The following is a 57,308-nucleotide window of genomic DNA, read 5'->3' on the forward strand; positions in this document are numbered from 1 at the left end:
GCCTCCTCGTCGTCCTCGGACGACAGCGCGTCCCACAGCGAGGACTCGTCGCGGAGGTCGTCGATCAACGCGCCCAGCGGAACGCGCGGCCGGGCGGCGGCGCGTTCGGCCGCGACGCGCAGGGCGAGGGGGAGGCGCGCGCACAGGCGGGCCAGCTCGGCGATGTCCTGGGCCTCGTCCGCCCGGTATCCGGCAGTCGTCCCGCGTAACAGTTCCAACGCGGCCGGTTCGTCGAACACATCCAGCGTCAGCCTTTGCGCCCCGTCCCTCGCGACCAGCCCTGACAACCTGCTGCGGCTCGTGATCAGTGTCAGGCACTGACCGGCGCCCGGCAGCAACGGCCGCACCTGCCCCACGGTGGCCGCGTTGTCCAGGACCACCAGCACGCGCCGGTCGGCCAGCAGGCTGCGGAACGCGGCGGCCCTGGCATCGAGATCGAGAGGGATCGCCTTGGGAGGCATGCCCAACGCCTCAAGGAAACCCTCCAGGGCGCGGGCGGGGCTGATCGGCGCGCCGGGGTCGTAGCCGCGCAGGTTGACATAGAGCTGCCCGTCAGGGAAACGGGCCCGCGCCCGGTGTGCCCAGTGAACGGCCAGCGAGGTCTTGCCCACTCCGGCCGTCCCCGCGATCACACAGACACGCGCAGACCCGCTCTCGTCATCCGCGAGCAGCTGGTCGAGCCGGTCCAGGTCGGCCGTGCGATTCACGAACCCGTGGACGTCTCCAGGGAGTTGGCGTGGCGTGAGTGCTGAACGTTCCTCGCCCATGTGGAAGTGCACGCCCCCAACGAAGTCTCGCCCCTGAAGGACGTTCTGGGCCGCCCCCGAGAACGCCGATCTCGTCGTCCCCTCGCCCTGGTCCACCCCAACGCCTCCCGAACGCCGCAGAGTTACGGCCCGGTCACAGTATCCGGCACCCGTCAAGACGGCCGAGGCCCACTTCCGGGCGGGCAGCTGCTTCGAGGGCGTTCAGAACGGTGTGAGGCGGCGGTGAGCGGCCCACGCTTCCGAGGCGTCGGCCATGGCGGCGAGCCAGGGTTGGTCGGGCTTGCGCAGGGCTCGGTGGCGGTGCATGCGGGTGTGGGCGATAACGAAGGCGTCGATGGCTTCGGGGTCGGCGCTGGTCCAGGCCGGACACTTGGCCGCCCATGCCTCGGCGTTCTCGGGGGTGTGTTCGGCGGCGATGAGCTGATGCACCAGTACGGCGGGGTCGATGAACGCGGCCCCGCGCGTGGGCCAGGACCAGTCGACGAGCCAGGAACGCTGGTCGTCAATGAGGAAGTTGCTGGGGTTGATGTCCACATGGAGGAACGCGTTCCCGCGGAACAGCGCGGGCGCGCCGCGGTCGGCCCACCAGTCCCAGCGGGTTTCGGTCCAGTCCTCGGCGATGTCGGGGAGTTCGAGCTCACCCACGCGGTTGATGAGGTCGACGACCACCGGCACGTCCGGCGAGTCGGGCGCGAAGTCCGTTTCCCGGCCGTTCACGCACTCGAATCCGAGCACGATCCACTCGTCGTCCTCGGCGGACCACACCAGCGCCGGGGCGAGGGACCGGACAAACGGATTGATGTCCCTCTCCCGCAACATCTGATCACGCCGCCCACCGGGCCTGTTCTTCATGCCCTTGACGAAGAAACGGCCGAGTTCCCCGGTCACCACGGCCGTCAGGTCCGTGGTGAACGCTCTTTCGATCAGCTGGATTTCGGCCACGGCCCCAACGCGGGGACGGATCAGCTCCCGGAATGCGAGGTCGGGTTCGCTTGCGGTGGACACTTATCTCCTGGGGCGGCATTCGATGCTTGGGACGCCGGGGCCGCATTCCTCGTCGTCGGGGTTGCACGCTTCGGGGAAGTCCCCCTTGGGAGCGCAGGGTGTGTTCGCAGGGTAACAGGGGGTCTGGTTGGGATAACACTGGGGCTGACAATCTCCTTCACCTGCCACACGGCGGATGGCGCTGTTGGCCTCCGCCATGGCCTTGCTCGTGAGGACCGAGACCAGCGGGCTACGCCGGACATTGCCGACGCCCATCCAGGTGGAGAAGACGCACGGACTGACCCGGCCGTCCGGTCCGATGGCCGCCCGGCCATCGCCGCACCGCCCACACAGGTTGGCCGCATCCGGGGCTTCGCCAACTGAACCTCGGCCGAACTCTCGGATGCGGTCGACACCGATCCTGGTCACTCCCAGGGACTCGAGATCGGCTCTCGCCTCGGTGGCGCGCTGGTTGTCGCTGGCGACGATGATCCCGGCGCGTAAGGGGATGCCGAGGCGGACGGCCTTGGCGATGATGGCCCTGGTGCGGGCGTGGCTGGGGCGGCCGGTCATGGCGTTGTGTTCACCGGCCTGGTCGGAGTAGTACGACGTGGCGAGCGAAACACCCTCGCGCCGGTACAACTCCCAGTGCGCCTCGGGCACATGGACGAGGTTGCTGAACACCTCGACCTCCAGGCCGAGCGTCCAGGCGCGCATCGTCGCTTCGCCGTCGAGGCGCGCTGCGTCTCGCTTGGGCCGCTACTGTGCGACTCTTCGCCGAGAAACGAGGCGTGGCTTCTCGCACATGCGGAAAGGGGATGTGTCGTGTTCCGGATGCGACCCGCTGTCTCTGGTGATCGGGCGGCTGTGGAGCGGATGATTCTGGCGCGGTGTGCGTGGATGGAGCAGCGGGGGCTGCCGAGTTGGCGCGAGAACGCCGCCGAGTTGGCGTCGCAGTGCGACAACCCGTTTGGCGACACCTGGGTGTTGGAGCGGGACGGGCGGGTGGCGGGGGTCACGGCGGTGCAGGAGCAGGGGCCGCCGTGGGGGTGGACGGAGGAGGAACGCGCCGAGTCGGCGCTGTACTTGAACACCTCGGTGACGGATCCGGCGCTGCGGCATCTGCGGCCGGGGACGCTGATGGCCTGGTGGGCGGTTGACCGGGCGGCGCGCGAGGGGCGGGCGTGGGTGCGGCGGGACTGCCTGTGGCCGGGGCTGGTGCGGTACTACGAGGAGCAGGGGTTCACCCTGATCCACGAGGTCGAACGGGGCGCGTATCGGCTGTTCATGCTGGGGCGCCGCGCGGAACGGATCGAAAGCTTGGACGAGTGGTTCAGGAGAGGAAGGCCACGGTTGCCAGATGCAGGTCGATGACTTGGAGCAGCTTGGAATGGAATTCCTCGTCGTAGGGTTCACCGGCCAACTCATCGAGGGTCGAACGCAAGCCGTCCGGGTCAACAAGGGCCGCTTCGATGAGAGGGGAGCCACCGTCCAACATGGCGGTGAGCAGTGGCACACCGTAAGTGGTGAGGGAGTGCTGAACGAGCCAGACGAACGACTCGCGCTCCACCGGGTGGATGACGTCCCGACTCAGGCCGAGCGAGGCGAGTTGCCGTCGCTGAAGATTCTTGAACTCGCGCCAGTACATGGGTAGTTCCTCGCCCAGTCGGATCATCCCGGGGTCGGTGAAGGGATGCAGGGGCCAGATCCCGGCGCGGAGAAGAGGGGGAGCGGTGGTCTCCAGGGACAGCAGGGTGATCGAGTTCACCAGCGCGGGTGGGGAGATAGCATCCTCGGAATACTCCAGAGCCTGGCGGGCGCGCGGGCCCAGCCAGGGCAGCTTCTCGGTGATATGCGCGTTGGCCGACTCCGTGGCTGCCGACTCCTGTGGCGAGAGAGCGACCATCTCGTCCCCGCCGAGCCCCGTCACGACCGTGCGGGCGCCGTGATCGGCGAGCAGGGTGGCGAGGCGCGTGAACGGGAGATGAAGAGGCTCCTCGTAGGGGCTGATCAACTCGCCACGACTGCGGGGGCAGTCCCGACTCAGTGGCGGGTTGTCACGGCAATCCACCTGATGATCCCCTGTGCCGAAGGGTAACGACGCGCGTATTTCGCCTCGGCGGCGGATCTGTTGCTCGCGACCGGCTCCGATGACCACGACGGCGGCTGTGTCGAGCTGACCGGGATAGCGCTGGGCGGCACGGGTGGCGAGAGTGCCAGAATCGAACCCGCCTGTGAGATGGAAGACCGTTGTCGTGGGATTGAGCGGTCGCAGGTCGAGGGCGTTGTCAATGGCTTCGGTGAACGCAGCCAGCACGTTGGCATTGTCATCCAAAGGCCGGGGAGAGCCGTGCAGGGCTGGCTCGGGGTAGTGGATGTGCAGGCTGCCTCCGAAGATCGCGGTGGCCCGTTCCGTCAGGCGGTGAATGCCGCGGAAGAGGGTCTCGGTGCCGTAGCGGGGCCGGTAGATGAGCAGCCGTGCGGCCTCGCGCGCGTTGAGTCCGGTGGCGAAGCGCTTGAGTTCTCCCATCTCCCAAGAGCCATGGAGGGTGCCCTCGTCGTGGGCGAGGTAGAGCGGCGTCGTTCGGGCTGCGCCTGCGGTGACGCGCACCGGCCGTTCTGGTGCGGTTTCGATCAGGATGAAATCGGCGGGCCACCGCTGGGCCGCGTGCACTGCCGCCGTGTACCTGTCGGCATCCACCACATGGGGGTGTGGGTCGCTCGGGAGCCGACGGGCAACCCGCTCGCGCACGATCAGAGCGGTTCGCACTGTGTCGGTGATGGCGAGCTGTTCGAGCAATGGGTGCCCATAGGGCGCGATTTCGCTGGTCTGATCCGCCGTGATGTAGCGGCGGTCGTGGTAGACCCAGGTGGTCGAGGCATATGGCCTCAGGCGCAGGGTCAGCACGGGCGCCCTCCGATGCCGGGGAGTGGTGAGCTTGGCAAGCGCCACTGGCCCGCCGAACCAGGGGACCTGGGGTCAGGTGATCGGCGTGTCGTAGGTACGGGCACCGTCCGAGGACCCTGCCCGCTTCTTGGTGTCATGCGACTCCGCGGGCGTCTGCACGACATACCTGCTGTCGGCACTGAACAGACGCGACTGAATCGGTGTCGGAGGCGGTGATGGGGGCCAGAAATCGGATAGCTCGGATAAGGGCGCACCCGGTGCCGCACGCTCAGTGGTCGACGAGTCAAGAGACATCGAGATCTCCCGTTCTCATTGGGCTCGGGGTCGCTGAGAATCTACCCCGGAGCGTGAATTCTCAACCACAGTGTGACGGCGAGATCAGCGACCTGACCCAACACGGCGGCCTCGAGTACTAGCAGGAATGATCGGGTAGAGGGGTGGGGCGGGGCCGTCTTTCCCCGGCTCTCTCGGGGGAAGACGGCCCCGTTCGTTCGATTTACAGGGTGCCGTCGAGGATGGCTTCGCGGAACGCGTTCCACTCGGCGGCCGTGTAACGCAACGCCTCCCGTTCGGGGTTTTTCGAGTCGCGCATCGCGACTCCACCGCCCGGGAGGTCGGTGATCTCGACGCAGGCGCCGCCGGTATCGCTGCGGGGTGACTTGCGCCAGGTGGCATCGGACAGGTCGATGGCGTAGAGGTCTTCCTTGCGGGTGTTCACTTTCTGTTCCTCTCCAGGAGGGTCTTGATGAGCTGCCGTGAGTCATCGACGGAAAGGGCGGCGGCAACGACGCGTTCGAAGGCTCCCTCGAAGACCTTCACGTCCTCGGTGCCCTCAACGAAGTATCCCCCTCTGATGTTTTCGAGGTGCACCACGGTGGGCCAGGGGTGGGGGAAGCGCAGGATCTGGAAGATGCCGAGCATGCCGGGGTGTGGCGTGCCGACGAGTGGCATCACCTGGATGGTGATGTTCGGCAGGTCGGTCATGTCCAGCAGATGCCGTAGCTGCTGGCGCATGAGGTGCGGTTGTCCGGCGAACCGCTGGTGCAGCGCCGCCTCATGGATCACGGCCCACAGCTTGAGCGGACGGCCCTCGGGCCTGGTGGTGAGGATCGCCTGCCGCGTCTTCCGGACCTCGGCACGGGCGGCGACCTGCTGCGGCGTGATCGTGATGTCTGTCGCCGCGATGATCTCGCGTGCGTAGGCGCCGGTTTGGAGGAGTCCTGGGATGGCGCCCGGGGAGAAGACGTGGACGCTCTCGGCATCCGTCTCCAACGTCAGGTAGTCCTTGTAGTTCAGGGTCACGACGTCGCCGTACGTCTGCCACCAGCCGCGTTTTCCCGCGTCCTTGGCCAGCCCTTCGAGCGCCGCGATGACCCCGGCGTCCGTGACGCCGTACAGGGACATCAACTTGGCGACATCCTGCGGGAGCAGGCGCGCGACTGCCGTCTCCATGCGGGAGAGCTTGCTCTCGTGCCAGCCCATCGCGTTGGCGGCGCTGAGCAGTGTGACGCCAGCGTCGTTGCGGTACTTCCGGATGATCTGACCCAGTCGACGCCGCCGCAGCGTGGGGATCGCCCGAACATTCGGCATGGTGCTATTTCACATCCCTTGGGTGGTGGAACAGAAGCTTCGGGTGCGCATTGGCCCCCGTCGGGTGCGGCAAGCGGCGGTGCGGGTGCTCCTTCTCCTCCGAATTGGCTTAGCAAGCTTGCCTGTTGACCCGTCGTAGTCGCATTCTTCCTCACCCGGCACGATGTCGCAGCCCGCTGCGGATCGCTCACCGGGAGTCGAACGCCCCCACGGCGACAAGGGGGTAAACCATGCCCAAAGCCTTGGCCCCCAGGCCACCCGACTGGTTGACGTTCGGTGCCCGCGTGCGTGATGCAGGAACCGGCAGCGTTGGCACCGTTCAACTCCTCCAGGACGCACGGCACTTGGTCACTACACGCCGCATGGAACGGCCCGTGCGCGTCCTGTTGAGGCCGGAGTGCCGGGAGCGGTGTCCGTGGTGGGCGTCCGTCTGTGACCTCGAACTCGTGCCCGTCCGACCCTCCACCCTCTTTTGAGAAAGACCTCAATTGCCATGCCTGTTCGCACTGTTCCCGCTCCGCCACGTCTCCTCTCCTGGGGGCCCAAGTCGCTGCCCGTTCCGTATGCCGCCGCATGGACGGGGGAAAACGGGGGCCTGGCGGGCGCGTTGACCGTTCGGCCCGATGGGAAGGGGCTCGGCTACCGCGACGAGGTGCCTCAAGACCGCGACGGACAGGGCGTGTTGTGGACGCGGATGCGTGAGGCGCCGGGGAAGGGGCGGCCTGACTTCGGGGCGTTGCACCCCGCGCGGCAGCGGAACGCGTTGCTCAACAAGCTGTGCCAGGTCTGCGGCGGGCAGGCGAGCCGGACGTCACAGGGGTGGCTGTTCCTCATCGAGGGCTCCGAGATGCCGGAGTGGGCGGGCGACGACTGGCCCGAGGGAGCGCTCTCCACCAAGCCGCCGATCTGCCGCCCGTGCGCCGCGCTGGCCGTGCGGCACTGCCCGCACCTGCGGCACCCGCTGCTGATCCACTCGCGCAAGCCCCGCACCTGGGGCGTCTACGGCGGCTTCTTCACGCCCGACGCGGTCGGCACTCCCCGCCCTCACCCCACCGACGAGTACCTGCCCTACGGCCACCCGTCCGCGCCGTGGTTCATGGCGTCGCAGCTGCTCGTCGAACTCCCCCGCTGCACCGTCGACTTCGAATTCACCCCAGAATGACCGGATTGCCCCGCGCCGCCATGTGCCCGTGGGAATGGCGCACTTCGACGCGGACGAAGCCCGACTCGTCCGCGCCGGTGCGCCACTCGACGGCGCCCGCGCCCGTGTCGGGCAACGCCGCGCGGTGCGCCGTTCCCGCCTCGGTGTGCAGGCTGACCGTTCCGGATGGCACGCCGCGGACCTTCACCCGCACCACGGCCGCCTCCCCGCGGGTCGCCAACCGCTCGCCGGACCCCGCGCGGCGCCCACCGGCCGAGGCCGTGAACGCCAGCTCAACGGTGGCGGACTCGGCGATCCAACTCCGGCCAGCGCGCAGCCCGTCGAGGATCGCGACGGTGCTCAGCTCGTTGGCGCGCACCACGGTGTGCGGGGTGCCGAGCTGGCCCTCCAGATGGGCGTCGCTGATGCCGATCGCGGGGAGCCACCCGTCCCGGTGGATGTCCGCGGCGAGGCCGCGGCCCCCTTCGCCGATCGGCCCCCTGTGAACGGGCGGGCCCGGACGCCGAGTCCGGGCCCGCGCGCGGTCAGGACGTGTACAGCGACTCCAGTCTGGTCACCCGGCCCTCTCCGTCGAAGCTCAGGTCGTACCCGAAGCGCGGGCGGACCGAGGGCGACTGGGCCGCCAGTCGGCTGACGAACTCGGCCTGGGAGTACGACGACGCCGCGGACTCGTCGCCAAGCGGGACCGCGAGCAGCACCTGGGCGTCCTCGGCCAGGGGCACCTCGGTGAAGGGGCCCTCGCTGGGGACGACCACCCATGCCTCGGAGTGGTCGGTGACATGGGCCTCCTTCTCGGCGGGCCGCACCGACAGATACGTCGTTCCGCCGTCGGCCCAGGCGTCCTCGATCTGCACGAACTGCCTGGCCCCCGCCCACGGCGCCGCCTCGTTCGACGCCGACGCGTCGGCCGGGTCCGATGCCTCGGCCTGGTCCGCCGCGTCGGCCGAGGGGGAGGGCGCCGCCGAGGTCTCGGGCGCGGCGTCGGCCGCCCGCCCGTCGCCCTCGCCGCCGCACGCGGTCAGGGCCACGAGGCCGAAGGCGAGGGCGGTGAGGCAGCGCGCGGCGGCCGGGCGGCGTGAAACGTACGTGGTCAAGGGTCCCCCAGGGATCAGGTGCGTTTGGGATACACGGGCTCTACGCGCCAGCCCACCCGTGGGGTTGCATCACAAACGCGTCTCGGCGATCCGTTCCGACCCCGACGGCGCCGGGCCCCGCTCGCCCCGGCGCTCCCGCGGGACTTATCCGGAGAGCCAGTACGCCTCCCGCAGCGAGGCCACGCGGCCCTCGCTGTCGTAGTCGATGACGAACGCCCACCGCGGCCCGTCGGCCAGCTGGCCCACCAGCGCGTCGAGCTGGACGTCCGATGGGTTCCCCTCGGTCAGCCGCCGCGTCTCGACGAGCGTCCCCCGCGGCAGGGTCAACGTGTGCGTCTCGCCGACGGGTTCAGCGGCGCCGCCCGCCGCACGCAGCGGCTCGACGGTGACCCGCACCATGTCGCCCCGCAGCTCCGCGCCGTACACATGGCCAAGCTCGCTCGCGTACTCCTCACCCGGGGCGGGCGTCGGCGGCACGAACGGCGAGGCGGTCGGCGTCGGGACGGCGGCGGGCGGCTCGGGCCCCTGCGCCGCCCGGGTCAGCGACACGCCCCCCGCGGCAAGGGCCACGGCCAGCAGCGCGCCCCCCGACGCCAGGGCGGCCCGCCTGCGGCGCAGGCGCCGCTCACCGCGCGCCCTGATCCGCTCCGCGGAAAGCGGCTCCGCGTGCCGCCGACCCGAATCGGCGAGGTCGGCGAGGCCGGCGAGGTAGCCGTCGAGCTCGGTCTCGTCAGCCATGACGCACCTCCGACGCGCGCGCGGTCCGCGGATCCAGCTCAGTATCGGCCAGCAGCCGGGCCAGCGCCGCCCGCCCCCGGCTCAGCTGCGCCTTGACCGTGCCGACGGGGCAGTCGGCCTCGGCGGCGACCTGTTCGACCGTGAGGTCGCACAGGTGGTGGAGCACCACGGCCCGCCGCTGAGTCTCGGGGATCCGTCGCAGCGCCTGAACGAGCAGCACATGGTGCGGTTCCGGTGGCGGCACCGACGCGGGCGGGCCCTGCCGCCGGGCGAAGGCGAGCGCGGTGCGCACCCGCCGCCACCGGCTGACCGCGAGCCGCCAGGCCACCGTGCGCACCCAAGCCTCGGGAGCGGCGTTCAGATCGAGCTCGTTCCGGCGTTCCCAGGCCCGGACGAACGCCTCCTGGACCACGTCCTGCGCCTCGGCGAAGTCGCCTGTCATCGCGTACAGCTGGCCAATGAGCCTGCCGACGCTCGCGGTGTAGAAGGCGTCGAACGCCTGTTGCTCGTCCGCACCTCGGCCGCCGCGCGGTTGTTCTGGTGGTCCCATGGCTCCCCTGTCACGCCGCACGGTGCCATGTGGCCGCGTCGCGGCACAAGGAGCCGGGCGCCCGCCCCAGGGTGACCCGCGCCTCAGTGCCCCGTTCCCTGGTCGCGCCTCAGCGCACCGGGTCGCGCCCCCGCGTCGGCCACGCCAGCAGCGCGAGGCCCGCCACGGCGAGGGGCAGCGAGACGACGTGGGTCAGCAGGTCGAGAACGCCCCGCGTGGAATCGAACGAATCGTCCCACCAGTCCAGTTGGAAGCGGATGGTGATCTCCCGCACCTCCAGGTAGACCAGCATCGCCAGGACCACGACGCCAGCGCCGCGCGCCGCGGGGCGGTTCGCCACGGCAAGGGCGCCGACCACCACGGCGGCGACCAGCAGCGCCGCCTCGTGGAAGGAGACGCCGCCGCTGAGCGAGAGCGGTGAGTGCAGGAGCGAGGGATCCACCAGGTCGCGAAAGTAGTCGCCCCACGAGAACGCGCCGAAGTCGGCCAGGATCCGCTGGCGGTCGATCACCCACGCGACCTGGATCCCCGCGACCACGAGCAGCGCGGCGCCGCCGAGGGGGAGGGTCACCGAGGGGCGGCGTTCCTCGCGCGCCCGCAGCAGCGACACGACGATCGCCACCGCGATCGCGAAGCCGCCGACATAGGTGAGGGCCGTCCACGCGCCGTAGTCGGGGTGGTCGAAGCCCTCGCGGTAGGTCGCGTCCAGCGCCCCCACGCCCTGCCGCAGGCACAGCGCGAGCAGCATGAACGCCAGCAGCAGCGCCCCGCCCCGCGCGAACCGCCGCCGCGCGAGCGCCAGCAGGCCCACCGCGACAAGCGCGAGGGTGAACACCCACTCGTACGGCGTCAGCAGCCGCTCGGGCACCTGGCGCGTCGGGTCGAAGAACGCCTCGATCAGGTGGATCGGCCGGGCGCCCGACTGGTCGAGCCCGTTGAGCAGCCAGGCGATCAGGCCCACCGCGAAGACCAGCAGCAACGTGCCACTCAGCAGGAACGCCCCCCGCTGCGCGCCCGGCGCACGCCCGCCACCCGAGCCGGGCGCGGGAGGAACGGGCGGCGGCGGTCCCCAGGGCGGTGGCCCCCACGGCGGAGGCGGCCCAGGGGGCGGGCCTGGGGGCGGCCCCTGCGGGTCCCAGGACGGCGGCGGCGGTGCGTTCCCTGTGGCCATGCGAACCCCCCAAGACGCGCGCCCGACGGGCACCCTGCTCCGACGATCCCAGAGCGCTGCCCGGGCGGAAAGGGGCAACGGGGCCTTGTCGCACGACCGTTGCGGTCCGGCGGCGGAAGCCCGATGACAGGCCGGTGACAAGGGAGCGCTCAGCGCGGCCCGCCCGTGCTCTCCCGCACCACGAGGCGGTGCGGCACCACCCGGTTCCTCGGGGGCACCGGGGGAAGCCCTTCGGCGCGCGCCGCGATCCGGTCCACCAGCAGCTCCACCGCGACCCGCGCCACCGCCGCCTTGTCCGGCGCGATCGTGGTCAGCGACGGCACGCTGAAACGCCCCGCCTCCACGTCGTCGAACCCCACCACCGCCACGTCGTCGGGCACCCTAAGGCCCCGCTCGTGCAGCGCGCGGAGCGTGCCGAGGGCCATCTGGTCGTTGAGGCACAGGATCGCGTCGGGCCTGTGGCCATCGGCCAGATGCCGTTCCACCGCGGCCGCCCCGTCCGGCGTCCTGAACTGCCGCACCGGCAGCACCGCGGCCGGGTCGTAGGGCAGGCCCGCCGCCTGGAGCGCCTCGCGGAAGCCGCGCGTGCGGACCTGCGCCGTGCCCGTCGTCGCGGGCTCGGGGCCGCCCGCCTCCTTGCCGCCAACGGCCACGATCGAGCGGCGGCCGATGCCGATGAGGTGCTCGGTGGCCTCGCGGGTGGCCAGGACGTTGTCGATCGCGACGTGGTCGGCGCCCTCCTGGATCAGCTCGCCGAGCAGCACCACGGGCAGGTGCCCGCCGCGTTCGGCCACGTCGTCCGCCGTGAGCGCCAGCGGCGACATCAGCAGGCCGTCCACGAAGTCCGAGCCGAAGCCGTCCAACGCGGTCAGCTCGTGCTGCCGGTCGGCCAGCGTCTGGTGCACCAGCACCGTCAGGCCGCGCCGCTCGGCCTCGGCGATCACATGCGTCGCGACCTCGCCGAAGTAGGAGAAGTCCAGCTCCGGAAGGATCAGCGCGATGATCCCGGTGCGCCCGCGCCGCAGATGGCGGCCCGCGAGGTTGACCCGGTACCCCAGCTCGTCTATCGCCTGCCTGACCGCGGCCCTGGTGCGGTCGGAGACGTGCTCGTAGTCGTTGATCACATTGGAGACGGTCTTCTCCGAGACTCCGGCGAGCCGCGCCACGTCCTTGATCCTCGGCCTCGCCACCGCACACCCCTTACCACCCACCCCGACACAGGACCCGACGATCGTAGCTCTCGCGAACGACGGGCGGCACGGCGTCACGGGGTCTCCGGGCATGCTCAGGGGGCCGCGCGACCGCGGCGGGGGCGGTGGCGCGCACCGGTCACGGCCTAGTGCCGCATCAGGCAAGGTTCGCCCCGTCGCGGGCAAACCCCGCCTGACGCGGCACTAGACCTTTACAGGCCATGTACATCGATGTAAAAACGGGATCGGGACAACGGCCGCCCCAGGTTCACTCTCCGTGTTCGGGTGGGCGTCCGACCGAGCCTGAAAGGGTCGACGATGAGCCTTCCTTCCCCCGCCCGCGGGTTCAGCCGCCGGGGCCTGCTGCGCGCGGGCCTCGCCGGGACGGGCGCGCTGCTCGCCACCGGGTCGCTCGCCTCGTGTGCCTCGCCCGCCGCATCGACAGGGGCCTCGTCGCTCCAGGTGTGGGATCCGTTCCAGGGTGGCGACGGCATGCTGATGGACGAGATGATCGCGTCCGTCTCATCGGGGCCCGACGGCTTCACGGTCGACCGGACCATCCTGGAGTGGGGCGCCTCGTACTACACGAAGCTCGCGATGTCGGCGGCGGGCGGCCGGGCCGCCGACGTGGCCGTGCTGCACCTCTCCCGGCTCGCCGGATATGCGCCGGGCGGGCTGCTCGACCCGTGGGACCTCGACCTGCTGGCCGAGTTCGGCGTCACCGAGCGTGACTTCACGCCCGCGATCTGGGGCCGTGTGCAGCACGAGGGAAGGGTGTACGGGATCCCGCTCGACACGCACCCGTTTATCGTGTTCTTCAACACCGACCTCGCCGATCAGGCCGGACTGCTGGATTCCGACGGGCAGTTGGCGCCGCTCGGCTCGCCCGAAGCGCTCATCGCCGCGGGCGAGGCGCTGGCCGGGGCGAGCGGCGGCCAGGGCATTGTTTTCGGCCATGTCAACGACACCGCGCAGAACTGGCGGCAGTTCTTCGGCCTCTACTCCCAGACCGGCGCGGAGTTCACGCTGCCCGACGGCGGCACCCCCCGGGTCGACCGGGACCAGGCGGTGCGCGTGGCGTCGTTCATCCGGGAGCTCTACGGCGGCGGCCCCAACCCCGGAGGGCTCGACTACAACGGCGCGATGGCCGCGTTCATGGGCGGGCGCGCCGGAATGCTGATGTCGGGGGAGTGGGAGCTGCCGACGCTGCGGGAGTCGGGGATACCCCTGGGCGCCGCGCCCTATCCACAGGTCTTCGAGCAGCCCGCCGCGTACGCCGACTCGCACGCGTTTGTGCTGCCGCGCCAGGAGCGGCCCGACGCCGAGCGGCGCCGCGAGGCCCACCGCTATGTGGCCAGCATGATCAAGGACAGCCTGACCTGGGCGGGGGCTGGCCACATCCCGGCGTACCAGCCGGTGATCTCCCAGCCCGGGTACGCCGAGCTGACGCCGCAGTCCTCCTATGCCGAGGCCGGTGAGTTCGTCGTCCTCGACCCGGCGAACTGGTTCGCGGGCGCCGGGTCGAACTTCCAGAACGCCATGAGCCAGCAGCTCCAGTCGATGCTGCTCGGCAACTCCTCGGCCGAGCAGGCGGTGGACCGGATGATCTCCGAGGCCCGCACCCTCCTCGACCAGCCCAACCCGGTCGCCTGACGGCGGGCCGAGCGAGTCAGCGAGTCAGCGAGTACGAGGGAGCGACTTACGTGAGTACCACCGCTTCGACAGGCGCCGCGGGCCGAAGGGCCGTGGGCGAGGGGGCCGCGCGGGAGCGCGCCGCACGCCCCGCCGTGACCGGGGCCGCGCCCGGGGGACCGGGCAGGCGCTCGCGCACCGGGCTGTTCTTCGTGCTGCCGTTCACGGCGGCGTTCGCCCTGTTCATGGTGTGGCCGATCGTCTACGGGATCTGGATGAGCTTCACCGACGAGTCGCTGTCGCTGCGCGGCACGAGCTTTGTCGGGTTCGACAACTACGCGGAGGCGTTCGGCGACCCGGACGTGTGGAGCAGCCTGGGGAACACGGTGTTCTTCACGCTGATATCCAGCCTCCCGCTGGTGCTGATCGCCCTGGCCATGGCGCTGCTCGTGCACACCGGGCTCGCGGGCCAGTGGGTGTGGCGGCTGGCGTTCTTCGCTCCCTACCTGCTGCCCGTGACCGTGGTGACGCTCATCTGGAGCTGGCTCTACCAGCCCGATCTCGGCATGGGGAACGAGCTGGTGACGGCGATCGGCCTGGAGCCGGTGGGCTGGCTCTCGGACGAGTCGGTGGCGATGTGGTCGATCGCCGTGCTGACCATCTGGTGGACGGTGGGGTTCAACTTCCTGCTCTACCTCGCCGCGCTCCAGTCGCTCCCCGACACCCTCCACGAGGCGGCGGCGCTCGACGGGGCGGGCGCGTGGCGGCGGCTGTGGTCGGTCGTGCTGCCGCAGCTGCGCCGGACGACGGGCCTGGTGGTGATGCTCCAGATCCTGGCCTCGCTCAAGGTGTTCGACCAGATCTACATCCTGACCAAGGGCGGCCCGAACGAGTCGACCCGGCCGATCCTCGAGTACATCTACGACGTCGGCTTTACCGGCTACCGGCTCGGCTACGCGTCGTCCATCTCGTACCTCTTCTTCGCGATCGTCATCGTCGTCTCGATCGCGCAGCTCCGCTTCTTCCGGCAGGGGGACTGACCGTGTCCGCGACTGTTTCTTCCCGGCCCTCTTCCCCGCCCCGCGCTTCCGTTCGTCCCCCGCGGCGCCGCGCTCCCCGTGAGGCGCAGGGCTCCCCGATGCTGCTTGGCGCGGGGCGGTGGCCGCGTGTGCTTGGCGGGACCGCGCTGGTCGTGATGGCCGCCGTGTGGCTGCTGCCGTTCGTGTGGGCGGTGGTCACGTCGTTCCAGAGCGAGGCGGATGTCACGACGCCGGGGCTCTCGCCGTTCAAGGGCGCCTTCACGCTGGAGTCGTACCGGGAGGTCTTCGACCGGGGCAACCTGCCGGTCTGGGCGTTCAACAGCCTGCTGATCGCCGCCGTCGTGACGGCGCTGACTGTCGCGATCTCGACGCTGGCGGCGTATGGCTTCTCGCGCGGGACGTTCCGCGGGCGGCGCGCGCTCATGGCGCTGACGGTCGCGTCGATCATGGTGCCGCCGCAGCTGCTGATCGTGCCGCTGTTCCGGCAGATGCTGGCGTTCGACCTGGTGGACACCTACTGGGCCGTGATCCTGCCGCAGATCGTCGCCCCGATGATGGTCTTCATCCTCAAGCGCTTCTTCGACGGGATCCCGCGCGAGCTGGAGGAGGCCGCCCGCATCGACGGCGCCTCCGACCTGCGGGTCTTCTGGTCGATCGTGCTGCCGCTGTCCCGGCCGATCGTGGCGGCGGTGGGCATCTTCGTGTTTATCGGCGCCTGGAACAATTTCCTGTGGCCCTTCATCGTGACGAACGACTCCGACCTGATGACCCTGCCGGTCGGGCTCGCCACCGTGAGGGACACCTATGGCACCGTCTACGCGCAGTCGATGGCGTCCGCGCTGCTGGCGGCGCTGCCGCTGATCGCGGTCTTCCTGCTGTTCCAGCGGCGCATCGTCCGGTCGGTCGCCACCACAGGACTCGGCGGGACGTGAGGCCGACCCCCGCGCGCCGCCGACTCGCTTCACCCGCCCGGTTCCACCTGCTCAACCCGTATCCCCCCAGGAGCACCCGTGCCCTCTCACTCCGCCGTACCCCGTCCGGAGTACCCGCGCCCGCAGTTCGCCCGTCACGACTGGCTGAACCTGAACGGCACCTGGCAGTTCGAGCTCGACCGCGGTGACAGCGGTCTCGAAAGGGGGCTGACCGACCGCGAGTTGAGCGGCGAGATCCTGGTCCCCTTCCCGCCGGAGTCCGAGCTCTCGGGCCTAGGCGAGACGGACTTCCTCCACGCCGTCTGGTACCGCCGCGCCGTGACGCTGCCCGCCGAGTGGGCCGGGCGGCGCGTGCTGCTGCACTTCGGGGCCGTCGACTACGACACCACCGTGTGGGTCAACGGCACCGAGGTCGCCCGCCACCGCGGCGGCTTCACCCCGTTCACCGCCGACCTGGACGGCGTCGCCGAGCCGGGCGAGCGGGCCGTGATCACCGTCAGGGCCCGCGACCCCAAGTCGGGCCCCCAGGCGCGCGGCAAGCAGGCGATCAAGTACGCCAACCACGACTGCAACTACACGCGCGTCACCGGCATCTGGCAGACGGTGTGGCTGGAGCCGGTGGCCGACCTGCACCTGCGCCGCCCCCGGATCACCCCCGACCTGGCGGGCTCGGCGTTCCACCTGGAGCTGCCGCTCTCGGGCAACCGCGAGGGCTACCGCGTCGCCGCCGTCCTCACCGACGCCGACGGCGAGGTGGCGCGCGCCGAGGCGCGCGCCGACCTCGACCTCGCGCCCCGCCTGTATCTGCCGGTGCCCGATGACCGGCGCCGCGTGTGGAGCCCCGACGACCCGCACTTGTACGGGCTGCGGCTCGCGCTGCTCGACGCCGAGGGCGTCGAGGTGGACGCCGCGGAGAGCTACGCGGGGCTGCGCGCGGTCGGCATCCGCGGCAAGGCGATCACGCTCAACGGGCGCACCGTCTTCCAGCGCCTCGTGCTCGACCAGGGCTGGTACCCCGACGGGCTGATGACCGCGCCCACCGACGAGGCCCTGGTGCGCGACATCGAGCTGGCCATGGCGGCGGGCTTCAACGGCGCGCGGCTGCACCAGAAGGTCTTCGAGGAGCGCTTCCTCTACCACGCCGACCGGCTCGGCTACCTGGTGTGGGGCGAGTTCGGCGACTGGGGCTGCGAGGTCGGCGGCTCGTCGGGCGACAACCAGCAGCCCGACGCTTCCTACGTCGGCCAGTGGCTCGAGGCGATCGAGCGCGACTACAGCCACCCCTCGATCATCGGCTGGTGCCCGCTCAACGAGACCTACCAGAAGCTCCACGACCGCGTCACCCAGCTCGACTCGGTCACCCGCGCGATGTTCCTGGCCACCAAGGCCCTCGACACCACGCGCCCGGTCGTCGACGCCTCGGGCTACGCCCACCGCGTCGCCGAGACCGACGTCTACGACGCGCACTCCTACGAGCAGGACCCCGCCGCGTTCGCCCGCGAGCAGGCCGGGCTCGCCGACGGCGCCCCCTACACCAACCGCCACGCCGACGGCACCGCGTACTCGCTGCCCTACCGCGGACAGCCGTACTTCGTCAGCGAGTTCGGCGGCATCTGGTGGGACCCCGAGGCCGCCGCGACGGCCGCGGGCGACGACCGCACCGCGTCGTGGGGGTATGGCGACCGGCCGCGCGACGAGGAGGAGTTCCACGCCCGCTTCGAGGGCCTGACCGGCGTGCTGCTCGGCGACCCCGGCATGTTCGGCTACTGCTACACGCAGCTCACCGACGTGTTCCAGGAGCAGAACGGCGTCTACCGCTTCGACCGCACGACCAAGCTCGACGTGAAGCGCGTGCGCGCGGCGCAGCTGCGCCGCGCGGCGATCGAGGAGGGCTAGCGTCTCCGGCTAACGTCGTCGCCCGGGCGCCCGCGCGGTGCGGGCGCCCAGGCGAGCGATTGGCATGGAACGTGACACTGACCCACGCCCAAGGACCCCTCTCCACGACCCCGCCCGAGACCGTCAACTACACGATCGAAGGGCCAGAGCACCGCCTCCTCATGACCCCGTTCCCGCGCCGGGTGCGCGCCGAGTTCGGCGGCGCGATCGTCCTCGACACGCGCGACGGCACGCTCCTCTACGAGACCGGCCTGCTGCCCCAGCTCTACGTCCCCACCGCGGACGTCGACCACGAGCTGCTGGAGCGCACCGAGCACAGCACCTCCTGCCCGTTCAAGGGCGACGCCTCCTACTGGACCATCGCCGTGGGCGACCGCCGCGCCGAGAACGCCGTCTGGGCCTACGAGCGACCCCGCCCGGAGTCCGCCTGGCTCGCCGGGCACCTCGCGCCCTACTGGGAGGCGGCCGACGCCTGGTACGACGAGGACGAGCGCGTCGAGGGACACCTGCGCGACCTCTACCACCGCGTGGACGTGCGGCAGAGCAGCGGGCATGTGCGGGTGCTGCTCGACGACCGCGTGCTGGCCGAGACCGACAGGCCCAGGCTGCTGAGCGAGACCGGGCTGCCCAACCGGTACTACATCCCCGTCGAGGACGTACGCCTCGATCTGGTGACCGAGAGCCCCACGCGCGCCGTGTGCCCCTACAAGGGAACGGCCTCCTACTGGTCCTACACCGGCGAGGGACTGCGCATCGACGACGTGGCCTGGTCATATCCCCACCCGCTCGAAGCCGCGTTCAAGGTGAAGGGCGACCTGTGTTTCGCACACCAGCGCGTCACCACGGAAGTGGACGGCGAAACCGTCGTATGAGCCCGCCACCGGGGTAGGGGAGCGGTGCCGCGCCGGGTGCGCACGACGTCCCCCGCGCGGCGCACCGCAGCGCCACCAGGAGGATCCCCCCGTGTCCGACCGCCCGCTCTCCGACCTGCTCCCCGCCGACCGCATCGCCGCGGCCCTGCCCCGCCCCGGCACCTGGCGCCCGCTGCCGCCCGCGGCCGACCGCGCCGCCTGGGGGCGCGTGCCCGCCGCGCCCCGCGCGCGCCTGGAGCGCTGGACCGATGAGCGCCTGGCCGGGGCGTGGCCGCCGCTGCCGCCCGACGGCTTCGAGGCGTTCGGCGCGCGCGGGGACCGGGTGCACCACGAGGGCCCGCACTTCGCCCGCCGCTCCAGGATGGCCGCGGCCGTGGTGCGCACGCTGCTCGCGGGCCCTGGCGCGGCCACGGACCAGCTGATCGAGGGCGTGCGGGAGCTGTGCGGCGAGCCGACGTGGTGCGTGCCCGCGCACGAGCGCTCGACGGGCCCCGGGGGGATCCCCGCGCCCGACCCCGACCGGCCCACCCTCGACCTGTTCGCCGCCGAGACGGCGGGGCTGCTGGCGTTCACCTCGCTGCTCGTCGGCGACGAGCTGCCGCCCGAGGAGCGCGGGACGATCGAGGCCGAGGTGCGCCACCGCGTCCTGGTGCCGTTCCGCGAACGCGACTGGCCCTGGCTCGGCCTGCGCGGCGAGCCGCTCAACAACTGGACGCCCTGGATCCTCTCCAACGTCCTGCCCGCCACCCTCATCCTCGACGACGACCCCGGCACCCAGGCGTCCGGCGTCGCCCGCGCCGTCGCCGCCCTCGACCGCTACCTCGCCTCGGTGCCCGCCGACGGCGGCTGCGACGAGGGCATCCACTACTGGTGGCGCGCGGCGGCCTCGTTCTTCGAGTGCCTCGAACACCTCGCGTCCGCCACGGGCGAGGACGGCGCGTTCCGGCTGCCCGTCGTCGCCAGCATGGCCCGTTACCCCGTGGCCGCCCACCTCGGCGGCGAGTGGTACGTCAACTTCGCCGACGGCCGCCCCCTGCTGCGCGCCGCCGAGCCCGGGCTGCTCTACCGCTACGGCGTGCGCACCGGCGACGCCGAGGTGCGCGCCCAGGCCGCCGCGATGCCCCCCGCCACCGACCTCGACGCCCCCGACCACTCGCTGGCCAGGCTTGTCACCCCGCTCATCGACGACAGCTGGCACCAGGCCCGCCACGCGCCCCCCGCCGCGCCCCTGCCCCGGCAGACCTGGCTGCCCGACACCCAGGTGCTCACCGCGCGCGAGCACGCCGGGGACTCGGGCGGCCTGTTCCTGGCGGCCAAGGCGGGCCACAACGACGAGTCGCACAACCACAACGACGTCGGCTCGTTCATCGTCGGCGTCAACGCCCGCCCCGTCGTCATCGACCTAGGCGTCGGGACCTACGACAAGAGCACGTTCGGGCCCGACCGCTACCGCATCTGGACCATGCGCTCGGCCTGGCACAACCTCCCGCTGATCGACGGCCACGAGCAGGCCGCGGGCCGCCACCACACCGCGGCCGACGTGTGCACGCGGCTCTCCGCGACCGTCGCGACGCTGACCCTCGACCTCGCAGGGGCGTGGCCGCAGGAGGCGGGCGTCCGCTCGTGGCGGCGCGAGCTGACCCTCGCGCGCGGAGCGAAGCCCGCGACCCTGACCGTGCGGGACGACTGGCACCTGGCCGAGCCGCCGGGCGACCTGGCCCTTCACCTGGTCACCACGGGCCCCGTCGCCGTCGACCAGGCCGCGGGCACGCTCCTGCTCGGCCCCGAAGGGCACCGGCTCGCGGTGCGGTTCGACGCCGCGGGCTACCGGGCCGAGACGGAGGAACGGTCCGTCACCGACGCCAAGTTGCGCGCCGTGTGGGGCCCTTCCGTGCACCGCGTGCGGCTTGTGGCGAAGCGCCCCGAGGCGTCGGGGGCAACGGCCCTGACGTTTCAGGCGGCGAGAAACGCCCCCTAGCCGGACGAGACCGCGGCGGCCATGCGGCGCACGGCCTCGGCGATGATCTCGGGCGACGTGGCCAGGTTGAACCTGACGTGCCCTGCCCCGCCCGTGCCGAACGCGGGCCCCGGATTGACCGCGACCCTGCCCCGTTCGAGGAAACGGTCCGCCGGGTCGTCGCCGAGGCCGAGCGCCCGGCAGTCGAGCCACGCGAAGTACGTCGCCTCGGTGGGCCGATACCGCACCTCGGGCAGCCGCTCGGCGAGGAGCGAGGCGAGCAGGGCGCGGTTCTCGGCGAGCCCGTCGAGCAGCGCGTCGAGCCAGGGCTCGCCCTCGGCGAACGCGGCGGTGTGCGCGAGAAAGCCCAGATGGCTCATCCCGTGCCCCACCTCCACGGGGATTCGCGCCAGCTCGTCGGCCGCCGCGGGACCCGCGAGGGCGAGCGCGGCCTTGGCCCCCGCGAGGTTCCAGCCCTTGGACGCGGACACGAGCGAGAAGCCGCGCTCGGCCCCAGGAACGGACAGATAGGGCACATACCCCGCGCCCGCGGCCACCAGGGGCGCGTGGATCTCGTCCGCGATCACGCGCACGCCGTACCGTTCGGCCAGCGCGGTCGCCTCGGCCAGCTCGTCGGCGGAGTGCGCGACGCCCGTGGGGTTGTGCGGGTTGCACAGCAGAAAGACGGCGCGCGCCCCACCCGCCGTCGCGCGCCGGAACGCCTCCGCGAGCGCCCCCGGGTCGATGCGGTGCGCGGCGTCGAGCGGCGCCTCGACGATCCGCCGGCCCAGGTGCCGCTCGGTGAACGCGTAGAACGGCGGATACACCGGGGGGTTGACCACGACCGCGCCGCCCGGGTCGGTCAGCAGCTTGAACAACTCGACGGCGCCCCGCATCACATCAGGCACCAGGCGCGCCCGCGCGGGGTCGAGCCCTTCCCAGCCCCACCGCCGCGCCGCGAACCGCGACACCGCCCGCGCGTACGCGTCGCCGTAGGCGTAGCCGGTGTCGCCGCGCGCCACCGCGCCGGTGAGCGCGCGGGCGACGGGCTCGGCCAGCGGCACGTCCATCTCGGCCACCCACAGCGGCAGGACATCGGGGGGGTAGGCGCGCCACTTCATGCTGGTGCGCTCGCGCAGCTGATCGAGCGTGAGCGCGCGCAGGGGATTGGGAACGGGCTGGCTCGGTGAGACGGGCTGGCTCGGTGAGACGGGCTGGCTCGGTGGGGTGGGCTGGCTCGATGTCGTGGACCGGCTCGGTGTCGTGGACCGGCTCGGTGGGGTGGGCGAGTGGGGCGAAACGCCTCGTATGTCGTCCATGTGGCTCATGGTAGGCGGTACCTCCCGGGTGGCGGGAGGCGTCCGTTGCGGTGAGGGGGCCGTTCCCGGGAACCCTTATGGGTCGGTTTCTCCATATAAGTATGACTATCTGATCTTCAGGTCACACGAGCATGGAGCCGCATGTGTCTCAGCACCCTCCCCTCCCCGGATCCGCAGCGCTCACCGGCGCCCTGCTGCTCACCGTCGCCGCCCTCGCCGCCTGCGGCGGGGACGGCTCCCCCTCGTCGCCCGCGGAAAAGAAGTCGGCCGCCGACGCCGGGGCGACCGAGTTCACACTGGTGGCCACGGGCGACCTGCTGGTCCACGACTCCGTGATCCGCCAGGCGGTGGCCGACTCGGGCGGCGCGGGCCACGACTTCGGCCGCATGCTCGCGGACGCGAAGCCCCTGGTGGAGGAGGCCGACCTCGCGGTGTGCCACATGGAGACCGTCTACGGCGCGGACGGCGGCCCGTTCACCGGCTATCCGCTGTTCCAGACGCCACCCCAACTCGCCCAGTCCACCATGGAGGTGGGCTATGACTCCTGCTCCACCGCCTCCAACCACACCCTCGACGCGGGCGTCGACGGCGTGAGCCGCACCCTGGAGGCCATGGACGCCGCGGGCCTGGCCCACGCGGGCTCGGCCCGCACGCCTGAGGAGCGCGACACCCCGGCCATGATGGAGGCGGGCGGCGCCAAGGTCGCCCACCTCGCCTACACCTATGGCACCAACGGCATCCCCATCCCCGAGGGCCAGGACTGGCTCGTCAACGTCATCGACCCCGACCGCATCGTCGCCGACGCCCGCGCCGCCCGCGAGAAGGGCGCCGACGTCGTCGTGGTGAGCATGCACTGGGGCACCGAGTGGCAGGAGGAGCCCGACGAGACACAGCTCTCCCTCGCCGACCAGTTGACCGCGTCGGCCACGGAAGGGCGCCGCGACATCGACCTGATCCTCGGCACCCACGCGCACGTCCCTCAGGCGTACGAGAAGGTGAACGGCACCTGGGTCGTCTACGGCATGGGCGACCAGATCGCCGGTGTCATGAACGACCCGCGCGGGCAGCACGGCACCGCCGCCCGCTTCACGTTCGCCCCGCCCGCCGCCGAGGGCGAGCCATGGGACGTGAGGAAGGCGGAGTTCATCCCGCACGCCGTGGACAACGACCCGATCACCCTGGTCAACCTGCCGCGCGCCCTCGACGAGAACCCCGGCAACGCCGCCCACGCCGCCGCCCTCGACAGCATCACCGCGACCGTGCTCAGCAGGGGCGCGGCCGACGACGGGCTGCGCATGGGGCGCTGAGGGCGTCGACTCGGGGCGTCGACTCAGGGCGCCGACCGGCCGACGGGCGCTGGCGTCGAGGCGCGTTGCCGCACCATGGACACATGCCCGAAGGAGACACCGTCTGGCAGGCCGCCCGCCGCCTCGACGCCGCGCTGGCCGGTCACCGCCTGATCCGGTCGGACCTGCGCGTTCCCCGGCTCGCCACCGCCGACCTCGCGGGACGCGAGGTGCTCGGCGTCGTGCCGCGGGGCAAGCACCTCCTGATCCGCTTCGACGGGGGCCTCACCCTTCACTCCCACCTGCGGATGGACGGCGCGTGGCGGGTCTACGCGGCTGGTCAGCGCTGGACCGGCGGGCCCGGCCACCAGATCCGCGCCATCCTGGCCACCGAGGACCGCACGGCCGTCGGCTACCGCCTCCCCGTGCTCGACCTGCTGCGCACCGCCCACGAGCACTGCGTCGTCGGTCACCTTGGACCCGACCCTCTCTCAGCCTTCGGCCGGGGGGACCCCCAGCTCGCCTCGCCCGGCCCCGACTGGGACCCGGACGAGGCCCTGGCCCGCCTGCTCTCCGACCCCGCGAGGCCGCTGGGCGACGCGCTGCTCGACCAGCGGAACATCGCGGGCATCGGCAACGTGTACATGGCCGAGCTGTGCTTCGCCGTCGGCGCCACCCCCTGGCTGCCCATCGGCGAACTCCCCGACCCCGCACGCCTGGTGGCCACCGCCCGGCGCCTCATGGAGGCCAACAGGGAACGCCCCGACCGCACCACCACGGCCGACCCCCGCGCGGGCCGCCTCCACGTCTACGGCCGCGCGGGCCGACCCTGCCAGAGCTGCGGTGCCAGAATCCGCGTCGCCGACGACACCCACGGCATGCCCGGACGGCCCCGCCCCACCTACTGGTGCCCCCACTGCCAGCACGGCCCCGCCCCGGCGGCCTACCCTGCCTGACGTGCACAGAGAAACAAACTGCCGTACGGCCCCGGTGATCGCGTGACCGGGGCGGAGCTGCTCGCCGTGTTCGGCGCGGGCGTCGGCGCGGGGGCGATCAACACCGTCGTCGGCTCAGGAACGTTGATCACCTTCCCCGTCCTGCTCGCCGTCGGCGTCCCACCCGTCACCGCCGTGGTGTCCAACGCGCTCGGCCTGATACCCGGCTCCATCAGCGGCGCCATCGGCTACCGCAGGGAGCTCGCCGGGCAGCGGCGCCGCCTGGTCAAGCTGGGCTCGGGGGCCCTGTGCGGGGGCCTGACCGGAGCGACGCTGCTGCTCGCGCTGCCGAGCACGGCGTTCGACACGGTCGTCCCCGTCCTGGTCGCCGTGGCCCTTGTCCTCGTCCTGCTCCAGCCCAGGATCGCCGCCTGGTCCCGCCGCCGCCGCGCCCGCGCGGGCCGCCCGTCGCGCCCGGACGGCGGGCCGCTGCTGTACACGGGCCTGACGCTCGCGAGCGTCTACGGCGGCTACTTCACCGCGGCCCAGGGCATCATCTACTTCTCCCTCATGGGCATGGCGATCGACGACACGGCCCAGCGCCTCAACGCCGTCAAGAACGTCCTGGCCGCCCTCGTCAACTCCGTCGCCGCCCTCTTCTTCCTCTTCGTCGCCGACTTCGACTGGACGGCGGTCGCCCTGATCGCGGCGGGCTCCGCCCTCGGCGGCCAGATCGGCGCCTCGGTCGGCCGCCGCCTGAGCCCGGCCGTCCTGCGCGGCGCCGTGGTGGTGATCGGCAGCCTGGCCCTGGCCCAACTCATCGCGCGCTGAGGCGACATGGCGCGCCCCGTCAGGACGCCATCCCGTCAGGGCACCATCCCTTCAGGACGCCATCCCTTCAGGACGCCATCCCGTCAGGGCGCCCACGCCTCCACCAGCCGCTCCGGGCCGTACGCCGCCGCAAGGCCATCGGTGGTGAAGCCCGCCCGCGACACGGCGATCAACGGCGTGCCCCCGTCCGCACCGGGCACGGCCAGCGCGTCCCTGGCCAGCGCGCCCAGGGCCCGCTGGTCGAACGGCCGCTGCTCGCGCCACTTGACCGACCCCACGAACGCGATGGCCCGCGCGGGCGCCCGGTCGGCGCCCACGAGGTCCACCTCGGGGTTGTTGGTGCGCGGCCACCAGCCGCCGACCTCGCGTACCCCGGGCCACCGCTCGTCGGGCAGCAGCCTGCCCAGCGCCTCACGCACCACCGGCTCCACGGCCCGCCCCCGCCACGAGGCCCAGCCGCGTTCGACCGTCTCGGCCACCAGCCGCCCCCGCCCGCGCTCGATCTCCGGGATAGCGCTCTCCAGGAACGCCAGCCAGAAGCGGAGGTACGAGTCGGCCACGCGATAGCGCCGATCGCGGTCGCCCGGCCTGACCGACAGCGGGGTGTCGACCGCCACAAGACGCTTGCCGACGAGGGCGCGCAGCACGGGGTTGAGCGAGCCGGGCGGCAGGGGCCGGTCATCGCCCCCCGCCGCCGAAGCGATCCTGCTGAACGTCCGCTCCCCGCTGCCGATCACCCCCAGCACCTGCCGGGCCCGCACGGCCGCGGGGAACTCCGCCGCCAGCATGCGCTCTCCCGACACCAGCAGCGGCGACGTCGGATCGTCGAACGAGCGGGCGAGGAAGTCCGCGCGGCTCTCGCCCTCCCGCCACTCCTGGCAGACCAACGGCAGACCGCCGGTGACCAGGTGCGCGTCGATGGCGTCTGCGGGCGCCAGGCCCGTCATCCGCATCACCTCGTGCGGCGACAGCGGCGGCAGGACCATCTCGACCCCGCGCTGGTGGAACGGGCGGCCGTACGCGCCCAGTTGCTCCATCATCGCCAGGTCGCTGCCGATGAGGACGAGCAGCACGGGCTTCCGGCCGAGCACCCGGTCCCACACCGTCTGAAGGGTGCCCTCGAACACCGGGTCGCCCTCGATCAGCCAGGGCAGCTCGTCCAGCACGACGACACTGGGGGAGTCGTCGGGCAGCACCGCCGCGAGCTGTCGGAGAGCGGTATCCCAGGAGTCCACGCCGGTGATCCCGGCCAGCAGATCCGTGCCGGGCAGCGAGGAGCGCCTGACCTCGGCGAGGAAACGGGCCCGCTCCCGGTCCTGGTCCTCGCCCCGGGTGGCCTGGTGCACGACATATGGCACCCCGGAGCGCTCGCAGAAGACGTCCACGAGCCGGGACTTCCCGACCCGGCGCCGCCCACGCAGCAGCAACGCCCGTCCGCGCTGGTCGCCGAGACCGTCCCTGACCCACGCCAGATGCCGCTCCAGCGCCGCGAGCTCCGCGACCCGGCCCACGAACCCCGCCATCCCGTCACCTCTCTCGCCATGACCATACTTATGCCGAGTTTACTCAACTCAGACATAGTAAGTTCAAAGCGAGTAAGCGGGAGAGCGTTCTCCCGATAGGGGTGGAGAGCGCTCTCCCTTTCCCGGCCCGCGGAGAGCGCTCTCCTGGTAGCTGGGAGAGCGCTCTCCGCCGGTCGGGGAGGGTCGCCGCCAGGGCGGTCTTCGCCCGGGCCAGGACGCGGTCCGCGTGGTCCCGGGGTGTCCGGGATCGTGCCGTAGACGAGGTGGACCGCGGAGTCGTCGATGCAGCGGAACGCGCGGATGCCCTCGTTGAGCAGGCGCGTCAGGTGCTTGTCCCAGCCGGGGGCGGTGATCAGCTCCTCCCCGTAGCCGATCAGGCCCACCCACACCGCCCGCTTGCCGCGCGGCGTCGGCTGGCTGCGGCCATCGGCGAAGCCGTGGTTTCAGGTGCGGTCCACCCAGCCGTTGAGGATCGCGGGCAGGCCGTAGACGGAACGCTCATGGTGGCCACCGGGGCCCGCGGCGCGGTCGACCAGCGTCAACGCGTGCGATTCGGAGTGCTGGGGCCGCTTGCGGTGTGGACCGCGGAGGGGCGGCCGGTGCTGGTGCCGGAGCGCAAGGTGCAGCTGCTGCTCGCCGATCTCGTCGCCCACCGGGGGCGCCCGCGCGGCCGAGCAATCGAGCCCGTTCGCCGAGGAGTTCGCCCGCGTCGGCCTCGGCATGGTGGCGCGCCGCGCCGGGCGGCTCGCCGAGGCGGACGAGCACTTCGCCCGCGCGCTCGCGTGGAACGAGCGCCTCGCGGCCGACTACGGCGTGCCGTTCCGCGGCCTCGCCCTGCCGCTGGCCGAGGCGGGCTTCGTCGCCGAGCTGCGCGGCGACGCCGAACGCGCCCGCGCCCTGCACACCAGGAGCCTCGCCGTGGCCCGCGAGCTCGGCGACCCCCGCGCCGCCGCCCTGGCCACCGAGGGCCTGGCGGGCGCGGCCTCCCTCGTGAGCGACCACCAACGCGCAGCCCAACTCCTCACCGACACAACGGCGTTGCGCACCTCCGTCGGCAACGCTCCCGCGGCAGCGGTCGCGGACCCGCCCCGCGCCGCCACCGGGCTCCCTCGGACGCGGAAGCCGTCGAGCGCGTAGGGCGGCGCCCTCAACAGCGGGAGGCACGTGGGGAGATGGCCCCTTCGGGCAGCAGCGCGTGAACACCCCACGTCTGATTGGCCACTTGGGTCACCCGCAGCTGCACCGCCGCGCTCGAGAGGGCCAGGGCAGCCGCGGGGGTGAGGCCGAGCAGCGCCGCGAGCCAGGTGACCATCGCCTCAAGCGCCTGCCCCGTCGCCTCGTTGAGGTCGGGGCTGAAACCGAATGTCACCCGGCCCGCCGGGGTCACCGCGTACGCGGTCGGCAGCGCGGGCTCGGGCACCAGGTCGAGCGTCAGCCGCGTCGTCATGCCGCACTCGATGGCCGTGCCCGACGCCTCGCCGTCGCCCTGCGCCGCGTGCCCGTCGCCGACGCACAGCAGCGCGCCGTTCACCGTCACCGGCAGGAACAGCGTTGATCCCGCGACGAGTTCGCGGCAGTCGATGTTCCCGCCGCCGAACACCCTCGGCGGCACCGTCGAGTGCTCGCCCGGCCCCGGCGGCGGCATGCCGATGACCCCGAGGAACGGGGCCAGCCGCACCGTGTGCCCGAACTGGTCGGTGCCGATGCCGCGTTCGGCGTCCAGCTCCCACAGCAGCCAGGTCGGGACCGAACCGACCAGGCCGAGGCGCCGGTTGACCGGGGTGTCGCGCCCGCCCGCCACGGTCCAGCCCCACGCGTCGGGCCGCAGCGCGTCGAGGCGCACGGCAAGTGCCATGCCAGGCGCGGCGCCCCGCACCTCCATCGGCCCGGCGAGGCAGTGCCCGCGGCGTTCCTCGATCAGGGTGGGGGCGGGCTCGCCCGGCGTGCGCTGCCGCTCCAGATGCCCCGAGGCGTCGAGGGAGCGGACCACGACCGAGTCCCCTGGAGCCAGGGAGAGCACCGGCGGCAGATCGGCGGAGAAGACGTCGGTCACCGTGTCGGGTGCCGGATCGAGGCGGTGCTCGACCAAGGCGGCGCTCACCTTCCGTGCGGGCTCCGGCGCGCGCTGGGCGCGTGCGCTTCGGTGCGCGCCGGGGCCGAGGGGACATCCCGCACATCTTCCCTGGTCGGACACCCGTACGGAAGGGGCGTCTTGTCATCCGATGTCGTGGGTAGGCTGCCCGCCGTGAGTGAGACCTCTCGGCCGATACGGTTCGGCCTCATCGGCAGCGGGCGGCGTTCGGAGTTCTTCGTGCGGCTGGCCCGCGCCCTGCCGGACCGGCTCTCGGTCACGGGCGTGGTGACCAGGACCGCCGAGCGCGGCGCCGAGGCGGAGGCGGCCTTCGGCGTTCCTTCGTACCGCACCGCCGATGAGCTGGTGAACGCGCAGGGCGAGCGGCCCGAGTTCGTCATCCCGTCCGTCCCCTGGTCGGTGACCGCGTCCGCGACCGCCGAGCTGGTGCGCCTCGGCGTTCCGGTGCTGGCCGAGACCCCGCCCGCGGCCGACATCGAAGGGCTGCGCCGCATGTGGCGGGAGACCGGCGCGAGCGGGCTCGTCCAGGTCGCCGAGCAGTACCCGCTGATGCCGGGGCACGCGGCCAGGCTCGCCCTGCTCCGCGAGGGGGCGATCGGCGATGTCACCTCGGTGCAGCTGTCGTCCACGCACCTCTACCATGCCGTTTCCCTCGTCCGGCACACGCTGGGCGTGGGCTTCGAGCCCGCGGAGGTCACGGCCCGTACGTTCACGGCGCCGCTCGCCGACCCGCTCTCGCCCGCGGGCTGGTCGGGGGACGCGACGCCCAAGGACGCCTCGACGACCCTCGCCATGATCGACTTCGGCGGCGGCCGGATGGGCCTGTACGACTTCACCGACAATCAGTGGTGGAATCCCCTGCGCGCCCGGCGCATGGTGGTGCGCGGGTCGCTCGGCGAGATCGTGGACGACACCGTTGTGCGCCTGGCCGACCCGCGCACGCCCGTCGAGTCGCGGCTCATCCGGCGGCAGACGGGCACCGACCTCAACCTGGAGGGCCGCGAGCTGCACCACATCAGCTACGACGGCCGCGTGATCTACCGCAACGCGTATCTCGGGGGAGCGCTCTCCGAGGACGATCTGGCCGTGGTGGACCTGGTGTTCCGCATGGGCGCGTGGGTGCGCGGCGAGGGGCCGGAGCCGTATCCGCTGGCCTGGGGGTGCCAGGACCACCTCATCAGCCTGGCCATTGTCGAGGCGGCGCGCACGGGGGAGACGGTGACGACGAGGCGCGAGGCGTGGGCGCCGGAGTGAGCTCTTCCCCGCGCGCCGCCCCGACGCCTCCCGGCGGACCGCCGCCTCCCGCCGCCCCACCGCGGCTTGCCGCCCCAACGGGGCTCGCCCGGCCCGGGCGGCGGGAGGTGCCGGGCGTTCAGATCGCGACGCCGAAGTCCCTGGCGATGCCCTCGAGCCCGGACGCGTAGCCCTGCCCCACCGCACGGAACTTCCAGTCCGCGCCGTTCCGGTACAGCTCGCCGAAGACCATGGCCGTCTCGGTCGCGGCGTCCTCGCTCAGGTCGTAGCGCGCGATCTCGGCGCCACCCGCCTGGTTGAGGACGCGGATGTAGGCGTTGCGGACCTGGCCGAAGTTCTGGCCGCGGTTCACGGCGTCGTAGACGGAGACCGCGAACACGATCTTGTCGACGTCGACGGGCAGGCCCGCGAGGCCGACCTGGATCTGCTCGTCGTCGCCCACGCCCTCGCCCGTGCGGTTGTCGCCGAGGTGGACGATTGTGCCGTCCGGGGTCTGCTTGTTGTTGAAGAAGATGAAGTGGCTGTCGGAGTACACGCGGCCCGTGGGGTTGACGGCGATCGCGCTGGCGTCGAGGTCGAAGTCCGCGCCGGTGGTGACGCGGACGTCCCAGCCCAGTCCGACGGTGACGGCGGTCAGGCCCGGCGCCTCCTTGGTGAGGGAGATGTTTCCGCCTTTGGACAGGGATACGGCCATGAGGTCTCCTTGGGCTCCGGGCGCCGGTCTTTCCCAGCGCCAAGCTCGACAGACCACGAATCTACGTCACCCGGGCGAACGGCGGCGTGGCCGGTACATCGACCGGCAAAACGGTCGACTCACCGTCCAACTCATCGCCCAACTCGCCGGGCGCGTCAGCCCGTTGCCCCGCCCAGGTCGCAGCGCTGCGGCGGCGCGCCCAGGGTGAGCGAGATGTGCCGGGCCGACTCCGCGACGGCCTCGCCGCAGGCCGCCATGGCCGAGGTGTCGGCGGGGTGGCTCAACGCGGCCGCGCTGATCCCGCCGATCACCTGCCCCCCGTGGTCGAACACGGGCGCGCCGACGGCGATCACGCCGTCCTCGTTCTCCTCGTGGTCCTCCGCCCAGCCGCGCCGCCGCACCGCGTCCAACTCGGCGAGCAGCGCCTCGGGATCAGTGTGCGTCCGCGCGGTGCGCGCGGGCGTGCCCGCCCGCGCGAGCAGCGCGCGCGCCGTCTCCTCGGGCAGGGAAGCCAGGATCGCCTTGCCGACCGACGTGGAGTGCAGCGGCAGGCTCATCCCGACGCGCGACGCCAGGTGATAGGGGCGGTCGCCCTCCAACTTGGCCGCGTACACGGCCTCGTGGCCCGAGAGCAGCGCGAAGTGCACGGTCCACGACGTGCGTTTGCGCAGCTCGTCGAGCGCGGGCCGCACCTGCCCCGACAGATCGGCGGCGCGCTGGTGGCGGCCGATCAGCGTGAGGATCCTGGGGCCGCCCGCGTAACTCCCGTGGCTTGTCTGGCGGGCGAACCCCCGCTCGACCAGCGTCCGCAGGATCCGGTGCACGGTCGGCTTCGGCAGCCGCGTCGCCCGTGAGAGGCCCGCGATGCTGTCGTGCTCGGCCAGCGCCTCCAGGACATCCAGCGTCTTGTCGGCGGCCGTTCGCCGACCCTCCCCTGTCATGCGCCCAGTTTAGGTGCCCGCTTTGGGGGCCCGCGCCCCACTTCTCTCGGAAACCTCGTGTGACCGGGTTCACAGCGGCCGGGGTGTGTGGCGGCATCGAACCCGCGAATGCGGAACGGTATTCCATCCCACGGAATACAGGAGCGGACGTGTCGGACGCGCGGAGCCCCTCCGAACGACTCGCCCAACCCGCCCAACTCAACGCTCTCGCCACGACGTTGCTCGGTCAACGTCGTCGGCGCGTTCCGCTGCGCCCGCGCCCTCGCCCCCGCCCTGCGCGCCTCCCGGGGCGCGATCGTGAACATCGCCTCCATCTCGGGCCACCGCGCCGGGGGTTCGTCCATCGCCTACGGCGTCAGCAAGGCCGCCCTGCTGCAGCTCACCCGCAACCTCGCCAGCGCCCTCGCCCCCGAGGTTCGCGTCAACGCCCTCGCCCCCGGCACCGTCGCCACCCGCTGGCAGACGGCCCTGCGCGGCGAAGAGCGCTTCGCCCGCCGCGCCCGCACGGAGCGCGCCACGGTCCCCCTCCGCACCACCGCGACCCCCGACCACATCGCGCAGGCCGTCCTCACCCTCCTGACGATGGACCTGGTCACCGGCGAGTCGCTGATCGTTGACGGGGGGAAGCACATTCGTTATTGAGCCGGTGCCCTCGTCGGAAACGCGAACGGCACCCGAGATGGGTGTTGTAACGATTCTTCGGTGGACGTGCTCGAAGTCAGGCCCGTATGGATCCTGATTCGGGGGCGCCTGTTCCGTTCCCCGCCTCCCACATCGGAATGTAGATACCCAGGATCTCGTGCATCAGAGTGTAGATTCCGGCGGCCATTGCCGTCGCATACGTCGTCCTCGGCGTCTGTCCACTGTCTCCCTGGCTCGATATGCCCTGGGATATCAGCATCGCGGCCACTGCCGATACGAGGGGCAGAACCGCGGCGGAGGCGGGCGCGAGGGGGCGGCTGCGGAAAGTTCGCACGGGAGTCTCTTTCTCGAACTGATGCACAAGCTTCGCTGATCCTAGACACCCCGCGCGCGATCCCAAAATCTGGCTGAGGCGGAGAGTCCGGCGGCGCTTGGCTCGTGGATGTGCACCCGCTATTGGAGTCAATGTCCACTTTGTCCCGAAAGCGCGAGCGAACGCGCTCTAAGCGGCGGATCCTACCAGCTGAAGCGCGTCCCGAAAATCGCGTTCATGTCCTATTCCGAGTTGCGCGCGATGTGGTGTACTTCCGCCAGGAGTTCACGGGCTTCCCGCTCCTCCTGGTGGGCCTGGCTCGCCCGGGCCACCGCCAGCGCGGCGCTCAGGTGCTGGGCCGCCGCGGTCGGGTTCCCCAGGCTGGCCTGGGCCTTTCCTGCGCCGATGAGGGCCCGCGTCTCCTCGGCCGTGGCCCCGATGAGCTGAGCCGTCTCCCCTGCGCGGCGATAGGTCTCGTGTGCGCGGTCGAATGCGCCGCGGTCGTGGTGAAGGGCCCCGATGCCGATGAGGGCATGCGCCGTGCTCTTCCTGTCGCCAAAGCTGCGGAAAGCCGTGAGGCATTCCTCGAACATGGCCAGCGCTCTGTCTTTTTCCTCGGCATCTTCCGAAGCGGCGAGGACGGAGGCCAGATTCGCCTGCACGATGACCTCGTCGAAAGAGGCGCCGCTGGCTCTCGCCAGAGCCAGCGCTCGCTCGAGCGGTGGCCGCGCCAGGTCCACTCGCCCTCGGTCCTGCTGAAGTGTGCCTATATTGTTGAGGGTTATGGTGAGATTGTGGTCGTCGCCCACGGCGGCAAAGTACTCGCTCACCTGCTGGAAGTGCTCCAGCGATTCCCGGTACCGATGAAGCGATGACAGAATGATCGCCACATTGTTTTTGCAACGGGCCTGACCGCGCGTGTTCTTTCTCTCCGAGTGGAGGGCGATGGCCGATTCGTGGAGACGCAGTGCCTCGCGCAGGCGCCCGGTATGCCAGTCGATGACTCCGAGGCCGCGCAGTGCCTCCGCCTGGATTCCGCCCTCGTCGATCTCCTGGGCGATTCCGAGCGCTCGCCGATAGGCCGCCACGGCCTCCTCGTACAGGCCGGTGTTCGCGTGTGTCGCGCCAAGGTCGAGCAGGGCCAGGCTCAACGCCCGGCGGTCGTCCGCCGCTTCCCAGTGCGCCACGGCGTGGTGGCGCATGGCGGCGGCGTCGATCCACCGGCCCTCGGCGTCGAGGAATCCCGCCAGCACATGGCCGAGCAGGGCCGACCAGACCGGAGGCAGGTGAGCGCGCGCGAACGCCTCCGTCGCCAGGAGATTCCCGCGCTCCCGCTGGAACCAGCCGTTCCAGTCGTTCGACGACGAAGCCGCCGATGTGCTCGGAAGGGCGATCCTGGGCCGACCGGGGTAGAGAGAACGATCCGCGAGGTCAGCGGCGTTGAGATAGAAATTGATCAGCCGGAGGATCGCGGCCTCGCGCACCTCTTCCGTCTCCTCGGCGGTGGCCAGGGTCCGCGCGTACTCGCCCACCAGATCATGGAAGTCATAGCGATTCGGAATCTGCTCACGCACAAGATTGCAGTGAAGTAAGTGATCGAGAAGGCGCTCGGTTTCGGCCAGTGGAAGACCGGTCAGCGCCGCGGCGGCCGGTGGGTCGAAATCATCCCCCGGATGCAACCCCAGCAGGCGGAACGCCGATTGTTGATCAGCGTGCAGCGCGAGGTAGCTCAGCCCGAACGCATTGGCGATTTCACGGTATCCGTCGTAAATCTGCGCCAATCTGCCCGAAGGTCGGGACAGTTGTTGCCTGAGCGTCGCGAGGTCCCAGGACCCGTGCGTGCTGAAACGTCCCGCCACCAGCTCCACCGCGAGGGGCAGATAGCCGCACAGCTCGACCACGCGGGCCAGCTCGGCCGGATCGTCCGCGTCGCGCATCCGCTCCTCACCGGCGCAGGCCCGGAACAGCGCCGCCGCGTCGTCCGCGTCCATCACGTCGAGGGCGAGCGAGCGCACCCCGGGCAGCCCGGTGAGCCGTCGCCTGCTGGTGATGATCAGCAACGAGGGGCTCGTGTCGGGGAGCAGCGGCCTGACCTGGTCGGGCCCCGCGGCGTCGTCGAGAACGATCACCGAGCACCTGTCCGCCAGGATGGCCCGCCACAGGGCCGCGCGCTCCTCGGTGGACCGGGGGATGGCCTCGGGCGGAATGCCCAGCAGGCCGAGCAGATCGCCGAGCGCGGCGCCCGCGGTCAGTGGCTCCCTGTCGCTGCCGTCCCCCAGCAGGTTGAGGTACAGCCCCGCGTCGGGGAAGCGGTCGCCGAGCATGTGCGCGGCGTGGACGGCCAGGGATGTCTTGCCCACCCCCGCCATCCCGGATATGGACTCGAGGGCGACCACGCGCCCTCCGTCCCCCGCCGCCTCCAGGCGGCGCAACTCACGGACTCGGCCGATGAGTTCGGTGCGACGCGGGAGGTTGTTCCGCGGTGTCCGCGCGAGGGCCGGGCGGGGCGCGACCCGGGTGACCCCTCTGCCGGGCGGTCTCGGGAGCAGCCGCCCGACCGGCGTCCGGTTGAGGATCTGTTGATGTATCTGCGTCAGGTGCTCGCCCGGCTCGCTCCCCAGGTCGTCGTGGAGCGTGCGCCGCACGGCCCGATAGGTGGCCAGGGCCTCGGCGTCGCGCCCGCACCCGTAGTAGGCGATCATCAGACGGGCCGCGAGCCGCTGGTCGTGCGGGTGCCGGGCGGTCAGCGCGGACAGTTCGGCGAGGCACTCGGCGAAGCGGCCGAGGCGCAGCTCGGCGGCGATGCGGGCCGAGGTGACCTGGTGCCTGGACTCCGCCAGGCTGGTGCGCACCTGCTCGGGCCACAGCCCCGGGAGCCCGGCCAACGCCTCGCCGTGCCACAGGCTCTCCGCCCCGCGGAATAAGTCCGCGGCCCCCTCGTCGTCCCCTTCGCCCTCGAGGCGGGTGGCCCGCGCGGCGAGGCGCTGGAAGCGGTGCCAGTCCACCTGGTCGGGATCCATCTCCAGCGTGTAGGTGTGGGCGTGCCCCCTGATGAACTGCGTGCGCGCCGCGGCCGGATTCCCCTCATCCCGCTCGGCCTCGCGTAACGCGCGGCGGATTCGGGAGACATGCGAGTGGGCGTTCTCGCGCGGCCGGGCAGGCAGCGCGGTCGCTCCGTCCCAGAGGCGGTCGATCAACGTGGACAGTGCGACGGGGCGACCCACCTCGAGTGCGAGCGTCGCCATGACGATGCGTTCCTTGTCCGAGCGGAACGCCAGACGTTGCCCCCGTGATGCAAGCGTCACGGGGCCGAGCACCGCGACCTCCACCAGCCCTCCCCGGCCGGTCCGTCGTGCTTTGGCCCAAGGGTGACAGAGCCGTCGCGGGGGTGCCAGAGGGCATGGGGCGGCGGCGTTGGCCGATTTCGGGCCGCCGATCGCTCTTCTTGTTCTCGGTGTGATCCTGATGGGTAGGAAGAAGCGCAGCGCACGTAGTCATGTGTGTCGACGGCACTGGCTCGGTCTGGGGGGATGGCCCGTGCATCCTTATGCGCAAGCCCATCGCAACGTCATCGGCGGCTCGGCCAGGATCGAGGGGGCGAGCATTCAGGCCGGTCATGTGAACGGCGGGATCCACGTGCACCAGCAGAGCGCGCCGCCTCGGCCCGTTCCCCGGCAACTGCCCCGTGTTCCCCCGCACTTCACGGGCAGGGAACGCGAGCTCGCGGCGCTCTCCGAGATCCATGACCGCGCCGCCGACGGCGAGGCGCCCCTGATCGTTGTGAGCGGCCCGGCCGGTATAGGGAAGACGGCCCTGGTCTCGCGCTGGGTGAGAGCCCGCGCGGAGTCGCGGTTTCCCGATGGCTGCCTCTACGCCGACCTGCGCGGCCACGCCCCTGAGGGCCCGGTCGCGCCGGGCGACGTTCTCGGACAGTTCCTGCGCGCGCTCGGCCTGACGCAGACGCCGACCGGGCTGCCGGAGCTGATGGGGACGTGGCGCACGCTCACCGCGCCCCTGCGCATCGCCGTCGTCATCGACAACGCCATCTCCGCCGCCCAGACCACTCCGCTGATCCCGGGTGGTGAGGGCAATCTCACGATCGTGACCAGCCGGTTCCGCCTGACGGGGCTGCGGATCGAGGGCGCGGTGCCGCACCAGCTCGGGCCGCTCGACGCCGACGCCTCGTGGGCGTTGCTGTCCAGGGGGATCGGCGAGGACCGGCTGCGCGCCGACGCCGGGGCCACCGACCGGGTGGTCGAGCTGTGCGCGGGCTTCCCCCTGGCCCTGTGCCTGGCCTCGGCCTGGCTGTCGTCCCGGCCGCGGCAGCCGGTGCACACCATGGCCGACACCCTCGCGCGGGATCCCCGACGCGCGGCGACGCTCACCGGGGAAGGTGCGGTGGCGGCCGTGCACACCGCGCTCGACGAGTGCTACGCGGTGCTGCCCGCCGAGGCGGCCAGGCTGTACCGGCGGTTGGGGGCGTTCCCCTTCCCGGTCTTCGAGTCCCGGCTGGCCGCGGCGGCCGGTGGGCTCTCGCTCGACGAGGCCGACCGGGTGCTCGACGACCTGCTCGAGGCGAACCTCGTCGAGGACGTCGACGTCGACCGCTGGCGCCTGCACGACGTGGTGCGGCGGCACGCGGCCGCGCTCGCGCGACACGAGGCGTCCGAGGACGGCGGCACGGCGTGGGCGGAGGCGCTCAGGCGCGCCTGCGACTGGTTCCTGGCCACGGCAACGGCGGCGCAACGGATCCTGACCCCGGTGCAGGCGGTGCTCGAGCGCACCGTGCGCTACCCGCCCGACCTCTCCCTCCCCTTCGATGACGAGGCCGGTGCCCTCGGCTGGCTTGATGCCCGCCGCGCCGATCTGCTCGTCGCGGTGCGAACGGCCGTGGAGCGCGGATGGGATGACACGGCGTGGCAGCTCGTCGACGCCATGTGGCCGCTGTTCTCGCGTCTTCGCCACTACCCCTTGTGGATCGAGGCGCACGAGCTGGGGCGGGCGGCGGCCCACCGGGCAGGGAACGGGGACGCCGAGCGGCAGATGCTCAACTCGGGGGCGATCGGCCTCAGCGCGGCAGGCCGCCTCGAGACGGCCATCGACTGGTACACGGCGTCCCTCGACGCCGCGCGCGGCGTCGGTGACCGAAGGGACGAGGGACAGGCGCTCCTGGGGCTTGGCGCGGCGCACCGCGAGGCGGGGCGGTTCGAGGGGGCGATCCCCTACCTCGCGGAGGCCATCGAGGTGTGGAACGAGGTCGGCTACCTTCGGGGCACCGCGCTCGCCCGCATCGTGCTGGGCGAGATCGCCATCGAACGCGGCCGGTACCAGCAGGCGGAGACCCACTTCAGGCTGGCTCTGTCGACCATGACCGAGCTGGACGAGCCGTACGAGGTGGCCCGGGCCCGGGTGTTCCTCGGGCAAGCGCTCTCCCGGATGGGTGATCACGGCGGCGCCGAGAGCGAACTACGCCAGGCCCTCGAGGTGTTCGAGGTCCGCGGGACGGTCCACTGGCAGGCCAGAACGCTGGACACGTGGGGCGACAGCGCCGCGCGCGCCGGAGATCACTCCGCCGCGCGCGGCCATCGTGAACGCGCCCTCGCCCTCTTCGCCTCCTCGAGTCCCAAGGACGCGGCACGGCTCAGGGAGCTTCTGGGAGAGCGCTCTCCCTCGGCGGACCCAGACCCTTCAGCTCCGCCAGCGAGTGGCCATCGACCAGCCACCCGTGCAGACACGACGCCATCAGCGGACTGACCCCGCCGCGCCATGCCGACGCAGCCGACCGCCGCCCCGACACCCGGACGACACCGTTGTGGTCCGCCACCAGCCAGCCGCCCCCGGCGAGGGGCACGGCGACGAGTCGGCACCCGGGGTGCCGGGCGAGTCGCGCCCGCGCCCATGGGACCGCCCGCGGCGGCGGGCGCCGAACGTGCCCGTACAGCACGTCCGCGCAGGCTAGCCAGCGTTCCTCCGCACACGCGTCCGCGTCCACGGCGATGTGCTCGTCCATGGCGTCGGGCAGCGGCCCGCCGCGCGCCACGAACGTGCGCGACCCCGACGCGGTCCGGATCGCCAGGGCGAAGGAGTCGGCGGGACGGTCGCCCCCTGACGGCGTGGCGACCCAACGCCGGGCGACGGCCGCGGGACCGCACGGCCGTTCATCGGGCGCGTTCATGCCGTCAGCCGCCTTTCCGCCCAGGTGTCGAGCCGGGGCGGAAGCGGCAGCGGGGCCGTCGGCGCGGCGTGCGCGGGCTGGCCCAACCCCAGTACCAGGTACAGCAGTCGGCGCATGTTGCGCGCGAAGAGCCCCGGCTCGGAGCTGATACGGGAGGCGATGGCCGCGTACTCCTCTCTTCTGTACTCGGCCGCCGCATAGCCGAGTTGCTCGGACAGCGCATGCCCAGGGGTCAGCGCGGGCGCCGTCAGGGCGAGCGCCGCCGCTGGCGAGTCCGGGTTGATCTCCTGGGACGGCGACGCCGCAAGCAGGATCGGCGCCTCCGTCAGCGTTCCGTACAGCGTCACCGAGCCGTGGTCCCCGATGATCGCGTCCGCGGCGACCAGGAGCGCCCGCCAGTCGGCCTGGGGCGGTACGACGGCGATGCCGCGGTCGATGCACCGCGACAGCCAGGCCCGCACCTGGAAGGACCCGTGGCCGGAGAACACGTTCGGATGAAGGAGCAGGGCGATCCGCTGCCCGGGAAGCGCCAGTTCGCTCAGCAGCCGCGGCATCAGCGTCTCGATGCCGCCGAACGACGAGTGCGGCCCCCACGTCGAGACCACGGTGACCAACTCCTCGTCCGGCAGCAGCCCCAGGGCCGTACGGTAGCGCTCCCGCCCTGGGAGGCTCGCGGCGATCCGGTCGTACACCGGATCGCCCACGACGGTGGCGACCGGCACCGCCTCCGGGCAGGAACGCTCGAGTTGCCGAAGGTCACCCGCGTGCGGCAGCACCACGGCGGCGGGCGGCCTGCGGTCCTCGCCGAGCAGGATGTCCGAGGGGCCGAGACCGTAGACGTGCGTGCGCGAAGCCCCCGCCCTCCGCTTCAGATAGCTGGCCCCGTGCGGCACGGTGACGACGGGCCCCCGTACCTCGCCCATGCCCCGTGGCCCGGCCGCGAGGACCAGGTCGTACTCAAGACGTAGCGCCTCGTCCCACGGCAGGACGGGCCCGCCGAGGTCGTGCAGATAGCGCGAAGCGCCGTCCCCCAACTCGTGGGGCGGCGCGGTGAACAGCAGTTGAATCCGGAAGTCCTGTGCCAACAGGCCGACGATCTCGCTCAGTCGCTTCCCGTAGGGCACCGTGTGGACGACGGCCAGCACCTTCTTGCGCCCCGGCAGTGTCAGCCACTGCCGGTCGCGGTTCCGGCCGTCATGTGCGTGTACGCCTTCGGAGTCTCCGATGGCTGGCATGACGACATCCCCCATGTCCGTGTGTCATTGCGGGCCTTTCCGCCAAGCGTGCGGCTGCTCGCCGTCGCGGGGGCCCATACAACGGGATGGTTGCCGCGTGTCCGGACAGAAGAGTGGCGAGATCCATGCAGAAACCTTGCCGAACCGGGCAGGGCGGCTTTTCGCCCCGCCGCGTTGCAGGACTGACACAAAGCCGTGCCGCCGCGGGCGACTGTCGGTGGGACTGCGTAGGGTTCCGTGCAACCGCTGGATATGGCGGCGCGAGACCGGAGAAGGGTTAGCACGTGAGCCTCAACTTGTCCAAGGGACAGGCGATCAACCTCCAGAAGTCCGACGGCGGCACGCTCACCGCCGTGCGGATGGGCCTGGGGTGGCAGGCGGCTCCCCGGCGGGGGCTGTTCGGGACGCGCACGCGCGAGGTCGATCTCGACGCCTCCGCCGTGGTGTTCGCCGACAAGCAGCCGGTGGATGTCGTCTTCTTCCAGCATCTGACCAGCGACGACGGCTCCGTTCGGCACACCGGCGACAACCGAGTGGGCGGCGCGGGCCAGGGCGGCGACGACGAGGCGATCCTCGTCGACCTCCAGCGGCTGCCGGTCCATGTCGACCAGATCGTCTTCACCGTCAACTCCTTCACGGGGCAGACGTTCGCCGAGGTCCAGCAGGCGTTCTGCCGCCTGGTCGACGAGACCAACGGGCAGGAGCTCGCGCGGTACACCCTGACCGGCGGCGGCTCCTACACCGCGCAGATCATGGCCAAGGTGCACCGGCAGGGCGGCGGTTGGCAGATGACCGCGATCGGCGAGCCCGCGAACGGGCGGACGTTCCAGGACCTGCTGCCCGCGCTGGTCCCCTACCTGTAAGCGCCCGTACCCACCGTAACGACCCACCGTTACGCATCCACCGCTACGATCGGGCCCGGCGGGGCGCGCGACCGCGCCGGGCTCGCCCATCCCCAACGTTCTGAGAGGGCGCCACGATGACCGTCGAGCTGATTCGCGGGCAGAACCACCCGCTCCCGGAGACGCGCCTGGAGATACGGGTGTCCGCCGGCCAGCCGATCGCCGCCGGGGTGACGCTCAACGACGAGCACGGCCGCATGCGCGACGCCACATGGATCGCCCACCCGGCCTCGCCGCGGCTGCCGGGCGTCGAGGTCTCCAAGCAGGCCGCCGCCGACCACCGCCTGGCCGTCGACCTCGACGCGCTGCCCGCCGCCGTGCACCGCGTCAACGTCCTGCTCGCGCTGCCCACCGGCGTGGGCGGGCCCGCCAGCTTCGGCGCCGTCGCGCCCCCGACCGCCGCCGTCACCGGCCTGGACGGCGCCGCGATCGTCAGCTACCACATCATCGACCTGGACGCGGAGTCCGCCGTCGTCGCGCTCGAGCTCTACCGCAGGAATGACGCGTGGAAGGTCCGCGCGGTCGGCCAGGGCTTCGCGGGCGGGCTCACCGCGATGCTGCACGACCAAGGGCTGCCCGAGGCCGAGGAGTTGGCCGCCACGATCAACGCCGCCGTGGCCAGCGGCATCGCCCGCGCCGTGGCGCCCGCGCCGCCGCCACCACCCGCCCAGCCCGGCCAGCCGGGCCAGCCCGTCGCCGGGGACGCCACCGGCTGGTCGATGGACGAACGCCTGTACAACCAGGTGTGGGGCATGTTCGAGGACCTGGCCCGCGCCACCGCCGCCTACCGCAGCGCCGTCGACTTCGCCGACTCCCGCATGGACCGCGAGCTGGACGGCGTGCTCTCCGACCCCCGCAACCGCGTCGGACCCGTCGCCGACGCCGCCCGCGCGAAGGCCCAGGCCAAGCGCGCCCAGCTGGTCGACCAGGCCCGCGCCGCCCTCGACCGCGACGTCACGCAGCTGGTCGCCGAGTCCGAGGTGGTCGAGCCCGCCCTGCCGCCCGCGTACGCCCGTTGGGACAACCCCTGCTGGCACGCCTACAAGGTGCCCGACGAGGTCCCGATGGCCCTGCGCCTCGGCGACCTCAGCCTTCCCGAGCACGTGGGGCTGCGGATCCCGATGCTCATGCGGATGCCGCTCCAGCGCGGCCTGTGGATCGACAGCGGGCGCGGCGGTGGCGGGATGGAGGCCGCGCTGCACGACTCCGAGGACCTGCGCAGGCGCGCCGCGGAGACGGCCACGGCGATCGCCGCGCGCCTGCTGGCCGTTCACCCGGCCGACGGCCTCAGCGTCCGCGTCATCGACCCCACGGGCACGGTCGGCGGCCTGGCGCCGCTGGTCGAGGCGGGGGTGCTCGCCGAGCCGCCCGCGGTGGGCGAGGCGGGCGTCGCCGCGACGCTCGCCGGGCTCACTCAGCGCGTCGACCTGGTGCAGATGGCGATCCGCAGCGGCGCGGGCGACGCGCTGCCTCCGGACATCGACCTCGCCGAACAGCTCCTGATCGTCCGGGACTTCCCGCACGGCTTCGACGACCGCGGCGTGACGCACCTGCGGTACCTGGCCGACGAGGGGGCCTCGGTCGGCGTCCACCTGATGATCATCGGCGACCGCGAGGACGCCCGCGCCTACGGCCCGCTCCTCGACCCGCTGTGGCGCGCGCTGCTGCGCATCACCCCGGTCCCCGACGACCACCTGGCCGACCCATGGGTGGGCCACGCCTGGACCTACGACCCGGGCCTGCCCCCGCCCAGCAGCGGGATTCTCCCGCAGATCCTGCGCCAGGTGGCGGCCGCGCGCCAGAGGACCGAGCACTAGCTCGGCCCTGCCCGGGCGGGGCTTCGTTGGACCGGTGCCTCGGGGGCCCGCGCCGTGGCGGGCGCGCGCGGCTCATGCCGCGCGGGCCGCGCTCTCGGCGGCGGTGCCCTCGGGGATGCCGACAAGACGCCAGCGTCGCGGGGCGCTGGGAGACCGACAGGACGCGCTTCACCGACTACGCCGCCTACCTGGCCGAGACGGGCCTCCCCCAGGCCCGCGGGGACCACGCGGTCGGCGCCGCGCGCCGCCTGGCCCGGCTCACGCTCTCCGGGCGCGCGGACGCCAGCGCGTTCCACCTGGAGACCGGGCGGCTGTGCGTGCTCCTCTCCCGCCACCGCCACGCCTGCGTCGTCGTCGCGCGCGACGGCATCCGTTCGCTCCTCGACCGCCACCCGTCGAGCCAGCCCGTGCATCTCGACGTTCCCCCGACGTTCCCCGACGGCTGGCGCGCCCATCAGACGATCATGGAGCACCTCGACCGGCCCGACTTCCTGGTCGGGGCCTGAGAAGGGCGCGCGCCGCGTGAGGAGGGCGCGCGCAGCCCGGGAAGGCTTGCGTGTCGCCGAACGCGCGATGTCCGGTGGGGGAAACGGTGGTTGAGGCGGCGACAGAGGTCTCGACGGCGGGGCGGTTGACATGAACACTGTTGTCAACGCGCGTTGCGATCCGACGCGCGATCCTCGACCCCCACGTGGAGGCTCCGTGAGACCGCCGAAGTTCCTCACCGTCCTGTCCGCGCTCGTTCTCTCCGTCCTGATGGCCCTGATGGGCACGGGCTCGGCCCAGGCCGCAGGACCGGCCTATGTGGCCCTGGGGGACTCGTACTCCTCCGGCAACGGCGCCGGGAACTACATCGACGCCAGCGGCAACTGCCACCGCAGCAACAACGCCTATCCCGCGCTGTGGGCGGCGGCCAACGCCCCCTCGTCGTTCTCCTTCGTCGCCTGCTCGGGCGCGGTGACCAGCGATGTCACCGGCTCGCAGCTGGGCTCGCTCAACGCGTCGACCGGGCTGGTCTCGATCAGCATCGGCGGCAACGACGCCGGGTTCGCCAACGTCATGACCACGTGTGTGACCGGCTCCGACTCCACGTGCCTCAACCGCATCGCGACGGCCGAGTCGTTCATCACCGGCACGCTGCCTGGCCGCCTCAACTCCGTCTACTCCGCCATCGACTCCCGCGCGCCCAACGCCCACGTGGTGGTGCTGGGTTACCCGCGCATGTACATCGAGCCCTCCAACTGGTGCATCGGGCTGAGCCAGACCAAGCGCGAGGCCATCAACGACGCGTCCGACCTGCTCAACTCCGTGATCTCCGCCCGGGCTTCGGCCCATGGCTTCGCGTTCGGCGACGTGGCGGCGCGCTTCGCCGGGCACGAGCTGTGCTCGGGTGACGACTGGCTGCACGACGTCAGGCTGCCCACGTGGGAGGCGTACCACCCCACGGCCCTTGGCCACTCGGGCGGCTACCTGGCCGCGCTCAACGCCGTCGACTGACCCGAGCGGCGACTGACCCGAGCGGCGACTGATCCGAGCGGCGTCGCGTTCGTCGGGACGAGCCCCCTTGAGGCCCTGTGCCTCAAGGGGGCTCGGCACCGAGAGGGCTCACCGCTGTGCTCAGCCGAACTGCTCGGCCTCCGTCGAGCCCGCGAGCGCGGTGGTCTCCGAGGCGGGGTTGACGGTGGTGGACACCAGGTCGAAGTACCCCGTGCCGACCTCGCGTTGGTGGCGCACCGCCGTGAACCCCTCCTTCTGCGCGGCGAACTCGGCCTCCTGGAGGGCCACATACGACGTCATCCCGTCCTCGGCATAGCCGCGGGCCAGGTCGAACATCGCGTGGTTGAGGGAGTGGAACCCCGCCAGCGTGATGAACTGGAACCGATACCCCATCGCCCCCAACTCCCGCTGGAAAGCCGCGATCTGGTCGTCGTCGAGTGCCGCCCTCCAGTTGAACGAAGGCGAGCAGTTGTAGGCCAGCATCCGGTCCGGGTACTCCGCGTGGATCGCCTCGGCGAACCTGCGCGCCTGGTCCAGGTCGGGCGTGCCGGTCTCCATCCACAGCAGGTCCGCGTAGGGGGCGTACGCCAGGCCGCGGGCGATGGCCGCCTCCATGCCGTTGCGCACCCGGTGGAAGCCCTCGGCGGTGCGCCCTCCCGTGCAGAACGGCGCGTCGCGCTCGTCGACGTCGCTCGTGAGCAGCGTCGCGGCCAGGGCGTCGGTCCTGGCGACGATCAGGGTCGGCACGCCTGAGATGTCGGCGGCGAGCCGGGCGGCGTTGAGCGTGCGGATGTGCTGGCCGGTGGGCACGAGCACCTTGCCGCCCAGGTGCCCGCACTTCTTCTCGGACGCCAGCTGGTCCTCGTAGTGGATGCCCGCCGCGCCCGCCGCGATCATCGCCTTGGTCAGCTCGAACGCGTTGAGCGGGCCGCCGAAGCCCGCCTCCGCGTCGGCCACGATCGGGGCGAGCCAGTCGGTGGCGTCGGTGCCGCCCTCCGCGGTGGCGATCTGGTCGGCCCGCAGCAGCGCGTTGTTGATCCGACGCACCACCTGCGGAACGGAGTTGGCCGGGTAGAGGCTCTGGTCGGGGTAGGTGTGCCCGGCCTGGTTGGCATCGGCGGCGACCTGCCAGCCCGAGAGATAGATGGCCCGCAGCCCCGCCCTGACCATCTGGACGGCCTGGCCGCCGGTCAGGGCGCCGAGCGCGTGCACATAGTCCAGGTCGTGCAGCTCGCGCCAGAGCCGTTCGGCGCCGAGCCGGGCCAGGGTGTGCTCCTCGGTGACGCTCCCGGCCAGCCGTATGACGTCCTCGGCGCGGTAGGTGCGCCGCACGCCAGCCCAGCGGGGGTCGGTCTCCCACTGGAGCGCCAGCTCGTCCGCCGTCGTCCACGCGGGCCCCCGCGCCCCCGCCCCCGGCCCCCTCCGGGTCGGTGTCTGCGTCATGACCGGTCTCCCTTCGCTCGAAGCCCTGCGTTGCCCTGCGTGCCCTGCGTTGTCGTGCGGTGCCGTGCGCTGTCGTGGGGCGTTCTGTCAATGGTGCGAAGTGTGTGACACCAAGTGTCAAGACTGGGCGGCACGTTACCCTGGTGGCCCGGGTATACCGCTCAACTCCGCCTGTTCAACGCCCTCATCCCCACTGTGGCACTGGCACTGAGTGTCATCAATGCTGGACTTCTGCTAATCTCTGCCTATCTTCAGGGCCGGTTCTGCGAATCCTGCCAAGCGAACGCCGCGCGCGAGCGGACGGGGAGGACGCCGCGCGCGGGCCGCGGTCGCGGGCGGGGTGCCGAGGGAGGTGCCGATGAGCAAGATCTACGCCGGGGCGCGCCTGCGGCGGCTCCGTGAGGAACGCGGCCTCAAGCAGGCCGAGTTGGCGCGGCTGCTGGCCATCTCGCCCAGCTATCTCAACCAGATGGAGCACGACTCGCGCCCCCTGACCGTCTCCGTGCTGCTGCGGCTCACCGAGGCGTTCGGCGTCGACCCGGACTTCTTCTCCGAACGCGACACCGCGCGGCTGGTCGCCGACCTGCGCGAGACGCTGACCGACGAGATCACCGCGGGGCGTCTTTCCCCCGCGGATCTGGGGGAGTTGGCGTCGAGGATGCCCGCCGTGGCGCGGGCCCTCGTCGACCTCGGGCGGCGCAACCACACCCTCGCCGAGCGGCTGGCCCGGCGAACGGCCGACCGGGACACCGAGGAGCTGGCCGGGCCGCGCTCGCCGCACGAGGAGATCCGCGAGTTCTTCTACCGCAGACAGAACTACCTGCACGACATCGACACCGCCGCCGAGGAGCTGGCCCGCGAGGTGGGCATCCGCCCCGGCGAGGGCGGGCGGACGCTGGCCGCGCGCCTCCTCGTGCGCCACGGCGTGCGCTTGGCCACGGGCGCCGGGCGCCTGCACCACTACAACCCCTCGACGCGCGTGCTGCGTCTCTCCAGCAGGCTTCGCCCGGGCCAGCGGACCTTCCGCCTGGCCACGCAGGTCGCGCTGCTCGAATACGGCCCCGAGCTCTCGCGGCTCGCCTCACAGGACTGCGACGAGGGCTCGCCCGCCTGGTCACTCGCCCGCATCGGCATCGCCCACTACTTCGCCGCCGCGCTGATCCTGCCCTACGCCGAATTCCACGCCGCCGCCGAGGAGTTGCGCTACGACATCGAACGGCTCACCGACCGCTACGGCATGGGCTACGAGACCGTGTGCCACCGGCTGAGCACCCTCCAGCGGCCCCGGCTGCGCGGCGTTCCGTTCTCGTTCGTCCGCGTGGACCGGGCCGGGAACATGTCCAAGCGGCAGTCCGCCACCGCGTTCCACTTCTCCCGCGCGGGCGGCACCTGCCCCCTGTGGAACGTGTACGAGGCGTTCGCCGCGCCGGGCAGGATCCATGTGCAGATCGCCGCGATGCCGGATGGAAAGCGGTATCTCTGGACCGCGAGGACCGTCACCCGGCACCGCGGCGGCTGGGGCGAGCAGGGGAAAACGTTCGCCATCGGCCTCGGCTGCGAGCTCCGGCACGCGCGCCGCCTGGTCTACTCCGACGGGCTCGACCTGGACAACGCGTCCGCCGCGACCCCGATCGGCATGGGCTGCCACGTGTGTGAACGCCTCGACTGCCCCCAGCGCGCGGTCCCGGCCCCCGGCCACGCGCTGGACATCGACGAGAACAGCAGCACGTTCGTCCCCTACCCGGTGGTGCGCGCGCCGGGGGGCTCGTGAGGCCGCGCGAGCTCTCCTGCGCCCGCCCTGGTCAGCGCGTCGACCAGGCGGGCGCGCGCCGCGGCAAGGGCGGCGATCCGGTCGTCCACGTCGGCGAGCCGCCGCGCGATCACGGCGGCGCTCGCTGGGCAGACGGGGCCATCGGCGATGGCGTCGCCGAGGCACGGCAGGAACGCGCGGATGTCCGCGGCGGTGAGGCCGAGGGACAGCAGCGGCTCGATGTCGGCCACCCGCGCGACCTGTGAACGGCCGTACTCCCGATAGCCGTTGGGCGACCGGTCGGCGGCCGTGAACATGTGTCCCCACCTGCCGGGAACGCCCCGTTCCCGGCCGGGAACACCCCGGTGGGCGGCAAGACTGGGAGAGCGCTCGCCCACCGTGGCGGGCTCATGACACCTACGGAGGAGGACACGGGTGGACCGGCCCCTGCTGACCGTGCGTTCGGCCCTGATCCTGCTGCTCGGCGTGCTCGTCGGGGTGGCGGCCGGGCTGCTGACCGCCCTGGCCGACGGCGGCGGGGCGGCCCGTTCCGTCATCGTGGGCGCGGCGGCGTTCGCCGCTGCCGTAGCGTTCTTCAACGCGCTGATCGCGTAGCCGAGGGGACGGCCGGGGAGGAGTGGGCGGTGGAGGGGAGCGACGCGGGCAGCGGCGCGGAGGGCGACGTGGGCGGCTTCAAGGAGCTGTCGGCCGATCTGCGCCCTGACGTACGGGACTTGGCGCTCGCCCTGCGTCGCCTGATGGGGGCCACGGGGAAGTCGCTACGCCAGTTCGCGGCCTACCACCACTACGGCCCTTCGGCGGTGTCGCGCTATCTGAGCGGAGAGCGCGTTCCCGACAAGCGGTTCCTCGACGACCTGATGAAGTCGGCCTGCAAGGTCAACGGCCGTGAGGTCTCCGCCGAGCTCCAGGGCGACCTGTACCGGCTGCACCGCGACGCGCTGCTGGCCACCAGGCCCGCCCGCTACCGGGAGCAGATGGCAAGCGACCGTCTTGAGGACGCCGTGCTGCGCAAGGAGGCGGCGGAGCTCGAGCTGCGCGAGCTGAGAGGCGCCGTCACAGGGCAGCGGCGGCGCCTCCTCGCCCTTGAGGCGCGGTTACACGAGGTGGACAGCGCGGGCAGGCGCGAGCGGAGCCGCCCGCGGGGCGACCTCGAACGGCATGGCGCCCGCGAGGAGGAGCTGCGGCAGGAGTCCGCCCGGCTGCGCGATGAGGTCGCCAGGCTCGAGGAGGCCCTGCGGGAGGCGGAGCGGGAACGGGACGCAGCGCTCACCCACTGCGAGGAGCTTGAGGCCGAGCTGGCGGCGGCCCAAGACGCCGCAGAGCGCGAGGAGTTGGAGCGGCAGGCCGCCGAGGAGCGGCTGCGCGCCGCCAAGGCCGCCGAGGCGGCAGGGCACCGGCTCGACGACCTGGAGCGCGTGCGACGCGAGGCGGAACGCGTGCGGTTCGAGGCCGCGCGGGACGCCGCGGCGCGGATCGAGGAGGCGCGGGCCGAGGCGGAGAAGCTGGTCGACGAGGCGGCGGCCAAGGCCAGCCGGATCCGGCCCCCGGTGCTCAGAAGATCGGCGGCGGCGCGCCAACTGTCCGAGGCGGCACGGCAGATGGCCGAGGAGTTCACCGAGTACGGCCGGAGCCTCGTCGTCCCGGAAGGACCGGCCCCCGAGGGCCTCGCACCCCGGCCGCTGGCCCTCCATGGCCAGGACGACATCGGGCAGGCCGCCGAGGCGGTCGAAGCGGTGCGGCGGGAGGCCGTGCGGGCCGCGGCGAGGCAGTTCGCGTTGCGCCACGCCACCGTCCAGCTCACGCGCCGCACCCTGGGAGTCGTCCAGCGCCAACTCGCGCTGATCTCCGAGCTGGAGGAGCGCGAGACCGACCAGGACCGGCTCGCCTCGCTGTTCGGGCTCGACCACCTGGCCGTCCGCGTGCGCCGCCTCGCGGAGAGCGCGCTCGCGCTGAACGGCGTGGAGACATACCACCGTTGGGCGCATCCGATCCCCCTGGTGAACGTGCTGCGCGCGGCGGCGTACGAGGTGGAAGATCACCGGCGCGTCGAGCTGGGCGGCGTTCCGCCGCTCGATGTCATCGAGCCCGTGGTGAGCGACCTGGTGCATCTGCTGGCCGAACTCCTGGAGAACGCCACCTCGTTCTCATCGCCGGTGACCCGGGTCGCCCTCAGCGGCCAGCAACTGCCCGACGGAAGGGTCCTGTTGGAGATCCGGGACCGGGGCATCGGCCTGTCACCCCTCGACGTGGAGGACATTAACCACCGTCTGGCCGAGCCGCCCGAGGCCGACCTCACCGCCCCCCGCCATATGGGCCTGATCCTGGTGGGCCGCCTGGCCCGACGCCATGGCATCCGCGTCCAGGTGCGGCCATCGGACTCCTATGGCACGACCGCGCTGGTCATGGTGCCCGCACGCGCCGTGGAACGCGGGCACCGGGCCGCGTCGGGCCGCGTGGCCGAGGACGTCGGCTGAACGGGCCCGGCCGACACGGCCCTTCCCCAACGGTGCCTATGAAGCTAGTATGAATAGCACCATGCTGCTTCATGTCGATCCAACGGACGCGCGCCCGCTGCACGAGCAGCTGGCGGCGGAGCTGCGCCGTGCCATCCGCACGCGCGACCTGGCGGCGGGCGACCGGCTCCCGACCGCCAAGGAGCTGGGCGAGGCGCTCGGCCTCAACGCGAACACCGTGCTGCGCGCCCTGCGCGCGCTGCGCGACGAAGGGCTGCTGGAGTTCAGGCGGGGCCGCGGGATCCGGGTGAGCGCGCTCTCCCCCGGGGACGCCGAAGTCGCCGAGCTGGTCCGGCAGTTGGTGGAGGTCGGCGAGCGGAACGGCTACCGGCGCGAGGAACTGGCCCACATGATCGAGGAGTTCGGATGAGAGACAGGGACAAGGGCGGTGCGGGCCGCCGGACGGCCTGGGTGAGCGGCGCGGGGAACGTCGCCGTTCCCCTCTTCGGCGCTCTGCTTGCCGCCGTGCTGATCGCGGCGCTGTGGTCGTCGGCGGGAGCCGGGATCCTCCTGGTGCTGATCGCGCCCGTGGTCACCTCGATGTTCGGCTCGCTGCGCGTGGTGGCCGGCGAGTCCGGGGTGCTCATCCGGATGGGCTATCTGGGCTGGCCTCGGCGGCATGTGCCGCTCGCCGACATCGACAAGGCCGAGAAGGACGACATCTCCGCGCTCTCGATGGGGGGTTGGGGATACCGCGTGCGAGGGCGGACCACGGCGTACCTGGTCAGGAGCGGGGAGAGTCTGGTGCTCAACCTGCGGAACGGCCGGAGGGTCGTCATCACCTGCCGGGACGCCACGACCGGGGCCTCGCTGATCAACGACTACCTCGCGACGGGGCGTTGACCCGCGAGCGGACCAACCTCAGGTCAGCGCGGGGCGGTTCCCCTCAAGGTCGGACACCAGCCGGGCGAGCAGCGCGGCGAGCAGGTCGTCGTCGCCGCTGCTCGGCAGCGACTCCCAGGTGGCGCTGACCCGTTGGTCGAGGCGCTGCCAGACCTCGCTCCCGCGCGGCGTGAGGAACGCCAGGATCCTGCGCCGGTCGAGCGGGTCGACGCGCCGGTGCACCATGCCGTCGTCGACGAGCTGGTCGACGAGCCGGGTCAGCGTCGGCGGCGGCAGCAGCACACACTCGGCGATGGCTGTCATGCCGTGCCCCTCGCCGTCGGCGAGCAGCGACATCACGCGCCACGCGTCGACGGAGCACCCCTCCTCGTCCAGCACCCCACGCACCCGCCGCACGGCCAGCCGCTCGGCCCGGGACAGCAGCCCCACGAGATCAACGGACATAGCCCTCCGCCCTCCAAGGCCCGAACGCCACCCCCATGGTACGAGCTCTCAGGCCGCCGCCCGCTCCGGCTGTCCCGCGACGAGCCCCGACTCCGCGAGACAGCCCAGCCCGTCGGCGACGCCATACGCGGCGGCGTTCAGGACGGCCACCATGGCGTCGGGGTCGGTGGGCGTGCCTGGCGTCGGCGTGGGTCAGCGCCGCGAGCAACTCCTCCTCGCGTGACGGGCTCCGGGCCGAACGGCGGAACTCGATCCAGGCACTGTCGGACGCCGCGTACGCCGCCTGCCCCGTCGCATCGTCCACGCGCCCCGGCTCGGCGGCCACCGCGTCGGGGGGTATACCGAGCAGAGCTCCTCGGTGAACGTCTCGGCGTCGCGCAGGACTTCGACGTGGCGACCGAGGTCGGCGGGCGGCGCGCCCTCGAGTTCGCCGAAGACCCGCTCACCGGCCAGCGCTTCCAGGCTCTCCGCCGCCGTCGCGAAGACCCCGCCGCACACCTCGCCCGCCGTCCGCTCCTTTTCGAACGTCTGAGAGGCGGACGGCTCCCCGCCCGGCTCGTCGGGCGCGTCATCTGAGGACGAACAGGCCGCGACCGCCACGAGGGCCACCACACCCCAGGCGAGGCGACGCGGCCGACGGAGGGTGACCGCGAGGCCGCCTGGTGCCCGGTCGGCCATGGCTCCCCCCTGATCGCCGAAGGCGAACCACCGCAACGGGCCCTTCAGTGCCCCCGGGAGGGGGCATCATGGGCCGGTGATGCGACGGGAGGCGGGCCGGGTGGGTGGGCCATTGACGGCCGAGGCCGGGGTGCTCGGGGTGGCTCTCGTCGTGCCGCGGCAGGGGCCCGCGGGGATCTTCGGGCCCGCGTGCGAGCTGTGCGCCCAGCTCGCCGCCGACGAGGTCAACGCCGCTGGCGGGGTGCTCGGCCGCGAGCTGCGGCTCGTCACCGTGGACGGGGGCGCGCCACCGCCGCTGGTGGCGGCCGAGGTCGAGGCGTTGGTGGCCGCGGGCGCCGTGCACGGCGTCACCGGCTGGCACATCTCCTCGGTGCGCCACGCCGTCGCGCCGCGCATCGCCGCCCGGGTGCCTTATGTGTATACGGCGCTATACGAGGGCGGGGAGGACGCGACGGGCGTCTATCTCACCAGCGAGACGCCGGACGGTCAACTACGCCCGGCCATGCGGCTGCTGGCGGCCGAGCGGCGCGTGCGGCGGTGGTATGTCGTCGGCAACGACTACGTCTGGCCCCGGCGCACCGCCCGCGCCGCCCAGCGTTACGCGCGCGAGAGCGGCGGTGAGATCTGCGGCGCGTCGTATCTCCCGCTGGGCGCCCAGGAGTTCGGGAACGTGCTCCGGGCCGTCGAACGCCGGGGCGCTGACGCGGTGGTGATGCTGCTGGTCGGCAGTGACGCGGTGCGGTTCAACCGCGCGTTCGCCGCCGCGGGGCTCGACCAGCGGTGTCTGCGGCTGAGCACGCTGATGGACGAGAACATGCTGGCCGCGAGCGGCCCCGAGGCCACCAGGGGCCTGTCGGCCACCGCGGGGTTCTTCGGGGCGCTCGCCACCGCAGACACCCTTGACTTCCACGGGCGTTACGCGGCGCGTTTCGGGCCCGAATCGCCGGGGCCAAGCGCGTTGGGGGAGTCCTGCTACGAGGGCGTGCTGCTGCTCGCCGCCCTGATCAACCGGGCCCGTTCATGGGAGGTCGGCGCCATCGAGGGCGCGGCGGGCGAGGTCAGCTACGAGGGCGCCAGAGGGCTGCTTCGCCTGGCGGGGCGCCATGTGCGGCAGCGCATCTACCTGGCGGAGGCGGACGGTCTCGACTTCGCCGTGACCGCGGACCTCGACGCCTGGAGCGGCCCCGCACGCCCATGAACGGCCGTGATACTTCCGAACGGAAGTATTAATGGAGGTGAAATCCCGGGGAAACGCCGCCCTTTGAAGCTGTGCCATGCGCACGCCGGGCGGCGCGGCCCGGCCCACTCCCCTCGCGATTCCCCGTCCCTTCAAGGGACCCTAGGAGGAGGTCGGTCATGCCCGGAGCCCGGGGAACCCGTCTCGCCGCGATCGTACTGGCGTTCGCCACCGCTCTGACCCTCACGGCCTGCGGGGCCAGGACAGGAGAGGAGGCGGGCGGGAACGCCGCCGAGGTGGACACCTCGGGTGACACCATCAAGGTCGGCCTGCTCAACTCCCTGTCAGGGACGATGGCCATCAGCGAAGTCACCGTCCGCGACGCCCTGTTGCTCGCCATCGACGAGATCAACGCCGCGGGCGGCGTGCTCGGCAAGCAGATCGAGCCGATCAGCGAGGATGGCGCCTCCGACTGGCCGACGTTCGCCGAGAAGTCCGAGAAGCTGATCAGGCAGGACCAGGTCGCGGCGGTGTTCGGCTGCTGGACCTCCGCAAGCCGCAAGGCGGTTCTGCCGGTCTTCGAACGCGCCGGGTCGCTCCTCTTCTACCCCGTGCAGTACGAGGGCATGGAGCAGTCGCCCAACATCTTCTACACCGGCGCCACCACCAACCAGCAGATCATCCCCGCCCTCGACTACCTGCGCGAGGAGGAGGGCGTCGAATCCCTCTACCTCGTCGGCAGCGACTACGTCTTCCCGCGCACCGCCAACCGCATCATCACCGCGTACGCCGAGGAGCACGGCATCGAGATCGCGGGCGAGGACTACGCGCCGCTCGGCTCGACGGAGTTCGCCACGATCGCGGGCAAGGTCGAATCCTCGGGCGCCGACGCGGTGTTCAACACCCTCAACGGCGACAGCAACGTCTCCTTCTTCCGCGAATACGCCGCCTCGGGGCTCACCGCCGAGTCCATGCCGGTGATGTCCGTCTCCATCGCCGAGGAGGAGGTGCGCAGCATCGGCGCCGACACGCTGGAGGGCCAACTGACCTCCTGGAACTACTACCAGACCACCGAGGGCGCCACCAACGAGGAGTTCGTCGCCGCCTACCAGGCCCGCTACGGCGAGGACCGGCCCACCTCCGACCCGATGGAGGCCGCGTATACCTCTGTCTACCTGTGGGCCGCCATGGTCGAGGAGGCCGGGTCGTTCGAGGTGGAGGACGTGCGCGCCGCCGCCGACGGCATCACGTTCGAGGCGCCCGAGGGCACGGTGACCGTGGACGGCGAGACCCAGCACATCCACAAGACGGCCCGCATCGGCCGCATCAGCGCCGACGGCCTGATCGACGAGGTGTGGAACTCCGGCGAACCCGTCGCACCCGACCCGTTCCTCACGAACTACCCCTGGGCCGAAGGACTTTCGGCCGAGGAGCCGGGCGGTGAGGGAACGGAAGGGTCCCCGGGCGAGGACGCGCCGTGACGGTCATCCTCAGCCAGTCGCTCACCGGCGTCAGCATCGGCGCGGTCCTGCTGCTCATCGCCCTCGGCCTCTCGCTCACCTTCGGCCAGATGGGCGTGATCAACATGGCCCACGGCGAGTTCATCATGGCCGGTGCCTACAGCGTCTACCTGCTCCAGGGCCCCATCGGCTCCGCCGGGGTCTCGCTCATCGTCGCGCTCCCGGTGGCTTTCGCGGTCGCCGGGGCCATGGGCGCGGCCCTCGAATGGCTGCTGATCCGGCGCCTCTACGCCCGCCCCCTGGACACCCTGCTGGTCACCTGGGGCGTCTCGCTCATGCTCCAGCAGCTCGCCCGCGACCTCTTCGGCGCGCCCAACGTGCACACCGAGACGCCGAGTTGGCTGTCCGGGCGGATCACGCTGATCGGCGGGGACGACCCGTTGACGCTCGCCCATGGCAGGCTGTTCATCCTCGGCCTCGCGCTCGCCGCCGTCGTGGCGCTCACCCTGACGCTGCGGCTCACCCCGCTGGGCCGCCGCATCCGCGCCGTCGTCCAACACCGGGACCTGGCCGAGGCGTCGGGGATCGCGACCGCCCGCGTGGACCGCGTGACCTTCGTCCTCGGCTCGGGCCTCGCGGGCCTGGCGGGCGTCGCCCTCACCCTGGTCGGCCCCATCGGCCCGACCATGGGCACCAACGTCATCATCGACGCGTTCCTCGTGGTCGTCGTCGGCGGCATCGGGCAGCTGCGCGGCGCGGTCATCGCCGCGTTCGCCCTGGGCGTCCTCCAGGCGCTGATGGAGTACTCCACCACCGTCAGCGTCGCCCGCGTGACCGTGCTCGTCGCCATCGTCGCCTTCCTCCAGTGGCGACCCCAGGGCATCCACACCCTCCGCACCCGGAGCCTGGCATGACCAACTCCACCGCCGCAAAGACCACCGCCACGTCCTCCGCCGCCAAGTCCCCGAGCGGGACGGCCCGTTGGGCCCGCTGGCGGACACCCGTCGGCTACGCGCTCGGCGCCCTCGCCCTCTTCGGCCTCGCACCCCTCCTCCTGTCCGACTTCCGCCTCGGGCAGCTCGCCCGCTACCTCTGCATCGCCATCGTGGCCGTCGGCATCTGTCTGGCCTGGGGCAGGGGCGGCATGCTCGTCCTCGGCCAGGGCCTCTTCTTCGGCCTCGGCGGCTACGCCATGGCGATGCACATGAAGCTCGCCGACGCGGGCCCGGGACAGCTCCCCGACTTCATGCTGCTCTACGGCTCCACCGACGAACTCCCCTGGTGGTGGCAGCCGTTCAGCTCCCCGGCCGTCGCGCTCGCCGCCGTGCTCCTGCTCCCCATGGGCCTCGCGGCGCTCATCGGCTGGTCCGTCTTCCGACGCCGGGTGCGCGGCGCCTACTTCGCCATCCTCAGCCAGGCCCTCGCCGCGGCGTTCGCGATCCTGCTCATCGGCCAACAGGCCACCACGGGCGGCACCAACGGACTCACCAACTTCCAGGGTTTCTTCGGATTCTCCCTCCACGACCCCGTCAACCGCCGCACGGTGTACTTCCTCATCGCGGCCACGCTGCTGCTCCTCATGCTGGCCACCCGGCAGCTGTTCCGCAGCCGCTATGGCGAACTCCTCGTCGCCGTAAGGGACTCGGAGGAACGCGTGCGCTTCCTCGGCTACGACCCCGCGCTGGTCAAGCTCGCCGCCTACGTCCTGTCCGCCGGGATGGCGGGCGTGGCGGGCGCGCTGTTCGTGCCCGCGGTCGGGATCATCTCCCCGGCGCTCATCGGCATCGTGCCCTCCATCCAGTTCGTCATCGGCGCGGCCATCGGCGGGCGGGCCAGCGTCGTCGGCGCCGCCATCGGCGCGGTCGCCGTCGCCTGGGCGCAGACCACGCTCTCCGAGGAATTCCCCTCCGCCTGGACGTACTTCCAGGGCGGCCTCTTCGTCGTGGTGGTCGCCTTCCTCCCCGGTGGCCTCGCCTCCCTGTGGCACCTGGCCGCCACCCGACGCCGCCAGCGAACGGACGTGGTGACAGCGGCATGACCGAACAGCCCCTCAACGACCTGGTGATCGACGACATGCGGGTCACGTTCGACGGCTTCGTGGCCGTCGACGGCGTCAGCCTCCGCGTGGGCCCCCGCGATCTGCGGTTCCTCATCGGGCCCAACGGCGCGGGCAAGACCACCCTGGTGGACGCCATCACCGGCCTCGCCCCGGCCACCGGCTCCGTCAGATTCGGCGGCCGCGAGCTCCTCGGCCGCCCCGTCCACCGCATCGTCCGGCTCGGCATCGGGCGCACGTTCCAGACCGCCACCGTCTTCGAGAACCTCACCGTCCTCCAGAACCTCGACATCGCCGCGGGCACCACCCGCCGCCCCCACACCCTGCTGCGCCGCCGCAGAACCATCCCCGAAGAGGTCCAACGCGCCCTTGAGACAACGAGATTGACCGCACAACGCGACCGCGCGGCGGGCACCCTCGCACACGGCCAGAAACAGTGGCTGGAGATCGGCATGCTCCTCGTGCAGAACGTCCAACTCCTCCTGCTCGACGAGCCGGTGGCCGGAATGAGCCACGAAGAACGCGAACAGACAGGCCAGTTGCTCCAACGCATCGGGGAGGACCGCACGGTGGTCGTCATCGAGCACGACATGGACTTCATGCGCGCCTTCGCCGCCAGCGTCACCGTGCTGCACGCCGGGCGCGTCCTGAGCGAGGGAACGGCCGCCGAGGTGCGCGCCGACCCCAGGGTCCAGGAGGTCTACCTCGGCGAGACGGCGGCGCCCTGATGCTGGAGATCACCGGCCTGGTCGCCGGATACGACCGCACCACCGTGCTCCACGGCGTGTCCCTCACCGTCCCCGACGACGGCGTGGCCACCGTGCTCGGCCACAACGGCGCGGGCAAGTCCACGCTCCTGCGCGCGGCCGTCGGCCTCATCAGGCCCCGTTCCGGCACCGTCCTCCTCGACGGCGACGACATCACCCGGCTCCCCGCGCACCGCCGGGCGCGCCGCGGGATCGCGTATGTCCCGCAGGGGCAGCA

53 protein-coding genes and 1 pseudogene (2 of these 54 cut by a window edge) are annotated in these 57,308 nt (G+C 72.0%); 31 read left to right on the top strand and 23 right to left on the bottom strand.

What is annotated here, in order from left to right; translation table 11 throughout:
* From DEH69_RS03095 to DEH69_RS03105, 3 genes are all read right to left on the bottom strand, one after another.
* A protein-coding gene (locus DEH69_RS03095; RefSeq protein WP_258534391.1) for a tetratricopeptide repeat protein crosses the window boundary here: on the bottom strand, positions 1-707 show its 5' end (the start). The gene continues 1,534 nt to the left of window position 1, outside the view; the window shows 707 of its 2,241 coding nt (coding positions 1-707); it begins with the start codon at positions 705-707; the stop codon falls past the left edge of the window.
* A 261-nt stretch (positions 708-968) separates the two neighbouring features.
* Positions 969-1,709: a hypothetical protein gene (locus DEH69_RS03100; protein WP_258534392.1), complete on the bottom strand. Its 741-nt coding sequence runs from the start codon at positions 1,707-1,709 to the stop codon at positions 969-971.
* A 63-nt stretch (positions 1,710-1,772) separates the two neighbouring features.
* A complete protein-coding gene (locus DEH69_RS03105; protein WP_113685302.1) occupies positions 1,773-2,468 on the bottom strand; it encodes an SPASM domain-containing protein in 696 nt (231 codons plus the stop codon).
* A 183-nt stretch (positions 2,469-2,651) separates the two neighbouring features.
* Between DEH69_RS03105 and DEH69_RS03110 the strand changes: the two genes are divergently transcribed.
* Entirely contained in the window at positions 2,652-3,125 is a 474-nt protein-coding gene (locus DEH69_RS03110; protein WP_258534393.1) for a GNAT family N-acetyltransferase, read from the top strand.
* Here DEH69_RS03110 and DEH69_RS03115 read toward each other — a convergent pair.
* The 3 genes from DEH69_RS03115 to DEH69_RS03130 all read right to left on the bottom strand — a co-directional run bounded on the left by DEH69_RS03115 (position 3,085) and on the right by DEH69_RS03130 (position 6,249).
* Positions 3,085-4,659 (bottom strand): asparagine synthase, encoded by a 1,575-nt coding sequence (locus tag DEH69_RS03115; protein WP_113685304.1) that lies wholly within the window; start codon positions 4,657-4,659, stop codon positions 3,085-3,087. The two genes, DEH69_RS03110 and DEH69_RS03115, sit on opposite strands and share 41 nt — an antisense overlap.
* A gap of 496 nt (positions 4,660-5,155) precedes the next feature.
* Entirely contained in the window at positions 5,156-5,377 is a 222-nt protein-coding gene (locus DEH69_RS03125; protein WP_113685306.1) for a DUF397 domain-containing protein, read from the bottom strand.
* Entirely contained in the window at positions 5,374-6,249 is an 876-nt protein-coding gene (locus tag DEH69_RS03130) for a helix-turn-helix transcriptional regulator (RefSeq protein ID WP_113685307.1), read from the bottom strand. The genes DEH69_RS03125 and DEH69_RS03130 overlap by 4 nt, the downstream gene beginning before the upstream one ends.
* 493 nt (positions 6,250-6,742) lie before the next feature.
* On the opposite strand from DEH69_RS03130, the gene DEH69_RS03135 reads away from it, so the two are divergent.
* Complete coding sequence (locus DEH69_RS03135; protein ID WP_147255347.1) at positions 6,743-7,411, top strand: hypothetical protein; 669 nt, start codon at positions 6,743-6,745, stop codon at positions 7,409-7,411.
* Here the strand turns inward: DEH69_RS03135 and DEH69_RS03140 are convergent.
* The 6 genes from DEH69_RS03140 to DEH69_RS03165 form a co-directional block, all read right to left on the bottom strand.
* The gene (locus DEH69_RS03140; protein ID WP_113685309.1) at positions 7,398-7,772 is read right to left on the bottom strand and encodes a hypothetical protein; all 375 of its coding nucleotides are present in this window, start codon (positions 7,770-7,772) and stop codon (positions 7,398-7,400) included. The two genes, DEH69_RS03135 and DEH69_RS03140, sit on opposite strands and share 14 nt — an antisense overlap.
* A 163-nt stretch (positions 7,773-7,935) precedes the next feature.
* A complete protein-coding gene (locus tag DEH69_RS03145; protein ID WP_113685310.1) occupies positions 7,936-8,505 on the bottom strand; it encodes a hypothetical protein in 570 nt (189 codons plus the stop codon).
* 144 nt (positions 8,506-8,649) lie between these two features.
* Complete coding sequence (locus DEH69_RS03150) at positions 8,650-9,243, bottom strand: hypothetical protein (protein ID WP_113685311.1); 594 nt, start codon at positions 9,241-9,243, stop codon at positions 8,650-8,652.
* Positions 9,236-9,793: a SigE family RNA polymerase sigma factor gene (locus DEH69_RS03155; protein ID WP_113685312.1), complete on the bottom strand. Its 558-nt coding sequence runs from the start codon at positions 9,791-9,793 to the stop codon at positions 9,236-9,238. The genes DEH69_RS03150 and DEH69_RS03155 overlap by 8 nt, the downstream gene beginning before the upstream one ends.
* Positions 9,794-9,902: 109 nt before the next feature.
* Positions 9,903-10,772, bottom strand: a complete 870-nt coding sequence (locus DEH69_RS03160; RefSeq protein WP_181727227.1) for a hypothetical protein — start codon at positions 10,770-10,772, stop codon at positions 9,903-9,905.
* A 341-nt stretch (positions 10,773-11,113) separates the two neighbouring features.
* Positions 11,114-12,154, bottom strand: coding sequence for a LacI family DNA-binding transcriptional regulator (locus DEH69_RS03165; RefSeq protein ID WP_113685314.1), 1,041 nt, complete (start codon positions 12,152-12,154; stop codon positions 11,114-11,116).
* Between the two features lie 318 nt (positions 12,155-12,472).
* Between DEH69_RS03165 and DEH69_RS03170 the strand changes: the two genes are divergently transcribed.
* The 6 genes from DEH69_RS03170 to DEH69_RS03195 all read left to right on the top strand — a co-directional run bounded on the left by DEH69_RS03170 (position 12,473) and on the right by DEH69_RS03195 (position 20,504).
* Positions 12,473-13,807, top strand: coding sequence for an extracellular solute-binding protein (locus DEH69_RS03170; RefSeq protein ID WP_113685315.1), 1,335 nt, complete (start codon positions 12,473-12,475; stop codon positions 13,805-13,807).
* 134 nt (positions 13,808-13,941) lie between these two features.
* On the top strand, positions 13,942-14,826 hold the full coding sequence (locus tag DEH69_RS03175; protein WP_258534402.1) for a carbohydrate ABC transporter permease: 885 nt from the start codon (positions 13,942-13,944) through the stop codon (positions 14,824-14,826).
* A gap of 2 nt (positions 14,827-14,828) precedes the next feature.
* The gene (locus DEH69_RS03180; protein WP_258534394.1) at positions 14,829-15,758 is read left to right on the top strand and encodes a carbohydrate ABC transporter permease; all 930 of its coding nucleotides are present in this window, start codon (positions 14,829-14,831) and stop codon (positions 15,756-15,758) included.
* Between the two features lie 78 nt (positions 15,759-15,836).
* A complete protein-coding gene (locus DEH69_RS03185) occupies positions 15,837-17,654 on the top strand; it encodes a glycoside hydrolase family 2 protein (protein ID WP_113685318.1) in 1,818 nt (605 codons plus the stop codon).
* Positions 17,655-17,725: 71 nt separating this feature from the next.
* Positions 17,726-18,526, top strand: coding sequence for a DUF427 domain-containing protein (locus DEH69_RS03190; protein ID WP_220131166.1), 801 nt, complete (start codon positions 17,726-17,728; stop codon positions 18,524-18,526).
* Positions 18,527-18,617: 91 nt separating this feature from the next.
* Positions 18,618-20,504: a heparinase II/III family protein gene (locus tag DEH69_RS03195; RefSeq protein ID WP_113685319.1), complete on the top strand. Its 1,887-nt coding sequence runs from the start codon at positions 18,618-18,620 to the stop codon at positions 20,502-20,504.
* Here DEH69_RS03195 and DEH69_RS03200 read toward each other — a convergent pair.
* Positions 20,501-21,802 (bottom strand): MalY/PatB family protein, encoded by a 1,302-nt coding sequence (locus tag DEH69_RS03200; RefSeq protein WP_220131167.1) that lies wholly within the window; start codon positions 21,800-21,802, stop codon positions 20,501-20,503. The genes DEH69_RS03195 and DEH69_RS03200 overlap by 4 nt on opposite strands.
* Positions 21,803-21,945: 143 nt before the next feature.
* On the opposite strand from DEH69_RS03200, the gene DEH69_RS03205 reads away from it, so the two are divergent.
* The 3 genes from DEH69_RS03205 (at position 21,946) to DEH69_RS03215 (ending at position 24,854) form a co-directional block, all read left to right on the top strand.
* Positions 21,946-23,109: a CapA family protein gene (locus tag DEH69_RS03205; protein ID WP_258534395.1), complete on the top strand. Its 1,164-nt coding sequence runs from the start codon at positions 21,946-21,948 to the stop codon at positions 23,107-23,109.
* An 83-nt stretch (positions 23,110-23,192) separates the two neighbouring features.
* Positions 23,193-24,044 (top strand): DNA-formamidopyrimidine glycosylase family protein, encoded by an 852-nt coding sequence (locus DEH69_RS03210; protein ID WP_113685322.1) that lies wholly within the window; start codon positions 23,193-23,195, stop codon positions 24,042-24,044.
* Positions 24,045-24,086: 42 nt separating this feature from the next.
* The gene (locus tag DEH69_RS03215) at positions 24,087-24,854 is read left to right on the top strand and encodes a sulfite exporter TauE/SafE family protein (protein WP_113685323.1); all 768 of its coding nucleotides are present in this window, start codon (positions 24,087-24,089) and stop codon (positions 24,852-24,854) included.
* A gap of 83 nt (positions 24,855-24,937) precedes the next feature.
* On the opposite strand, the gene DEH69_RS03220 is transcribed toward DEH69_RS03215, so the two are convergent.
* Together DEH69_RS03220 and DEH69_RS03225 are read right to left on the bottom strand one after the other, a co-directional pair.
* Complete coding sequence (locus DEH69_RS03220) at positions 24,938-26,377, bottom strand: DUF234 domain-containing protein (protein WP_113685324.1); 1,440 nt, start codon at positions 26,375-26,377, stop codon at positions 24,938-24,940.
* A 443-nt stretch (positions 26,378-26,820) separates the two neighbouring features.
* Complete coding sequence (locus tag DEH69_RS03225) at positions 26,821-27,099, bottom strand: hypothetical protein (protein WP_147255349.1); 279 nt, start codon at positions 27,097-27,099, stop codon at positions 26,821-26,823.
* Here DEH69_RS03225 and DEH69_RS03230 point away from each other — a divergent pair.
* Positions 27,098-27,514, top strand: a complete 417-nt coding sequence (locus DEH69_RS03230; RefSeq protein ID WP_113685326.1) for a hypothetical protein — start codon at positions 27,098-27,100, stop codon at positions 27,512-27,514. The genes DEH69_RS03225 and DEH69_RS03230 overlap by 2 nt on opposite strands.
* A gap of 10 nt (positions 27,515-27,524) precedes the next feature.
* Here DEH69_RS03230 and DEH69_RS03235 read toward each other — a convergent pair whose 3' ends face one another.
* Positions 27,525-28,478 carry an acetamidase/formamidase family protein gene (locus DEH69_RS03235; protein WP_258534396.1) on the bottom strand — a complete coding sequence of 318 codons (954 nt, stop codon included), beginning with the start codon at positions 28,476-28,478 and terminating at the stop codon, positions 27,525-27,527.
* A gap of 144 nt (positions 28,479-28,622) precedes the next feature.
* On the opposite strand from DEH69_RS03235, the gene DEH69_RS03240 reads away from it, so the two are divergent.
* The gene (locus DEH69_RS03240; protein WP_113685366.1) at positions 28,623-29,723 is read left to right on the top strand and encodes a Gfo/Idh/MocA family protein; all 1,101 of its coding nucleotides are present in this window, start codon (positions 28,623-28,625) and stop codon (positions 29,721-29,723) included.
* 118 nt (positions 29,724-29,841) lie between these two features.
* Here DEH69_RS03240 and DEH69_RS03245 read toward each other — a convergent pair whose 3' ends face one another.
* On the bottom strand, positions 29,842-30,417 hold the full coding sequence (locus DEH69_RS03245; RefSeq protein WP_113685327.1) for a TerD family protein: 576 nt from the start codon (positions 30,415-30,417) through the stop codon (positions 29,842-29,844).
* Positions 30,418-30,572: 155 nt separating this feature from the next.
* Positions 30,573-31,358: an IclR family transcriptional regulator gene (locus tag DEH69_RS03250; protein WP_113685328.1), complete on the bottom strand. Its 786-nt coding sequence runs from the start codon at positions 31,356-31,358 to the stop codon at positions 30,573-30,575.
* Between the two features lie 108 nt (positions 31,359-31,466).
* Between DEH69_RS03250 and DEH69_RS03255 the strand changes: the two genes are divergently transcribed.
* A complete protein-coding gene (locus DEH69_RS03255; protein WP_113685329.1) occupies positions 31,467-32,000 on the top strand; it encodes an SDR family NAD(P)-dependent oxidoreductase in 534 nt (177 codons plus the stop codon).
* 555 nt (positions 32,001-32,555) lie between these two features.
* On the opposite strand, the gene DEH69_RS03260 is transcribed toward DEH69_RS03255, so the two are convergent.
* On the bottom strand, positions 32,556-35,642 hold the full coding sequence (locus DEH69_RS03260) for a BTAD domain-containing putative transcriptional regulator (RefSeq protein WP_113685330.1): 3,087 nt from the start codon (positions 35,640-35,642) through the stop codon (positions 32,556-32,558).
* A 208-nt stretch (positions 35,643-35,850) separates the two neighbouring features.
* Here DEH69_RS03260 and DEH69_RS03265 point away from each other — a divergent pair, with 208 nt between their 5' ends.
* Positions 35,851-38,067 carry a tetratricopeptide repeat protein gene (locus DEH69_RS03265; RefSeq protein ID WP_258534397.1) on the top strand — a complete coding sequence of 739 codons (2,217 nt, stop codon included), beginning with the start codon at positions 35,851-35,853 and terminating at the stop codon, positions 38,065-38,067.
* Between the two features lie 417 nt (positions 38,068-38,484).
* Here the strand turns inward: DEH69_RS03265 and DEH69_RS03270 are convergent, their stop codons facing one another.
* Entirely contained in the window at positions 38,485-39,723 is a 1,239-nt protein-coding gene (locus DEH69_RS03270) for a hypothetical protein (protein WP_181727228.1), read from the bottom strand.
* A gap of 284 nt (positions 39,724-40,007) precedes the next feature.
* Between DEH69_RS03270 and DEH69_RS03275 the strand changes: the two genes are divergently transcribed.
* From DEH69_RS03275 to DEH69_RS03290, 4 genes and pseudogenes are all read left to right on the top strand, one after another.
* Complete coding sequence (locus DEH69_RS03275) at positions 40,008-40,586, top strand: TerD family protein (protein ID WP_113685331.1); 579 nt, start codon at positions 40,008-40,010, stop codon at positions 40,584-40,586.
* A gap of 116 nt (positions 40,587-40,702) precedes the next feature.
* Positions 40,703-42,442: a TerD family protein gene (locus DEH69_RS03280; RefSeq protein ID WP_113685332.1), complete on the top strand. Its 1,740-nt coding sequence runs from the start codon at positions 40,703-40,705 to the stop codon at positions 42,440-42,442.
* Positions 42,443-42,705: 263 nt separating this feature from the next.
* Positions 42,706-42,948 (top strand): annotated as a pseudogene (locus tag DEH69_RS03285) (helicase); the annotation flags it as partial.
* A gap of 196 nt (positions 42,949-43,144) precedes the next feature.
* Entirely contained in the window at positions 43,145-43,939 is a 795-nt protein-coding gene (locus tag DEH69_RS03290) for an SGNH/GDSL hydrolase family protein (RefSeq protein WP_113685333.1), read from the top strand.
* Between the two features lie 120 nt (positions 43,940-44,059).
* On the opposite strand, the gene aceA is transcribed toward DEH69_RS03290, so the two are convergent.
* Positions 44,060-45,382 (bottom strand): isocitrate lyase, encoded by a 1,323-nt coding sequence (aceA, locus tag DEH69_RS03295; protein ID WP_113685334.1) that lies wholly within the window; start codon positions 45,380-45,382, stop codon positions 44,060-44,062.
* Between the two features lie 358 nt (positions 45,383-45,740).
* Here aceA and DEH69_RS03300 point away from each other — a divergent pair, with 358 nt between their 5' ends.
* The gene (locus DEH69_RS03300; protein ID WP_113685335.1) at positions 45,741-47,153 is read left to right on the top strand and encodes a short-chain fatty acyl-CoA regulator family protein; all 1,413 of its coding nucleotides are present in this window, start codon (positions 45,741-45,743) and stop codon (positions 47,151-47,153) included.
* Here the strand turns inward: DEH69_RS03300 and DEH69_RS03305 are convergent.
* Positions 47,120-47,449, bottom strand: coding sequence for a MerR family DNA-binding protein (locus tag DEH69_RS03305; RefSeq protein ID WP_113685336.1), 330 nt, complete (start codon positions 47,447-47,449; stop codon positions 47,120-47,122). The genes DEH69_RS03300 and DEH69_RS03305 overlap by 34 nt on opposite strands.
* 118 nt (positions 47,450-47,567) lie before the next feature.
* Between DEH69_RS03305 and DEH69_RS03310 the strand changes: the two genes are divergently transcribed.
* The 4 genes from DEH69_RS03310 (at position 47,568) to DEH69_RS03325 (ending at position 50,509) form a co-directional block, all read left to right on the top strand.
* A complete protein-coding gene (locus DEH69_RS03310) occupies positions 47,568-47,747 on the top strand; it encodes a hypothetical protein (RefSeq protein ID WP_113685337.1) in 180 nt (59 codons plus the stop codon).
* Positions 47,748-47,776: 29 nt separating this feature from the next.
* A complete protein-coding gene (locus DEH69_RS32320; RefSeq protein ID WP_113685338.1) occupies positions 47,777-49,627 on the top strand; it encodes an ATP-binding protein in 1,851 nt (616 codons plus the stop codon).
* A 61-nt stretch (positions 49,628-49,688) separates the two neighbouring features.
* Complete coding sequence (locus DEH69_RS03320; protein WP_113685339.1) at positions 49,689-50,036, top strand: GntR family transcriptional regulator; 348 nt, start codon at positions 49,689-49,691, stop codon at positions 50,034-50,036.
* Positions 50,033-50,509 carry a hypothetical protein gene (locus tag DEH69_RS03325; protein WP_113685340.1) on the top strand — a complete coding sequence of 159 codons (477 nt, stop codon included), beginning with the start codon at positions 50,033-50,035 and terminating at the stop codon, positions 50,507-50,509. The genes DEH69_RS03320 and DEH69_RS03325 overlap by 4 nt, the downstream gene beginning before the upstream one ends.
* An 18-nt stretch (positions 50,510-50,527) precedes the next feature.
* Here the strand turns inward: DEH69_RS03325 and DEH69_RS03330 are convergent, their stop codons facing one another.
* Positions 50,528-50,953: a MarR family winged helix-turn-helix transcriptional regulator gene (locus DEH69_RS03330; RefSeq protein ID WP_113685341.1), complete on the bottom strand. Its 426-nt coding sequence runs from the start codon at positions 50,951-50,953 to the stop codon at positions 50,528-50,530.
* Positions 50,954-51,343: 390 nt separating this feature from the next.
* Between DEH69_RS03330 and DEH69_RS03335 the strand changes: the two genes are divergently transcribed.
* From DEH69_RS03335 to urtE, 7 genes are all read left to right on the top strand, one after another.
* Complete coding sequence (locus DEH69_RS03335; RefSeq protein WP_113685342.1) at positions 51,344-51,529, top strand: hypothetical protein; 186 nt, start codon at positions 51,344-51,346, stop codon at positions 51,527-51,529.
* Positions 51,530-51,710: 181 nt separating this feature from the next.
* Complete coding sequence (locus DEH69_RS03340; RefSeq protein ID WP_113685343.1) at positions 51,711-52,829, top strand: substrate-binding domain-containing protein; 1,119 nt, start codon at positions 51,711-51,713, stop codon at positions 52,827-52,829.
* 158 nt (positions 52,830-52,987) lie between these two features.
* Entirely contained in the window at positions 52,988-54,289 is a 1,302-nt protein-coding gene (urtA, locus tag DEH69_RS03345) for an urea ABC transporter substrate-binding protein (protein WP_113685344.1), read from the top strand.
* Positions 54,286-55,182 (top strand): urea ABC transporter permease subunit UrtB, encoded by an 897-nt coding sequence (urtB, locus tag DEH69_RS03350; RefSeq protein ID WP_113685345.1) that lies wholly within the window; start codon positions 54,286-54,288, stop codon positions 55,180-55,182. Before urtA ends, urtB begins: the two co-directional genes overlap by 4 nt.
* Positions 55,179-56,306, top strand: coding sequence for an urea ABC transporter permease subunit UrtC (urtC, locus tag DEH69_RS03355; protein ID WP_113685346.1), 1,128 nt, complete (start codon positions 55,179-55,181; stop codon positions 56,304-56,306). Before urtB ends, urtC begins: the two co-directional genes overlap by 4 nt.
* Positions 56,303-57,052: an urea ABC transporter ATP-binding protein UrtD gene (gene urtD, locus DEH69_RS03360; protein ID WP_113685347.1), complete on the top strand. Its 750-nt coding sequence runs from the start codon at positions 56,303-56,305 to the stop codon at positions 57,050-57,052. The genes urtC and urtD overlap by 4 nt, the downstream gene beginning before the upstream one ends.
* A protein-coding gene (gene urtE / locus DEH69_RS03365) for an urea ABC transporter ATP-binding subunit UrtE (RefSeq protein ID WP_113685348.1) crosses the window boundary here: on the top strand, positions 57,052-57,308 show its 5' end (the start). The gene runs 436 nt beyond the window's last position; only the first 257 of its 693 coding nucleotides appear in the window; the start codon lies at positions 57,052-57,054; the stop codon falls past the right edge of the window. Before urtD ends, urtE begins: the two co-directional genes overlap by 1 nt.

The sequence above is a fragment of the Streptomyces sp. PT12 genome (assembly GCF_003311645.1).
GTDB lineage: Bacteria > Actinomycetota > Actinomycetes > Streptomycetales > Streptomycetaceae > Streptomyces.

Coding starts and splice junctions, on each gene's coding strand:
- aceA (WP_113685334.1), bottom strand. CDS start 45,382: ATGACGCAGACACCGACCCGGAGGGGGCCGGGGGCGGGGGCGCGGGGG.
- DEH69_RS03200 (WP_220131167.1), bottom strand. CDS start 21,802: ATGGACGACATACGAGGCGTTTCGCCCCACTCGCCCACCCCACCGAGC.
- DEH69_RS03255 (WP_113685329.1), top strand. CDS start 31,467: ATGCGGAACGGTATTCCATCCCACGGAATACAGGAGCGGACGTGTCGG.
- DEH69_RS03300 (WP_113685335.1), top strand. CDS start 45,741: ATGAGCAAGATCTACGCCGGGGCGCGCCTGCGGCGGCTCCGTGAGGAA.
- urtA (WP_113685344.1), top strand. CDS start 52,988: ATGCCCGGAGCCCGGGGAACCCGTCTCGCCGCGATCGTACTGGCGTTC.
- DEH69_RS03230 (WP_113685326.1), top strand. CDS start 27,098: ATGGTGGCGCGCCGCGCCGGGCGGCTCGCCGAGGCGGACGAGCACTTC.
- DEH69_RS03105 (WP_113685302.1), bottom strand. CDS start 2,468: ATGCGCGCCTGGACGCTCGGCCTGGAGGTCGAGGTGTTCAGCAACCTC.
- DEH69_RS03320 (WP_113685339.1), top strand. CDS start 49,689: ATGCTGCTTCATGTCGATCCAACGGACGCGCGCCCGCTGCACGAGCAG.
- DEH69_RS03130 (WP_113685307.1), bottom strand. CDS start 6,249: ATGCCGAATGTTCGGGCGATCCCCACGCTGCGGCGGCGTCGACTGGGT.
- DEH69_RS03280 (WP_113685332.1), top strand. CDS start 40,703: ATGACCGTCGAGCTGATTCGCGGGCAGAACCACCCGCTCCCGGAGACG.
- DEH69_RS03250 (WP_113685328.1), bottom strand. CDS start 31,358: ATGACAGGGGAGGGTCGGCGAACGGCCGCCGACAAGACGCTGGATGTC.
- DEH69_RS03330 (WP_113685341.1), bottom strand. CDS start 50,953: ATGTCCGTTGATCTCGTGGGGCTGCTGTCCCGGGCCGAGCGGCTGGCC.
- DEH69_RS03210 (WP_113685322.1), top strand. CDS start 23,193: ATGCCCGAAGGAGACACCGTCTGGCAGGCCGCCCGCCGCCTCGACGCC.
- DEH69_RS03155 (WP_113685312.1), bottom strand. CDS start 9,793: ATGGGACCACCAGAACAACCGCGCGGCGGCCGAGGTGCGGACGAGCAA.
- DEH69_RS03245 (WP_113685327.1), bottom strand. CDS start 30,417: ATGGCCGTATCCCTGTCCAAAGGCGGAAACATCTCCCTCACCAAGGAG.
- urtD (WP_113685347.1), top strand. CDS start 56,303: ATGACCGAACAGCCCCTCAACGACCTGGTGATCGACGACATGCGGGTC.
- DEH69_RS03225 (WP_147255349.1), bottom strand. CDS start 27,099: ATGCCGAGGCCGACGCGGGCGAACTCCTCGGCGAACGGGCTCGATTGC.
- DEH69_RS03170 (WP_113685315.1), top strand. CDS start 12,473: ATGAGCCTTCCTTCCCCCGCCCGCGGGTTCAGCCGCCGGGGCCTGCTG.
- DEH69_RS03220 (WP_113685324.1), bottom strand. CDS start 26,377: ATGGCGGGGTTCGTGGGCCGGGTCGCGGAGCTCGCGGCGCTGGAGCGG.
- DEH69_RS03150 (WP_113685311.1), bottom strand. CDS start 9,243: ATGGCTGACGAGACCGAGCTCGACGGCTACCTCGCCGGCCTCGCCGAC.
- urtC (WP_113685346.1), top strand. CDS start 55,179: ATGACCAACTCCACCGCCGCAAAGACCACCGCCACGTCCTCCGCCGCC.
- DEH69_RS03340 (WP_113685343.1), top strand. CDS start 51,711: ATGCGACGGGAGGCGGGCCGGGTGGGTGGGCCATTGACGGCCGAGGCC.
- DEH69_RS03325 (WP_113685340.1), top strand. CDS start 50,033: ATGAGAGACAGGGACAAGGGCGGTGCGGGCCGCCGGACGGCCTGGGTG.
- DEH69_RS03270 (WP_181727228.1), bottom strand. CDS start 39,723: ATGCCAGCCATCGGAGACTCCGAAGGCGTACACGCACATGACGGCCGG.
- DEH69_RS03305 (WP_113685336.1), bottom strand. CDS start 47,449: ATGTTCACGGCCGCCGACCGGTCGCCCAACGGCTATCGGGAGTACGGC.
- DEH69_RS03135 (WP_147255347.1), top strand. CDS start 6,743: ATGCCTGTTCGCACTGTTCCCGCTCCGCCACGTCTCCTCTCCTGGGGG.
- DEH69_RS03110 (WP_258534393.1), top strand. CDS start 2,652: ATGGAGCAGCGGGGGCTGCCGAGTTGGCGCGAGAACGCCGCCGAGTTG.